Origin of the sequence: Roseixanthobacter liquoris, assembly GCF_043195135.2 — a bacterium.
Classification (GTDB): Bacteria; Pseudomonadota; Alphaproteobacteria; order Rhizobiales; family Xanthobacteraceae; genus NCEH01.
Genome location: NZ_CM195537.1, coordinates 598,772 through 653,925 on the forward strand (window position 1 = coordinate 598,772; position 55,154 = coordinate 653,925).

A 55,154-nucleotide genomic window follows, 5' to 3' on the forward strand; every position below is an offset into this window, starting at 1 on the left:
GACCACGCCCTCGACCTCGTCGCCCATGGTGCGGATCACCGACTGGTCGGTGACGTTCATGGCGCCCACCAGCGGGATCTGGCCCTTCAGGCCGAAGCTCGCATATTGCTGCATCAGGCGCGCGGCATCGGCCCCGGTCTCCATGCAGAAGATCACGTCGGCGCCGAGATTGGCCAATTGGCCGAGATAGGGGCTGAAGTCCGAGGTGTTGAGCGGATGCCAGAACTGGCCCAGCACCTTGCCGCCGCCCTCGGTGAAGGTCTGGCAGAAGCCGCCGCACTGCTCGTGGCCGAACGTGTAGTCCTGGCTGATGGTCGCGACCTTGCGATAGCCCTGCTTGAGGCACCAGTCGGCGAGCGGACGGGGGAACTGGCTCGCGGTATAGCCGGCGACCCGGATCACGTTCTTGATGCGGTTGCGCTGGGTGAGATCGTCGGCGGCGATGATCGGGATGAAATAGGGCGTGCCGTTGCCCTTCACGTAATTGGCCACCGCAAGGCCGGTGTTGGCCAGCAGATTGCCGAACAGCATGTCCACATTCGCCTGTTCAACCAGGCGGCGGGCCTTCTGGAGCGCGGTATCGGGGTTGGAGGCGTCGTCTTCCACGACGATCTCCACCTTGCGGCCGCCGGACTGGAAGCCGCGCTCTTCCCAATACATGTTGAAGCCGTCCACCATCTCGCGGCCGCCGGCGGCGACCACCCCGGTGAGCGGCGCCATGACGCCGATCCTGATCGGCCCGCTGGCCTGCGCGCGGGCGACGTAAGGCATCGCCACGGGGCCGATGGCGGCCAGCGCGGCGCTTGATTTCAGAAACGTCCTGCGATCCATCTGTCCCGCTCCTGTCTGGATTTGTTTATTGTCGTCTTCAGCGGCGTCGTTGCGCCACAAAGCTGCGAATGCGCCCGAGAATGCCTTCGGGGGCGAAGATCATGATCAGCACGAACATCGCGCCGAGCACGCTCTGCCAGCGCTCGGTGTAGAGGCTGACGAGATTTTCCAGCCCGATGATGGCGAAAGATCCGATGAACGCGCCGAACAGCGTGCCCACCCCGCCGGTGATGGCCATCAGCAGCCCTTCCACCGATTGGGAGAGGCCCACCGTCGAGGGGCTGACGAAATCGTTGAACATGGCATAGAGCGCCCCGGCGATCCCGGCGAAGAAGCCGGAGAGGGTGAAGGCCAGGAACAGGTGCGCCGGCACGTTGTAGCCGAGCGAACGCATGCGGCTCTCGCTGTCGCGGATACCGCGCAATGTCAGCCCGAAGGGCGAGCGCACGAACCGCCACATCACGAAGGCGACCACGGCCACCGCCGCGAACACCGCGTAATAGAAAGAGAAACCATCGGCGAGGGCGGCCGGGCGCACCGCGCCGCGCAGGCCGTTTTCCCCGCCCGTGACGCTGGTCCAGCGCAGGCACACGCCCCACACGATCATGCCGAGGGCGAGGGTGAGCAGCAGGAAATAGACCCCGGAGGTGCGGATCGCCAGAAGCGCGAAAATCGCCGCGACGCCGGTCGCCGCGAGGATTCCCACCACCGCGCCCACATAGGGCGAGCCGCCCATCTGCGCGGTCCAATAGACCGCCACATAGGTGGAGAAGCCGAAGATGGCGCCATGGCAGAGCGGCGTGCGGCCGGTGTAGCCGGCGAGAATATCCACCGCCATGGCCAGCACCGCGAAGATCAACACCTCGGTCAGGATGCTCACCTGATAGGTGGGCAGGAGCAGCGGCAGCAGCGCGAACGCGAGCGCGCCGAGGGCGATGGCGCCCATGGCGAGGCGCGACAGGCCGGCCTCGCGGGCCGGCGTCGCAGGGGAAATGGGGGCGGGGTTGGGAGCCGGGGACGCCATCACGCCGCCTTTCCGAACAGGCCCAGCGGGCGGAAGGCGAGGATCGCCGCCATGGGCCCGAAGATGACGAAATAGGCGAATTCCGGGAACATCACCTGGCCCACCGTATTCAGCAGGCCGACGATCAGCGCCCCCACCGCCGCGCCGACGAGGCTGCCGCGCCCGCCGATGATCACCACCGCGAGCGAGAACACGAGGATCTCCGCATCCGCGCTCGGATAGAGCGTGAGGAAGGCGCCGCCCACCGCTCCGCCGAGCCCGGCCAGCGCCGCGCCCAGCATGAAGGTCAGAAGGAAGATGCGGCGGATGTTGATGCCCATCGCCTCGATCGTCTCAGGATCGTCCACCCCGGCCCGGATGAGCGCGCCGAGCCGCGTCTTGTTGAGCAGCAGCCAGAGCGCGAGGAAGATGAGGAGGCCCAGCGCCAGCACGAACAGGCGATACTTGGGATAGAACAGGCCGGCGAAGCGCACCGCCCCGCGCAGGAAGTCCGGCGCCGGCACCGTGTAGGTATCGCCGCCGAAGATCACCAGCGTCATGTCGTTCAGGATGAAGGCGACGCCCAGCGTCAGCAGCACCTGGCGCAGCTCGTAGCCACGCACGAAGCGCAGCAGGCCCTGGTCGAGCACCAGCCCGGTCACCGCCACGGCGGCCATGGCGGCGAGGATGCCGAGGAAGAAGTTGCCGGTGGCGCTCGCCGCCGCATAGCCCGCATAGCCGCCCAGCAGATACAGCGCCCCATGGGCGAGGTTCACGATCCGCAGCAGGCCGAAGATCAGCGTGAAGCCCGAGGCCACGATGAACAGCAGCGCCGCGAAGGTGAGCCCGTTGAGCAGCTGGAAGGCGTTGAGGCCGCTCATCCCGCAACCGCCGTGCTGAGGGCGTCCGGGCGCTGGCCGAGATACCAGTCGTAGATCTGTTCCCCGGTCATGAAGGCGACGTCGTCCTTCGCCTTCATGGTCTCGAAGATCTTGCGGAAATGCTTCAGCCGGTGCGGCGCGCCCATGATGTAGGGATGCACCACCAGGGCCATGATGCGCGCGCTGTCGCGGCTGTCGTGGTGGATCTGCTCGAACTGGTCGATGGCGCGGTCGTAATATTCGCTCGCCTTGTGATGCTGGATCAGCATCATCGCCACGTCGTTGCATTCCTGGGTGTAGGGAATATTGACGATGGGCGTGGTGCGGGTCTTCAGCACCACCGGCTGGTCGTCCAGCACCCAGTCGCAGACATAATCATAGCCCTGCTCGATTAGGATGTCGGGGGTTTCCCAGGTCTCGGTCAGGCCCGGCCCCAGCCAGCCGCGCGGGCGCTTGCCGGTGAAGGCTTCAATCGCCTGGGTGGTCTTGGCGATGTCCTCGCGCTCGTCCGGCACCTTCTGCATGTTCTTCTGCGAGAAGCCGTGGCCCATGAATTCCCATTCGCGCTCCAGCGCGGCTTCCGCGATCGGCGCGTAGCTGGAGATGGCGGAGCCGTTGATCGCCAGTACCGCCGGCAGGGCGAACTCGTCGAAGACTTCCAGCATGCGCCAGAAGCCGACGCGATTGCCGTATTCGTGCCAGGCCCAGTTCGGAATGTCGGGCGTGGGTGAGCCGCCGGCCGGCGGGGTGAGGACGGTGCGCGGCATGGTCTCGCGCGGGTTCCATTCCTCGATATTGACGATCACCCACACCGCCATGCGGGCGCCGCCGGGCAGCGTCAGCTTGGGCCGGCGGGAGATGGGGGAAAAGGCGAGGCGTTCGGTGGGCAGCATGCTTCAGGCCTCCGGTTCGCCGATGGTCAGCGTCAGCGTGCCGAACCCGGCGATGGCGCCGAGGATGCGATCGCCGGGTTGCACGGCGCCGACCCCGGCCGGGGTGCCGGTCATGATGAGGTCGCCGGGCTCCAGGCGATAGGCCCGCGAGAGATTGGCGACGATTTCCGGCACGTTCCAGATCATCTGCGCGAGGTCGCCACGCTGGTGCTCGACCCCGTTGACGCTGAGCGTGATGGCGCCGCGCGCGGGATCGCCGCCCGTGCCTATGGGATAGAGCGGCCCGCAGGGGGCGGAAAGATCGAACGCCTTGCCTGCTTCCCAGGGCAGGCGCTTGTCGCGGCACTCGCGCTGGCGGTCGCGGCGGGTCAGGTCGATGCCGATGCCGTAGCCGAAGATGGCGTCCTGCGCCCGTTCGACGGCGATGTTGCGGGCGCTGGCGCCGATGGCGACCACCAGCTCGATCTCATATTGGAAATCGCTGGTATCCGCCGGATAGGGGATGGTCGCGCCGTCCGCGACGATGGCGTCGCGCGGCTTCTGGAAGAAGAACGGCGGGTCGCGCTCGTCTTCCGCTTCCTTCATCTCGCGGATATGGGCGAGATAATTGCGGCCGACGCAATAGATGCGGCGCACCGGGAAGCGCGCCGCGCGACCCACCACGGGCAGCGCGACGATCTCGGGGACGGGAACGGCGAAGGCGGTGCTCATGGATGCGCTCACGCCTTTGTCTTGGTCTTCTGGTACCAGTCGAGGATCTCTTCCCCGTTCCAGAACAGCACGTCGCCGAGGCTCGCGGCATAGTCGTAGATCTGTTCCAGATACTTGATGCGGTGCGGCTGGCCGGAAATATAGGGGTGGATCGCCACCGCCAGCACCTTGGCGCGGTCGGCGCCCTCTTCATGCAGGCGGTCGATGCTGTCCTTGAAGCGCTGCACCCAATAGGGCGATTCATGATGGGCCACCGCCATCATGGGGATGTCGTTGTGCTCCACCGTATAGGGCAGCGTCACCAGCGGGCCCTTGGCGGTGGTGATGTCGCAGGGCTCGTCGTCCCACACCCAGTCGCCGATATATTTGACGCCGGCTTCTGCGAGGTTTTCCGGGGTCTCCAGGGTCTGCGTCAGGCCCGGTCCGAGCCAGCCCTTGGGGCGCTTGCCGGTGAATTTTTCCAGGATGTCCATGGAGCGGAAGATCATGCCGCGCTGATCCTCCTGCTTGTGGATCGGCCCCTGGTCATAGGCATGGCCCATGAATTCCCAGCCGGCATCGCGCGCCTGGGCGGCCACGCGCTCATAATCCTCGGTGACGCGCGCATTGATGGAGAGCGTGGGGCGGATGCCGAGCTTCTCGTACAGCTTGAAGAAGCGCCAAGCGCCGACCCGCATGCCGTATTCGTGCCAGCTCCAGTTCGGCACGTCGGGCAGCAGGACTTGTCCGGTGGGGGCGGGGAGAACCTGCCGCGCCATGGGGCGGGCGATGTCCCACACTTCGAAATTCACGATGGTCCACAGGACCACGCGCGCCGTGCCGGGCAGCTTGAGCGGCGGGCGGTCGACAATGGCGGAATAGGGCGCGCGCTCGCGCGGCTGCAGGGTCATTCAAACTCTCCGCGAAATTCAGCGATGCGGGAAAAAGGCGCGGGTCTCATCCGAGTGCCGCCTGCCGGATGGCGGCCACGCCGGGCCGCAGCAGCGACGCCAGCGTGGCATAAAGGAACGTGGCGCCGCGCCCGACCCAGTGGGCGGTGGTCTGCTCGCTCACCGGCAGGCCGAAGGCGCGGCCGGCGGCGGCGATGTCGTCCACCGCTGCGGTTAGCTCGGGACGGCTGGTATCGCCGAGGAACCCCATGGAATGGGCAAGGTCGTTGGGACCCACCAGGATCACATCGATGCCCGGGGCGGCGGCGATGGCATCCAGGCGGGCGTGGCCCTCGGCGCTCTCGATCTGGGCGATCAGCAGCAGATCGGCTTCCCGTCCCCGCGTCGCGGCCCGGGCCGTGGCGTGGAGCATCGCGCAGGTCTCCGCGCTTTCTACCTGCGGCAGGACCAGCCCGTCGATGCCGCAGTCGAAATAGCGGGTCAGGATGGCGGGGTCCTTCGAGGGCGACCGCACCACCGCGCTCATGCCGCAGGCCTGGGCGGCGCGGGCGAGCATGGGAACGCTTTCGATCGACACCGCCGTGCGCTCGCAATCGATGAACAGGCAGTCGGCGCCGCAGGCCGCGAGCGCCTCGACCGCCGGGAGCGACACGCCGCCGGGATTGACCGCCAGCACCGGACGGCCCGCGAGGATCGTCGCCTTGGTGCGCGGCACGCTGGAGCGGACCCTCATGCGGCGTCTCCGTCGCGCGGCGGCACGGGCAATGCGCAGCCCTGGGGTGCGGCCGATCCGGCGGGAACGAGGGGGGCGGACATGGGCCGGAAATCCTTCCTGGCACGATCTGAGGCGTCAAAAATTGCGTACAATCCATGGGTCGTCAATAATTAATGTATACAATTTCTGCTTAAAAATTCACCCGCTTCTGCCCGCAATATAAGCTTGAAGCCTTTCATTTCCGGGTTCTAGCTGGGGCACCTCCCGCGTCGCAGGCGAGCTTCGGCGCGGGTTGGATTGTATCCTCGCGTGGGTTCGGGTATGGCGGCTATGGCTGATCAAAAGGAGCGACCACCCGGCATGTCAGCGACCGTTTCCGACGCGCTCGGCGAAACCGCCCCGGACCTCTCCGTCGATGGGGGAGATGGGGAACGCGCGCCGACCCGCTCGCTCTCCGTGGCCGACCGGATCCGCGCCTCCATCCTCTCGGGGGATTTCGAGCCCGGCGCGCGGCTCCACGAGGTGCGCCTCAGCGAGCGGCTCGGGGTTTCGCGCACGCCGGTGCGCTCGGCGCTTCAATCGCTCGCCAGCGAGGGGTTGCTGGAATATGCGCCGAACCGCGGCTATTCGGTGCGGCGCTTCCTCACCTCCGAGATCGTCGATGCCTATGAGATCCGCACCATGCTGGAATCGCTCGCGGCGCGGCTCGCCGCCGAGCGCGGCCTCAGCGACGCGGAGCGGGCGGTGATCGAGGGCGCGCTGGCCGATGGCGACGCCATTCTCGCCAAGGAGGAATTGGAGGAATCCGACCGGATCGGCTATGGCGCGGTCAATTTCGCCTTCCACGACACCATCCACACCGCCTCGCGCTGCCGCATGCTGGGCGACATGATCCGCATGTGCCAGAGCGTGCCCCAATCCTCCCACCGCAACGTGGTTTCGTTCGAATATCTCGAAGTGCGCCGCCGGCACGAGGATCACCACCGCATCTATGACGCCATCCTGCTGCGCGATGCTTATCGCGCGGAAATGCTGATGCGCGAGCATGTGGCGAGCGTGAAGACCGGCCTCGTGCGCTCCATCAGCGGGCGTGCGCCCAGAAGCCGGCGCTGAGGGGCGCCCTTTCGGCCCGCGCCGGCTTGTTCTACGCTCCGGCCGCCCGAACAGACCGGCCGGAGACCAGGCGTGCAGATCGCATCCATCGACCACATCGTGCTGACGGTGGCGGACATCGACCGCACCGTGGATTTCTACACCCGCGTTCTCGGCATGCGCAAAGAGGTGTTCGGCGAAAATCGCGTGGCGCTCGCGTTCGGCACGCAGAAATTCAATCTTCAGGACGGGCGGTCGAAGCAGGATATCGTCGCGGTCGCCGCCCATCCGACGCCCGGCTCGGTGGATCTGTGCCTGCTGTCGGCGGTGCCGCTGGATGCCGTGATCGCCCATCTGAAGGCCTGCGAGGTGCCGATCGCCGCCGGCCCGGTGCGCCGCACCGGCGCGACCATGCCGCTGCGCTCGGTCTATATCCGCGATCCCGATGCCAATCTGATCGAGATTTCCGTCCGCTGGGAAGAGGAAGCGTCGGCCGCGCACTGAGGCGGCGCCCCTCCTCCGTGGGGAGAGGGGCGCCTTCAGGCCCGCGTCAGCCCACCGCCTTGATCTCGTTGCGGATCAAGCCGATGCCGGTAATCTCGGTCTCCATGACGTCGCCCGGCTTCATGAATTCCTGGGGCTTGCGCGCAAAGCCGACGCCCGGAGGCGTGCCGCTGGCGATGATGTCGCCGGGCTCCAGCGTGAGGCCGAGCGAGAGTTCGGCGATGATGCGCGGCACCTTGAAATACATCTGGCTCGTATTGGCGTCCTGCTTCACCACCCCGTTCACCCGTGTGACGAGGTGCAGGTCGTTCTGGTCGAACGCGCCCTTGGTGACGATCCAGGGGCCCATGGGGCCGTGCCCGTCCAGGCTCTTGCCCTTGAACCATTGCCCGCCGTGGCGCGCGTTCTGCACGTCGCGAGCGGTGGTGTCGTTGATGACCGAATAGCCGAACACGTAATCCATGGCTTCGGCCTCGGGAATATTGCGGCCGTGCTTGCCGATGATCACCGCCAGCTCGCCTTCCCAGTCGATCATGGTGGAGACCTTGGGGTCGAACGGGATGGAATCGTAGGGGCCGTTGATGCAATGGGTGCCCTTGGTGAAGAACACCGGGTGCTCGGGATATTTGACGTCCGTGTTGCGCGCCGCCTGGCCTTCGGCGAAATGCTCGAGATAATTCCAGCCGACCGCGTACACATTGCGCTTCGGGTCCGGGATGGGCGCGAGATAGAGGATTTCCGTCAGCTTCGGCCGGCCGGCGGCGGCGCCCTGCACCAGAGCGCGCACTTGCGCGAGACCCGCATCGCCGGCGGCGATCAGCGAGACCATGTCGCTCGGGTCGAAGGATAACGTCTTGCCCGTCCGCGCCGCCTCCGCCACCAGATCCACCACGGTTCCATCCGCGAGCGCAACGCCGACCCGCCCGGGCGCGCCGTTCTGGAGCCTGAAGCTCAGCAGCTTCAAGGCGCTGTCCGCACCCTGCGCGGGCACGGGCGTGGCGGCCGTGGCCGCCGGCGGGCTGGCCGCCGTCTGGGCGTTGGCGGAGAGGATCAGCGGGGTGGTGGCGGCCGCAGCAGCCATCGAGGTGAGGAAAGATCGGCGGGTCTTGTCCATGGCGTCATCCCTGAATTTTATGTAATTCTTAATTACATTATTATGCAGGAACGTTATGGACGGTAGATGACAGTGTCAAACGTCAGGTGTGCACTGCATATATGACCTAACGGCAGGTTATCGCAAAGCAAAAACCGCAGGATCATCCATGCCGAAGCTTCCGCCGGACCAGTAGGACGTACACGAAAGCGGCCCGCGCAACGCGGGCGCGACCGGCGGCCGCCTGGCCCCGGCGGGGGCTCAGGCGTCGAAGGCCCGCACGTTGTAGCCGGCCGGCTGGGTGCGGGCATAGGCGCAGGCGGCGCGCACCACATCGTCTTCGCAATAGGCCCGCGCGACGATCTGGAGGCCCACCGGCATGCCGTCGCCCGCGATCCCCGCGCACACCGCGCCAGCGGGCTGGCCGGTGAGGTTGAAGGGATAGGTATAGAACACCCAGGACACGAGATTGCGGTCCGGCAGGCTGTCGGGAATGTTCTTTCCCGCGTCGAGAGAGGTGACGGGCAGAACCGGCGAGATCAGGATGTCGTAGCGCTCGAAGAAGGCGCGCAGCTTCTCGCGCAAGGCATAGCGCTCGAACACGCTGGTGTAATAGCTGCGCATCTCCTGGGCGAGCGCGGGGGCGAGCACCTCCGCCACCGCCGGGTCCAGCAGATCGCGCTGGTTTTCCATGAAGGACCGCAGGCGGATGCCCACCCCGGCATAGAATTCCGCGGTCCAGAGGTCCGCCGGATCGGTGTCGAAGACGCTCTCGACCAGATCGACCTCGCAGCCCAAGCTTTCGAAGGTCTTCGCCGCGCGATCGGTGATCGCCACCACCTCGGGGTCGGGCCGGGCATAGCCGAGGGTCGGGCTATAGGCGACGCGCATGCCGGCCACCGAAGCCTTTGTCGCGCCCATCACATCCGGCACCGGGCCGGCGACGCCGAACGGATCGCGCCGGTCGGGCCCGGCGATGGCGGAGAACAGCAGCGCCGCATCTTCCATGGAGCGGGCGATGGGCCCCACATGGGCGAGGGTCGGGGTGGCGGAGGTGGGCCACACGGGCACCCGGCCGAAATGCCCCTTGATGCCGGCAAGCCCGGTGAAGGCGCAGGGAATGCGCACCGAGCCGCCGCCGTCCGTGCCGAGGGCGAACGGCGTGATGCCCGCCGCCACCGAAGACGCCGCGCCGGCGCTGGAGCCGCCCGGCGTCTTGTCGAGGTTCCAGGGGTGGCGCGTGATGCCGGTCAGCGGGCTGTCGCCCACCGGCTTGCAGCCGAATTCGCTGGTGGTGGTCTTGCCGATGAGGATGCCGCCGGCCGCCTTGGCGCGCTCCACGGCGGGCGCATCCACGCTCGCGACATTGTCCGCCATGGCGCGCGAGCCGGAGGCATAGCGCTGACCCTTCACAGCCATGAGGTCCTTGGCGGAGAACGGCAGGCCGTGCAGCACGCCCAGTGGTGCGCCCTTCATCACCGCATCCTCGGCGATACGGGCGGCGGCCATGGCCTCGTCCTCCATCAGCAGGAAGAAGGCGTTCAGCGTGCCTTGCGTCGCCTGTGCCTTGTCGAGCGCGCGCCGCGTCAGCTCCACGGGAGAGATTTCGCGGGTGCGGATGCGCCGGCGCAGCTCCAGCGCGCTCATGGTGTCGAATGCAGCGGACATGGGGCTCTCCGGAGGCGAACGAAGATTCCCTCTCCCGCTTGCGGGGGAGGGGCAGGGAGGGGGGCTGCCGCAGGCCGGAAGGTGCGGGAAATGGGGAGATGGCATTTGCCCCCTCCCCAACCCTCCCCCGCACGCGGGAGAGGGGGCGCGCCGTCAGGTGGTGATGAAAGGTGCCGGGCGGCGTGGCAGTCTGCCGTCCGGCACCTTTTTGCGCCTCGTCAGGGCTTGAGGCGCAAACCGTTCAGTTCAGCACGGCGAACGCGCGCACCGGGGAGCCGGAGCCGCCCTTGAACTTCAGCGGCGCGCCGAAGAACTGGAACTCGCCCTTGCCCACCAATTGCTCCAGGTTCACCAGCCATTCCCAATGGCTCACCCCGAGGTCGCGGCACAGGCGGTGCTGGGCGAAGATATTGTCCGTGGGCTTGTCGGTGGAAGGACCCTCCACGCCGTGCATCTTCGAGCCGCGATCATAGAGCCACTTCGTGGCCTCGGCAGTGAGCAGCGGGTTTTTCCAGACCGAATCCAGGCTCGGATAATTGCGCGCGTGGAAGCCGGTGCACAGCAGCACGATATGGCCGTCCACCTTCACGCCGGCCGTCTTCTCCGCCTCTTCCATGTCGGCGACGGTGATCTCGCCGAGGTCGGGAATATGGCGCAGGTCGAAGCACACCGCCTTGCCCATGAACTGTTCGAGCGGCATTTCGTCGATCGGCGCGCCGTCCGGATTCACATGGCGATAGGCGTCCACATGGGTGCCCACATGGTCGAGCATGGCGATGAAATTGGTCTGGAAGGTCATGGCGTCGCCCGGCACGCCGAGATTGAGCGCCTTCGATCCCTCATGGCTCATGTGGGTGGTGATGACCGGCCGCTGGAACAGCTTGTGGGCCGGCATATTGTCCTCGATGAGGAGGGAGAGGTCGATGATCTTGGACATAATCGCTCCTTGACGGGCTTGGTCTTCGGGGGAAAGCAAAGTGCGGCGCGCCGGCTCAGGCCGCCGGTTTCTTCTTCTTGCCGAGGAAGGCCTCCATCACCTCCGGGTCGCGCGCGAGATCGGCGCTCGGCCCATGGCGCGCCACCCGCCCGTTCGCGATCACATAGGCGTGGTCGGCGATGGCGAGCGCGTAGCCGGCAAGCTGTTCGACAAGCAGAATGGTGAGGCCGGCCGCGTTGAGGTCGGCGAGGACCCGCATGAGCTGGTCGACGATCTTGGGCGCGAGGCCGAGCGAGAGTTCATCGATGATGAGCAGCTCGGGTTCCGCCATCAGGCCGCGCGCGATGGCCAGCATCTGCTGCTCGCCGCCGGACATGGAGCCGGCCTGCTGGGGCAGCCGCTCCTTGAGGCGCGGGAACAGGGCGAGCACCTTCTCCAGCGTCGCCTTCGAGCGCTCGGATTTCAGCCCGCCGTGGGCATAGGCGCCGAGGATGAGATTGTCCTCCACGCTCTGGTCGGGAAACAGCAGGCGGCCTTCCGGCACCATCACGAGGCCGCGCGCCACCTTCCGGTCGGCGGAGAGGCGGGTGGTGTCCTCGCCCTTGAACAGCACCTGCCCGCCGGAGGGGCGCACCAGGCCGGTGGCGCCGCGCACCATGGAGGATTTGCCGGCGCCGTTATTGCCGATCACGGCCACCAATTGCCCGCGCTTCACGCTCAGCGAGACGTCGCGCACCGCCACCGCCGCGCCGTAGCGCAGTTCCAGGCTGCGGATGTCGAGGAGAATGTCGGTGTCGCTCATGCCACCTCCTCCGCCGTGCCCGCCTCGAGGGAGGCGCCGAAATAGGCCTCGATCACGCGCGGGTCTTCCTGCACGATGGCGGGGGTGTCGCTGGCGATCACCTGGCCGTAGTCGAGCACGGTCACGGTGTCGGCCACCGCCATGATCAGTTCCACATGATGCTCGATGAGCAGCACCGAGATGCCGAGCGCGGCGATGGCGCGGATCATCTCCTCCAGCGCGTCGATCTCCTGGGTGGTGAGGCCGGCGGCCGGCTCGTCCAGCAGCAGCAGGCGGGGTTTCGCCGCCAGCGCGCGGGCGATCTCCAGCCGCCGTTGCAGGCCGAAGGGCAGGAAGCGCGCCTGCTCGTTGGCATAGGCATCGAGCCCGACGAAGGTGAGCAGGCCGATGGCGGCGCGGCGGCTCTCGCTTTCCTCGCGGCGCAGGCGCGGGGTGCGCAGCAGCGCGTCGGCGATGCCGTAGGTCAGGCGCTGCTGATAGCCCACCAGCACGTTGTCCAGCACCGTCAGCTCGCCGAACAATTCGGTGTTCTGGAACGTGCGGGCCAGGCCGATGCGGGCGATCTCATGGGAGCGCTTGCCGGTGAGCTGGATGCCGTCCAGCTCGAACTCGCCTTCCGTCGGCTTATAGAAGCCGGAGATGGTGTTGACGAAGGTGGACTTGCCGGCCCCGTTCGGTCCGATCAGGGCATGCACCTCGCCGGGCTTCACCCGCAGCGAGGCCTTGGAGAGGGCGGTCAGGCCGCCGAAGCGCACCGTGAGGTCGCGCGCCACCAGCTCCGCCTCGCCGGCGCGCACGTCGTGGCGCAGGCTCTCCTCCGCCGGAATGCCCTCGGCGGGATCGGCCGCGCGCTTCTGCGGCTTGAGGCGGGTGACCAGCATCCACGCCGTGCCGACGATGCCGCGCGGCAAAGCGAACATCACGACCAGCAGCAGCGCGCCATAGGCGAACTTCTGCCAGAGCTGGAATTGCTGCAGGAATTCCGGGAGATAGGTGAGGATATAGGCGCCGATCACCGGCCCGAAGGTGGAGGCCGCCCCGCCCAGGATCACCATCAGCAGAAAGCGCACACTGTCCGAGAATGTGAAGATGTCGGGCGAGATGTAGGAATTGAGGAAGGCGTAGAAGCTGCCGGCGATCCCCGCCGTGACCGACGCCACCACGAAGGCGAGGGTGCGCATGGCGGTGGCGTTGATGCCGAGCGCCCGCGCCGCCGTCTCGCTCTGGGATACCGCGAGCATCGCCCGGCCGTAGCGGGAGCGCTTGAGATTGTGGGTGGCGAGCGTCGCCAGGAACAGCGTCACCGCGAGCACGCCGTAGAAGGCGAAGCCGGAGATGCGATAGCCGAAGATGTTGGGGCGCGGGATGGAGGAGAGGCCCGTGGTGCCGCCGGTGAGCGACTGCCATTCGATGGCGACATTCTCCACGATGATGCCGAAGGCGATGGTGACGACGGCGAGATAGACGCCGCGCACCCGCACCGTGGGATAGGCCAGCAGCACGCCGAACAACCCGGAGACGATCGCCGCGCCGATGCTGGCGCTCAGCATGTCGAAGCCGAGCCGCACGGCGAGGATCGCGCCGGTATAGGAGCCGAGCGCGAACAGGCCCGCCTGGCCGAGCGAGACGAGGCCGGTGAGGCCCACCAGCACGTTCAGGCCCACGGCGATCACGCCATAGATCAGGAACAGCATGAACAGGCGCAGCTCGTATTCGTTGCCGGCGGTGAGCGGCACCGCGACGAGGATCGCGGCGAAGACGAGGAAGCCGAGCGCGGTGAGGTGTCTCATACCTTGAGCACCTCCCTTTTGCCGAACAGGCCCTGCGGAAACACCAGCAGCACCAGGATCATGGAGGAAAAGCCGATGATCTCCCGGGCGGCGGTGGAGATGTAGCCCTCGACGAATTTCTCCATCACGCCGAACAGCAGGCCGGCGATCACCACGCCGGGCGCGGAGGTGATGCCGCCGATGATGGCGACCGCGAAACCCTTCAGCCCCAGCAGCGTGCCCATGGTGGCGGACACCTGGATCACCGGCGCCACCAGGATGCCGGCGGCCGCGCCGAACAAGGCCGCGAGCCCGAAGGAGAAGGCGACGATGCGGTTGACATTGATGCCCATGAGGGCGGCGGCGCGCTTGTCATGGGCCACCGCCTGCATGGCGCGGCCGACGAGCGTGTGCTTCTGCATGAATTTCAGCCCCACCATGGCGAGGACCGCGACCAGGGGGATCAGCAATTCCTGCGGATAGATGCCGGCGCCGAGAATGTGCACCGCCTTCTCCACGCCGGGCGAGGGCAGGGGACGGGAGAAGCCGCCGAACTGCATGGTGGCGAGGCTCTCGATCATGATGCCGACGGCGATGGTGGTGAGCATCCAGCCGATGGAAGTGGTGCCGCCGGTGAACGGGCGCACCGCGAAGCGTTCCAGCAGCACGCCGAACACGGCCCCTGCGATCACGCCGAGCCCGCAGGCGAGCCAGAGCGGCAGGCCCGCGTCCACCCCCAGCACGGCCAGCACCGCGCCGATCATCAGCGTGTCGCCATGGGCGAAGTTCACCGCCTTGGCGGCGGTCCACATGATGTGGAAGCCGAGCGCCACGAGCGCATAGATGCCGCCGATGGCGAGGCCGGAGAGGGTGTATTGAATGAAGGTGGTCATCGTGCCGCGGTGCCCGTTTCACCCTCCCCCCTTGAGGGGGAGGGCAGGGTGGGGGGAGGTTCCGCTGGGAACCTGAAGCCGTGATCCTGCCGGTGCCGTACCCCCCTCCCCACCCCTCCCCCTCAAGGGGGGAGGGAGCAGGGCGCGCCTGGCTTCAATGTCGTGCCGAACTGAAGCCGCGGGACACATCCCCTCTCCCGCTTACGGGGGAGGGTTCGGGAGGGGAAAGCCGGAGGGCCAGACCTCAGTTGGTCTTGCCGTACTTGGTCTGCTCGATGGGCAGCAGCTTGCCGTCCACCCACACCGTCAGCTTGTAGTATTTGGGCAGGATGGCGTCCTGGCGCTCCGGGTCCTTGGCGTCGAAGGCGGGCTTATATTCCGCCACCAGCCCGTCCATGTTCACCGTGTAGAGCGCGTCATGCACCTTCTTCCAGTCGAAGGCGCCGGCCTTCTCGATGGCGGCGGCGATGATGTAGACCGCGTCATAGGCATTGGCGACGCCCGACGGCATCTTCACGTCGGAGGGCTGCTTCAGGCCGTATTTGGCCTGGATCTTGTCCCACAGCGCCTTCTTCTTGGGGTCCATGTCGCCCATGAAGGTATAGGTCTGGATCACTTCCACGCCGTCGGCCAGCGGGCCGGCCAGCTCGCCGAGATTGCCGGCGATGCCCCAGGCGCCGATGACGGTGGGCTTGTAGCCGACCTTGTCCATGGAGCGCAGGATCTGGTTGCCCTCGCGGTCCAGCGCCCAGAACAGCACCACGTCGGCCCCGGCGTCGCGGGCGCGGATCACCTGCGGGCTCATGTCCTGGTCGTTCCAGTTGAAGGTTTCGGCGGCCACCAGCTCCTTGCCGGCCTTGGCCATGGCGTCCTTCACGTCCGGCAGGGCGCCGTTGCCCCAGCCGGTGTTCTCGTAGAAGAACGCGATCTTGCCGGTCTTGGAGGCTTTCAGCGCCTGCTCGACGAGGAAGCGCGCCACCCATTTGTCCTTCGCCGAGACGCGGAACATGTAGTTGGGATTGGCGCCGTTCTCGATCGCCTTCGTATTGGCGGCGAGCACGCCCACATAGGGAATGCCGATCTCGTTCACCGGCTCGGCCTGGGCGACCGCGACGGTGGAATGATAGCCGCCGAGGATGGCCACGCACTTGTCGGCGAGCGCGATGCGGCGGGTGTTGTCGACGCCGCGCGGCGGGGCGCCAGCATCGTCATATTGCACGAAGCTGAGCTTCTTGCCGAGCACGCCGCCCTTGGCGTTGATCTCGTCGATGGCGATTTCGGCGCCCATCTTGATGGCGGCGCCGCCGAACGCGGCGGGGCCGGTGGTGGCGGCGGAATTGCCGATGCAAGGCTGCTGCTGCGCCATCGCCAGCGTGGACGAGAGGCCGAGCATCACCGTCGCGGCCAGGATCTGGCCACGTAAATTGGTTTGTGAAGGCATGTATTTATTCTCCTGTTGTCTACAGGATGTGTGGGCATTTCGCCCGTGTTCCCATCTGCACAATAAAGCTACCGACAAGTCCGGGCCGCGGACAAAGATGATTTTCCAATCGGCGATATAGGATGTGCCTATGAACGCAATTTATAGGCAGAAGCGATGCTATGTATGATGACATAACAATTTGAAAAACAACATGTTTTTAAGAAATGCTGCCCATAGTTTAAGCAGCTTGGCGCGAGGGAAGTCGTTTGACAAATCGAATCCTCTCGTGAGAATTCAGGGCCTGCAAAGGTGGTCCATGGATCTTCGCCAGCTCAAATACTTCGTCCAGATTGCGGAAAGCGGGAATTTCTCGCGCGCCGCGGAAATCCTGCGGGTCGCCCAGCCCTCCTTGAGCCAGCAGATGAAAAACCTGGAGGATGAACTGGGCGTCGACCTGCTGCTGCGCCACGCACGCGGCGTGACCCCTACGGAAATCGGCCAGCAGCTCTATGACCATGCCCGCCGCATCCTCCAGGAGGTGGACCGGGTGAAGGACGTGGTGCGCTCGCAATCGGCGAACCCGTCCGGCCGCGTCTCCGTGGGCCTGCCCACTTCCGCCTGCCGGGGCCTCTCCATTCCGCTCATCAACGCCCTGGCCGAGCACCAGCCCAACATCACGCTGCACGTGGTGGAGGCGATGACCGGCTATCTGGACGAATTCCTCCAGCTCGGCCGGCTCGACGTGGCGCTGCTCTACGACCACAAGGCGTTCGAGCATGTGGCCTGGACCGAGATGATGGTCGAGGACCTGATGCTGTTCGTGCCGCCGGGCCATCCGCTGGCGGCCGAGGGCGAGGTCTCCTTCAAGCGCATGTTCGAATTGCCCATCGTGCTGCCGGGCCGCCCCAACGTGCTGCGCACGGTGGTGGAGCAGTTCGCCGCCCGCCACGACGTCGTGCCCGCCGCCATGGATTGCGACAGCCTGCCGGCCATCGCCAAGCTGGTGCGCCAGTCCACGGCCCTGGCGGTGATGCCCCATTTCGCCTTCACCGAGGAGATGACGCGCGGCGAGATGGTGGCGGTGCGGATCGTCGACCCGACCCCGTCCTGGCGCCTGTCCGTGGTGGTCTCCCAGCGCACCATGAATGTGCGCGGCAGCGAGGCGGTGGCGCAGGTGATGGCCGATGTCATCGCCGGCATGGTGGAGGCCGGCGTCTGGCGCGCCCGGCTGCGGGCCGATAAGACGCGTGGCGAGCCGTTCCGGGCGCCGGCGAAATAGGCCGCGCCCGCCGGGCCCGGTGGGCGATGCCGCGCTCCCGATCCGCCCGCCCCATCATCGCCCTTGCCTCCGGCGCGGTCGTCCGGCGCCGTCGGGCGGGGGCAGCAGCCGGCGCGGCAGCCGGTGCGGGATGCGCGCGCCGAACGCTTTTCGCAGGCCCTCGGAAATATGTGCCGAACCTTGGGCGAATTCGCGGTGTCATCGCGCTGTGGAGCGCGGAAACGGGTCTTCAAACCGCTGTTCGTCTGCGGCAAGTCCTTGGTTTCACGTGAAACATTTCGCGGAAAACGGCCCTTCGCGGCGTCCGGCGCCGGCGCGGTCAGGCCGGCTCCAGGGCCCGCCGCACATGCCGCACCCCGAGTTCGGGGCTGGTGAGAATGGGGATGGAAAAGCCGTTATCCCCTTGGTCCTCAAGGGCCCGCGCCATGGACGCCTGGGCCAGCACCACCACGTCCACCTTGGGCGCCAGGGCGGCGAGTTCCGCCCGCACCAGCGCGTCATGTCCGGCCCGGTCTCCCGCCGCCAGCCGGGCGAACGCGCCCTCGCAGACCCCACTGCTCAACGCCACCCGAACCCCCATTTGCGCGGCGTGGCGGTTCAGAAGATCGGTGGTAGGAACGAGGGTGGTGGAGAGCGTCGCCAGCACCCCGATGCGGGTGCCTTTCTCCAATGCCGCCAAGGCCATGCCGTCATCCACCCGGAACAGCGGCACCGGGCAGAGCGGGATCGCGGCATCCACCGCCGGGCCGAGGGAGGAGCAGGTGACGAGCACCGCATCGGCCCCCGCGTCCACCGCCGACCACACAGTGCCGGCCAGCCGGCGCATGGTGAGGCGGGAGAGTTCGCCCGTGCGGATGGTGTTCCGCAGCAGGCTTTCATCCACGATGTTGAAGGTTTCCCAGCCAGGCAGATGGTCCCGCGTCAGCGCCTCGAACACCGGCACCAGTCCGGCGACCGTGTGGATGAGCGCGAGGGTGCGGGGTGCGGGCGGGGGCGTCGTCATCGGCAGGCGGCTCGGCTATTTGGGGAAGGCGGTGTTCAGCTCGTCGATCTGCGCGGGGGTGAGCAGGCGCGGATTACGATCCCGCAGCAGCACCAGCAGCTTGGCGGTTTCCTCAAGTTCCTCAGCGGCATAGACGGCGCCCTGGAGGTCCTTGGCGGTGACCACCGGGCCATGATTGGCCAGCAGCACCGCCGCGCATTCGCCCTTCATCTCCCGGATCAGCGTGCCCATGGCCGGATCGCCCGGCCGCACATAGGGCAGCAGCCGCACCTTGCCGACCCGCATCACCACATAGGGCGTCAGCGGGGCGATGCAGTCGGCGGGGTCGAGCTCCGGCAGGCAGGACAGCGCGGTCGCGTAGGTGGAATGCAGATGCACCACCGCGCCCGTGCCGGGGCGGGTTTCGTAATAGGCGCGGTGCAGGAACACTTCCTTGGAAGGCTTGTCGCCGGAGATGTGCTGCCAGTCCCGGTCGAGCTTGGAGATGCGGGCGGCCTCCAGAAAGCCGAGGCAGGAATTGGTGGGCGTGATCAGCACCCCGTCCTCCACGGCGACGGAGATGTTGCCCGCCGAACCCACCGAATAGCCGCGCTCGAACAACGAGCGCGACAGGCGCACCAGGAGGTCGCGGGTGCCGACTTCGTCCATGGGTCAGGCCTCCGCCGTGCCGGCGATGGCGCCGAGCGCCTTGCCGAAGAAATCGGGCGCGCCGAAATTGCCGGATTTCAACGCCATGCCGAGGCCGGTGCCGTCTTCCGCCACCAGGACCGGAACGCCGGGATCGATCTCCGGGCCGATGCGGAACGAGGTGACGCCAAGCGCGGAGACCACGGCGCCCGAGGTCTCCCCACCCCCCACCACGATGCGCCGCATGCCGGCGTCATAGAGCGCCTTGGCGGTCTGCGCGAAGATGCCGTCCAGCTTGTGGGCGACCGCGGTGCGGCCGTATTTCTCCTGGAGCGCCGCCACCTGCTCGGGCCTGGAGGAGGAATAGACCAGCGGCGCGTGGCCGGGGTTCGCCTGGATGAAGGCGACGAGGTCGGCGGCGGTGACGGAGCCGTCCATCACCTTGTCCACGTCGATGGCGAGCACCGGGTGGTCCTTGCCGTGCACCTCGATCTGCTGGAGCGTGGCGCGCGAGCAGCTTCCCACCAGCACCGCTTCCGGCCCGCCGATCAGCTCCACCGCAGGATTGCCGCCCTTCGCGAGGCCGGCCTTGATGAAATTGCGCGGCAGGCCGAGCGCAATGCCCGAGCCGCCGGTCAGGAGGCGGGCATCGGCGCAGGCGGCGGCGATGGCGAGCAGATCGGCATTGGTCAGGGCATCGACAATGACGAGCCGCTCGCCTTTCTCCGCCGCCGCCGCAAGACCGGCGCGGATCGCGTCGGGGCCGCGCTGGAGCACGGTCCAATCCACCAGGCCCACCGGGTCCTTGCACTGGAGCTGCAACCAGCGCCGCAGATCGGCGTCGGTCATGGGGTTGAGCGGGTGATGCTCCATGCCCGAATCGTTCAGCAGCCGGTCACCGACGAACAGATGGCCCTTGTAGATGGTGCGCCCGGCATCGGGAAAAGCGGAGCAGGCGATGACGCCCTTCTCGCCGAGCCGCTGCGCCAAAGCCTCGCCCACCGGGCCGATATTGCCTTCGGGAGTTGAATCGAAGGTGGAGCAATATTTGAAGATCACCTGCCGGCAGCCCTGGGCCTCCAGCCAGTCGAGCGCGGCCAGCGACTGCGCCACCGCCTCGTCCGCCGGGATGGAGCGGCTCTTCAGCGAGATCACGCAGGCTTCCACGTCATCCGCCGCCGGGACGGTCGGAATGCCGAGATATTGCACCGTCTTGAGGCCGCCTTCCGGCGCGATCCCCTTGGCGATGGTGTTGGCGATGTCGCTCGCCCCGGTGAAATCGTCGGCGATCACTCCAAGCAGCATGGCGGACACTCTGTGAGAGATGGCGAGGGGCGGCGGATGGCTCCGCCGCCGGTCAGGCGTTTTCCTTCAGCACCGCGCGCTTGGCCTTCACCAGGGCGGCGAGGCAGCGGTCGCGCCAGGCCTTGCGGGCATCGAGCTTGTCCGCCGGAGTCTTCGCGCGCCGCTGCGCTTCGACCTGCGCGACGAGGGCTTCGCTCCAGGGGCGCGGGTCGGCCTGTTCTTTCGCGAGATCGTAATACATGGGGCCGAGCTTGGCGCAATAATCCGCGACGCCGCCCTGGGCATTGAGGTCGATGGTCTCGAACGGGCCCATGAAGAACCAGCGCAGGCCGAGCCCCTCGGAGATGGCCGCGTCCACGTCGGTGGCGGAGACGATGCCGTCCTCCACTAGGCGGAAGGCTTCGCCCAGCACCGCGCTTTGCAGGCGGTTGACCACGAAGCCGGCGATCTCGCGGTTGAGGCGGATCGGCACCTGTCCCACCGCCTTCATCAGCGCGTCGGTGCGCTCGACCACGTCCGGTGCGGTCCAGGGGGCGGGGATGATTTCCACCAGCGGGATCAGGTGCGGCGGGTTGATGGGATGGGCCACCACGCAGCGCGCGCGGCCCTCGATCTCCGCCGTGAAGGAGGAGGCCGGCAGGCCCGAGGTCGAGGAGGCGATCACCGCGTCCGCCTTCGCGAGCTTGGCCAGCTCCTTATAGAGCGCCTGCTTGATGGGGAGCCGCTCCGGCGCGCTCTCCTGGATGTAATCGGCGTCGGCCACGGCATCCGCCAGGCTCGCCGCCGGCTTGAGGCGGGCGAGCACGGCGGCGACGGTTTCGCCGTTCAGCAGGCCCTGTTCGGCAAGGCCGGGGGCGGCGCCGGCGGCAAAGTCGAGCGCCGCCTGGAGGGAAGCGGGCGAGGGATCATAAAGAGTCACGTCAAAGCCGGCGCGCGCGAACACGAGGCCCCAGGAGCCTCCCACAAGGCCACAGCCGACAAGAGCGATTTTCGTCATCTGGGAATGTCCCGGTTGGTGTTGAAGCCGGCGGCGGGCCGCGCCGCCGGTTCGAAAGAGGCGGGCGACCCGCCGGACATCACGCGGAGGCGGCAAACCCGCCGAGATAGGCGGCGCGCACCTGGGCGTTGTTCCACAATTCATCCGGCTTGCCCGACACCAGCAGCGAGCCGGCCTCCAGCACATAGCCGCGGTCGGCGACGGAGAGCGCCATGTTGGCGTTCTGCTCCACCAGCAGCACCGTGGTGCCGCGCTCGCGGATCTGGGCGATGATGCGGAACACCTGCTGCACGATCTTCGGCGCGAGGCCGAGCGAGGGCTCGTCCAGCAGCAGCAGGCGGGGCTTGGCCATCAGCCCGCGCGCCACCGCAACCATCTGCATCTGCCCGCCGGAGAGTGTCCAGCTGTAGGCGTGCTCCAGGCGTTGCAGGTCGGGGAAGAAGGCGAACATCTCGTCCGCCTCCCGCTCCAGCTGCGCGCGGCTGATGCCGGAGCGGTTGGAGGAGCCGAGCAGGATGTTGTCGCGCACCGTGAGGCCGGGAAACAGGCGCCGGCCTTCCGGCACATGGGCGATGCCGAGGCGGGCGATGGCGCCGGTCTTCATGCCGAGGATCGGCGTGCCGCCGAACAGGATCTCGCCCGACGTATTGGACATGAGGCCGGAGATGGAACGCAGCGTGGTGCTCTTGCCGGCACCGTTGGAGCCGAGCAAGGCGACGATCTCGCCCTCGTTCACCGTGAGGTCCAACCCCTTGAGGACGTCGCTCGCGGTATAGCGCGCGGTGAGCCCCTTGATCTCAAGCAGCTTCATTTTGCGGCTCCCCCAGATAGGCGGCGATGACTTCGGGATGGCTGAGCACGGACTTCGGATCGCCGTCGGCGATGCCACGGCCGAAGTTCAGCACCGTGATGCGGTCGGCCACCTGCTCGATCAGCTTCATGTCGTGGTCGATGATGACGATGGTCAGCCCGTGGCCCTTCAGGCGCTTGAGCAATTCCGCCATCTCGCCCTTCTCCGTCAGGTTGAGGCCGGCGGCCGGCTCGTCCAGCAGCAGGATTTCCGGCGAGCCGGCGAGGGCGCGGGCGATCTCCACATAGCGCTGGTGGCCGTAGGGCAGGTCGCCCACCGGCAGATGCGCGACCTGGCGCAGGCCGACGAAGTCGAGCGCGGCAAGCGCCCGCTCCACCGTGGCGTCGGCGCCGGAAATGTCGTTGCCGGGCCGCTCGGCGCCGATGGTGACATTCTCCAGCACCGAGAGGCCCCGGAACACGCGGATGTTCTGGTAGGTGCGGCACATGCCGCGCTTGGTGCGCTCGTGGGGCGGCAAGGCGGTGATGTCGTCGCCGAGCAGCTTCACCCGGCCCGCCGTCGCGACGTAAAGGCCGGTGATGACGTTGAGCATGGTGGTCTTGCCCGAGCCGTTCGGCCCGATCAGCGCATGGACCGAGCCCTTGCGGACCTTGAAGTCCACGCCGTCGAGGGCTTTCAGGCCGCCGAAATGCTTGGCGAGCCCGGTCACGTCCAGCACCACGTCCGCCGACATGGTTCCGGTGCGGCTGAGCAGCGGCAGGGGCTTCACCGGGCCGGTATCGGCGGGCGCGGGCTTGAAGAATCGCTTGGTCAGCAGGCCCCACACGCCATTCGGCAAGAAGATCATGATGGCGATCACCGCCGCGCCATAGACCGCCAGATAGGCCTGGCGCAGGAAGCGCAGCCATTCCGGCAGCAGCACCAGCAGCACCGTGCCGAGCAGGGCGCCGATGGGGGACTGCACCCCGCCCAGCAGCGCCATGGTGAGCAGCACGATGGATTCGTTGAAGGTGAACTGGTCCGGCGAGATGTAGGAGAAGGCGCCGGCGAACAGCCCGCCGCCGAGGCCGCCCAGGGCGGCGCTGATGCCGAAGGCCACGGTCTTGGTGCGGAACACGTTGATGCCGCAGGTGGAGGCGGCGATCTCATTGTCGCGCACCGCCTGCATGGCCCGGCCGAGGCGGCTGGTCTTCAGCAAGGTGGCGTAGAGCGTCACCACCACCAGGAACACCATGCACAGGCCGAGATAGGTGGAGCCGCCGGAGAGATCGAGCGGCCCGATCATCGGGCGCGGAACGCCGGAAACGCCGTCCGGCCCACGGGTGAGGCTGATCCAATTGGTCAGCACCATGGTGACGATCATCTGGAAGCCGATGGTCACCATGGCGAGATAATGCCCGCCGAGCCGCAGGGAGGCGAAGCCCAGGAACATGCCGCCGAGCCCGGTCAGCACCACGCCCATGCCGAGCGCGACGAAGAAGGGCAGGCCGTAATCCACCGTGCCGAGGGCGACGCAATAGGCGCCGATGCCGAGGAACGCGGCCTGGCACAAAGCGAGCTGGCCGCAATAGCCGAGCACGATGACGATGCCGGCCACCGCGATGGCATAGGTCGCCGCCTGCATCATGATGTTGAGGTAATAGCCGTGGGTCGGCGCCGCGAAGGCGATGGCGATCACGGCCAGGATGGCGATGCCGCCGAACAGGAGACCGCGATTGCGGTGCGAGGCTGCGGTTTTCATGGGTGCCTCCTCACGCCTTCTCGGCGATGCGTTCGCCGAACAGCCCCTGAGGGCGGACCAGCAGCACGGCAAGCAGCATCAGGAACGCGAACGCGTCCTTGTAGGGAACGGAGATGTAGGCGGCGCCCAGCGTCTCCACGATGCCGATCAGCAGGCCGCCGACGATGGCGCCCGGGATCGAGCCGAAGCCGCCGATGATGTTGGCGGCGAAGGCCTTCAGGGCGATCAGCGGGCCGATGCCCACGGACACGAACAGGATCGGCGCCACCAGGATGCCGGCAAGGCCGCCGAGCGCGGCGCTGTAGGCGAAGGTGCCGAGGATCATGGCGATGACCGGAATGCCGAGCAGGCTCGCCATTTCCTTGTCCTGCGAGGTGGCCTGCAATTTCTTGCCGACCATGGTCTTCTCGAAGATCAGGTATTGCAGGCCGACGAGCAGCACCGTCACCACGATGATGGTGAGATACTGGCTGTCCATGAACACGTTGCCGACGAGAAAGCCCGCCCCGTCGAACAGGCCGGGCAGCACCTGGGGGCTCGGGCCGTAGGTGGCGAGGATGAGGTTCGACAGCAGGATGGTGGCGCCGATGGTGGAGATGATGACCGGGATCTGTCCGCGGTTGCGCAGCGGCCAATAGGTGATCGAGGCGAAGATCACGCCGAATACCGCCATCAACACCACGGCGAGGCCGAGCGAGACGAAGTAATTCAGCCCGAAGCCGGTGAGCAGGATCACCATGAAATAGGCGCCGAGCATGGAGAACTCGCCCTGGGCGAAGTTGACCACGTTGGCCGATCGGATCAGCAGCACGAAGCCGAGGGCGACCAGGGCATAGATGCTGCCGATGCCGATCCCCGTGAACAGAAGCTGTGGAAGAATACTCATCGCCGGCCCCGCGCGCGAGAGGACAAGGTCTTCCCGCCGGCCCGAAGGCAGATCGGCAGGAAGGCGAATGCGATCAGGAGATCACGAAAGGGGCAGCCACACGGACGCGGTCGCCTGAGATGACGCCACGTGTCCGGGACACGTGGCGCGGGATGAAAGGCGATCAGTTGTCGAAGGCGATATAGCGATCGAAGACAATCGTGCCGTTGTCGTTGCGGACAATGTTGTAGCCGCGCAGGCCGTCGCCGTTCTGGTCGAAATTATAGGTGCCTTCGGCGCCCTTGAAGTCCTTGAGCGAGAGCAGCGCCTCGCGGAGCTTCGCCGGGTCGGTGCTGCCGGCCTTGCGGACGGCTTCGGCGATCAGGCGGATCGAATCATAGGTCCAGGCGGAGGTGTAGTCCGGCGGACGGCCGACCTTCTTGGAGAAAGCGTCGAAATAGACCTTCGCTTCGTCATTGGCGGTCGAATTATAGTCCGCAACGGCATAGGTGCCGAAGAGCGCCGGGCCGGCGAGCTGGAGCGCAGTGGTCGAGGCGACGGAGGCCGAGCCGACCCACGGCGCGCTGATGCCGAACTGCTTGAACTGGCGCGCCAGCACGGCGACGTCGGTTTCGAGCGGGGTGTAGGTGGCGATGATGTCGGCGCCCGACTGGCGCACCGCCAGCACGATCGGCGTCATGTCGGCCTGGCTGTTGTTGAAGCCCTGATCGAGCACCGGCTCGATGCCGAACGCCTTGAGCGAAGCGGTCAGCGCCTTGGCACCGGCGGTACCGAAGGCGTCGGTCGAGTGCACGATGGCCCACTTCTTCTTGCCGAGCGTATTCACGCCGTAGTCGGCGATCACCTTGGCGGAGTAGGAATCGTTCGGCCGGGTGCGGAAGAACCAGGGATTGCCGTTCTGCGTGAGGGACGGGTCGGTGCCGCCGAAGAACACCGGGATGCCGGCCTTCTTGGCGTCGCTCGAAATGGCATTCACCTGGGTCGAGCGCAGCGAGGCCAGGACGGCGACGAGATCACCACGGCTGATCAGACGCGAGAAGGCGAGCACGATGCCGGGGTTGGTGGTCTGGTCATCCTCGATCACCAGCTCGAACTTGCGGCCCAGGGCGCCGCCTTCGGCGTTCACGCGCTCGATGCCGAGCTGCGCGCCGGCCTGCTGGAAATGCCCGACCTCGGCGGCGACGCCGGTGAGCGGCGCGGCCATGCCGATCTTGATGGTTTCCTGCGCCGTGGCAGCGCCGAAAGAGCCCAGGACGGCGGCGGCGGAAAGCAGGCCGATGGCCGTGCGGCGGGACAGGCCCATAGTTTGTCTCCCTATATCCGATCCGATTTGATATCGGAATTGATGGCCGCGAACATGGCTGTTATGATTTCCCGAAGTCAAGAGGATTGGTGGCCGCAAGCGGACATTTCATTGACTTTTTTATGATAATCGAGAAAAAACTCCTCAAGATCGACGGCTGGGCGCCAAATGAGCAGTATCTATCAGATTTCCAAGCCCATCCGCTTGGGCAACGAAGTCTATGACGTCCTGCTCAAGAAGTTGATGTCGCTCGAGATACAACCCGGCGAGCGCATCGGTGTCGACGGCCTCGCGCGGGAGCTTGGCGTCTCGCAGACACCCATTCGCGAAGCCCTGTCTCAACTGGAGGCGCAGGGGCTGGTGGTGAAGATCCACCTCTCCGGCTATCGCGCGGCCTCGCAATTGACACGCAAGCAATTCGACAATTTGTGCGAGCTTCGCCTGTTGATCGAGCCGCCCGCAGCCGCCAAGGCGGCCCTGCTCATGTCGCCGGAAGAATTGGACGGCATCGCCGCGCTGGCGGCGCACATGCGCGAGTCCAAGCCCGACGACGCGCAATCCGCCTATAACGCCTTCGCCCAGGAGGATGCCCGCTTCCATGCGGCGATCGCCAAGGCGAGCCAGAACGATCTGCTGCACGACGTCATCACCCAGCAGCGGGTGCATCTGCATCTGTTTCGGCTGCGCTTCTATGCCCGCGTCACCCAGGATGCGATCGTCGAGCATGCGCGGATCCTGGACGCCTTCGCCCAGAAGGACGCCGAGGGCGCCGCCGCCGCCATGCGCCTTCACATCGAGAAGGCCCACGAGCGCTTCAAGAACGTCTTCGAGGGTTGAGGACGCGCGCGCCGTGAAACCTTCCGGCCGCCAACGCGTTGCCCTCGCGGGGGTGGGACTCTGCGAGGATGTCATGCCTGCAAAATCCAAGGCGCAGCAGATGGCCGCCGGCGCCGCCCTCTCCGCCAAGCGCGGCGAGACCAAGAAGAGCGATCTGAAGGGCGCGTCGCGCTCCATGGCGGAAACCATGAGCGAGGCGGAGCTCGAAAAAATGGCCGCGACGAAGCGCAAGGGAAAGCCGCAGCACGCCGCCAAGTCCTAGCAATACCTCGGCCGGACCGCCATTCAAGGATGTCCGACGGCGCTGCTACGGCTTCGGCGCGGTTCCAGCGCGCGGGCGGCAGCGCAGGCAGGCGCGCAAGCCGGCGCGTTCGGCGGCGGACCATTCGGCATGGAAGGTCACATGTTCCCGCCGCGCCGGGCGCGAGCGACAGGACGGCCGGCAATAAACGCCCGTCGTGCGCACGCCATAGACGAACGCGCCGTCCCCGGCGGGGTCCCGCGTTTGAACCATGCGCCAGAGACGATCGACATTTTCGCAGCTAAGGTCGTTGGTCGGCATCGGACGCTCCTGCGCAGGCGGTTTCCCTGCATTGGATACCAGCCGGGCGGTAGGCGCAGCCCGGTTTCGACGGCACCCGCGGCCGCGTTCACGACCTTGCGATGTCGACCGGGCAGCGCTCCCGCGCTATACCCCGCGCCATGCAGCCGATCCTCTCCATCAGCCATCTGTCGAAGACCTATGCGTCCGGCCACAGCGCCCTCAAGGACGTCTCACTCGATATCCGGCGCGGCGAGATCTTCGCCTTGCTGGGTCCCAATGGAGCGGGCAAGACGACGCTCATCTCCATCGTCTGCGGCATCGTCAATCCCAGCGGCGGCACGGTGAGCGTCGACGGCGCCGACATCATCAAGGATTATCGCGCCGCCCGCAGCCAGATCGGCCTCGTGCCGCAGGAACTCACCACCGACGCCTTCGAGAGCGTATGGGGCACGGTGAGCTTCAGCCGCGGGCTGTTCGGCAAGAAGCCCAATCCGGCGCATATCGAAAAGGTGCTGCGGGACCTCTCCCTCTGGGACAAGAAGGACAGCAAGATCATGACGCTTTCCGGCGGCATGAAGCGGCGCGTCCTGATCGCCAAGGCGCTGTCCCACGAGCCGCGCATCCTGTTCCTCGACGAGCCGACGGCGGGCGTGGACGTGGAGCTGCGCCGCGACATGTGGCGGGTGATGCGCACGCTGCGCGATTCGGGCGTCACCATCATCCTCACCACCCATTATCTGGAAGAGGCGGAGGAGATGGCGGATCGCATCGGCGTCATCCGCAAGGGCGAGCTGATCCTGGTCGAGGAGAAGCGCACCTTGATGCGCAAGCTCGGCAAGAAGCATCTCACCCTGCAACTCACCGCGCCGCTTGCCTCCATTCCAGCGTCCCTGTCGGCCCATCAGCTGGCCCTCTCCGCCGACCGGACGGACCTGATCTATACCTACGAGAGCGACAGCGAGCGCTCGGGCATTGCCGACCTGCTGCGCGATCTCGCGGTCGCCGGCGTCGCCTTCAAGGATCTGCACACGGAGCAGAGCTCGCTTGAGGATATTTTCGTGAGCCTGATGAGAGACGCGCAATGAACATCCATGCCATCCGCGCGATCTACATCTTCGAGATGGCCCGCACCGGCCGCACCCTGCTGCAATCCATCATCTCGCCGGTGCTCTCCACGTCGCTGTATTTCGTGGTGTTCGGCTCGGCCATCGGCTCGCATATGGCCGAGATCGGCGGGGTCAGCTACGGCGCCTTCATCGTGCCGGGCCTGATCATGCTGGGCCTGCTGACACAGAGCATCTCCAACGCCTCGTTCGGCATCTATTTCCCGCGCTTCGTCGGCACCATCTACGAATTGCTCTCGGCGCCGGTCTCGGCGGTGGAGATCGTCATCGCCTATGTGGGGGCGGCGGCGTCAAAATCCATCATCCTCGGGCTGATCACGCTCGGCACGGCCTCGCTGTTCGTCGATCTGCACATCGTGCATCCGGTATGGATGCTGTCCTTCCTGGTGCTGACGGCGGTGACCTTCTCGCTGTTCGGCTTCGTCATCGGCATCTGGGCCGACAATTTCGAGAAGCTGCAACTGGTGCCGCTGCTGATCGTCACGCCGCTGACCTTTCTCGGCGGCAGCTTCTATTCCATCGACATGCTGCCGCCGTTCTGGCGCACGGTCACGCTGTTCAACCCGGTGGTCTACCTGGTGAGCGGGTTCCGCTGGAGCTTCTTCGGCATCTCCGACGTGGGCGTGGAGATCAGCCTTGCCATGACGCTGCTGTTCCTGTGCGTGTGCCTGGGCATCGTGATGTGGATGTTCAAGACCGGCTATCGCCTGAAGAGCTGATCGCGTGCGGAGGTAGCCCGGTCGAGCGCAAGAATTACCAGGATAGGGGTATCCGAACGTAAAAATGGCATCGCGTGTATGGCCGAAGTATGCAACTAAACGCACTGACCAGGCCGGAGGCGGCCCGGAGCGAACAAGAACAGAGTGCGCGTATGACGATCCTCGGCATTTCCGATTCCCACAATGCGGCGGCGGCGATTCTCACACCCTCCGGCGCATTGGACGCCTTGCAGGAGGAGCGCCCGCGCCGCGTCAAGAATTTCCACGAGACGCCCACCCAGTCCCTGGAATGGCTGCTCCAGCGGCACGCGCTGAAGCCGGAACAGGTCGCGGTTGTGGCGCTCGCCGGGCACCTGCCCATTCCGCCGCTGGACCGGGAGGGCTGGATCCGGCTGTTCCGCAAGTCGGGGCGCTGGCAGGGCAAGGCGCGCGACCTGCTGCGCCACACGCCGCTGCGGGCGATCGTGCAGAGCGAGAAGCGGCGCAAGCGGCGCGAGACCTACCTCGCGCTCGGCTTTCGCCCCGACGCCATCAAGACCTACGAGCACCATGAATGCCACGCCGCCACGGCCTATTTCGGCCAGGGGGTCCGCGAGGAGCCGGTGCTGGTGATCACCGTCGACGGATCGGGCGATGAGCTGTGCTCCACCGTCAGCATCGGCCGCGATCACGGGCTGGAGCGCCGCTTCGCGACCCATTGGAGCCATTCCTTCGGCACCCTGTACGGGGTCGTTACCTATATGATGGGCATGGTGCCCAACGAGCACGAATACAAGCTCATGGGCATGGCGCCCTATGCCTCGCCCTCGGCCTCGCGCCGGATCGCCGACAGGCTGCACGGCCTGTTCGACTGGGCGGCCGACGGCAGCCCGAGCTGGCAGCGCCGCCCGGGCGTGCCGCACACGATGCATATCCAGCCGGTGCTGGAGCGGCTGTTCTTCGAGCAGCGGTTCGACGCCGTCATGGGCGGCTTGCAGCTGTTCACCGAGGAGATGCTCTGCGAACTGGTGCGCCGGGCGGTGAAGGCCACGGGCATCAAGCGCGTCGCGCTGGCGGGCGGGGTCTTCATGAACGTGAAGGCCAACAAGAAGATCATGGAGCTGGAGGAGGTGGAGCACATCTTCATCTTCCCGTCCTGCGGCGATGAGACGAACGCCATCGGCGCCGCCTATCTGGCGCGGGCGGAACGATCCGGCGGGGCGAGCGTGCCGGCGCTCGGCAGCTTCTATCTCGGCCCGGACTGGAGCGAAGCGGAGATCCTCGCCGATCTCGATCCCCACCTCGCCAGCGGCGAGATCCGCGTCGAGCGGCCGAATTCCGTCAATGAGGCGGTCGCGGACCTGCTGGTGGAGGGGGCGGTGGTCGGGCGCTTCGCCGGCCGGGAGGAATTCGGCGCGCGCTCCCTCGGCAATCGGGCCATCATCGCCGACCCGCGCAATCCCGAGGTGATCCGCACCATCAACGAGATGGTGAAGAGCCGGGACTTCTGGATGCCGTTCGCCTCCTCCATCGCCGACAGCCATGCGCCGGCCTATCTGGACAATCCCAAGCAGGTGGCGGCGCCGCATATGATCCTGTCGTTCGACACCACGCAGCTCGGTGCCGAGGTGCTGAAGGCGGGCATCCATCCCTATGACCGCACCTGCCGGCCGCAGGTGGTGACGCGCGCGGCCAATGCGGAATATTGGGACCTGATCCAGTGCTTCGCGGCCCGCACCGGGGTCGGCGGGGTGTTGAACACCTCGCTCAACCTGCACGGCCTGCCGCTGGTGCATCGTCCGGCCGATGCGGTGCACGTGCTGCTGAATTCCGGGCTCAATGTGCTCGCCGTCGGGCCCTTTCTGGTCACCAAGCCGAAGGCCTGAGGCGGACCCTGGCGCGGGCTCAGGCCGCCAGTTCCGCCGGGACGGCGGTCTCGCAGAAGCGGGCGAGGACGCCGGCCAGCGCCTGCGCCGCCTCTCCCGCCTGGGGCGCGAGGCACAGGGCCAGCTCGCCGTCGATCACGTCGGGCAGCCCTTCCGCCGCCCCGAGCTGACGGTGTGCGGGGGTGAGGCTGCGCCGTTCCAGCAGGGCGATGCCGAGCCCGCCCGCCAGGGCCGCCTGGATGCCCATGAGATTGGGGCTTTCATAGGCGATCCGCCAGGTGAGCCCCGCCGCCTCCAGCGCATGGATGGCGCGGTTGCGATAGATGCAGCCCTGCGGGAACGCCACCAGCGGCACCGGATCGAGGGGTGGGAGGCCCTGGTCCGCGGCGGCGATCCACACCAGGTGCTCCGGCCACACGGCCACCGCCTCGCCCGGGCCGGGCTCGCGTTTCAGCAGGGCGACGTCGAGATCGCTGCGGGCAAGGTCGGCCGCGAGGTCGCGCGACATGCCGCAGCGCACGGAAAGCCGCACATCGGGCCGCATCCGGGCGAAGGCGGCGATGGTGCGGGTCAGCGGGATCAGGGCGAAATCGTCGGGGATGCCGACCCGCACCGTGGTCTGCGGTGCGTCCTGGCGCAGGGCGGCCTTGGCCTCGATGCTCAGCGCCAGGATGCGACGGGCATAGCCGATGAGCCGCTCGCCCTCCTCGGTCAGCCGTACGCCCCGGCCGGCGCGATGAAACAGCGCGCAGCCGGCCGCTTCCTCCAGCCGGCGGATCTGCTGGCTGACGGTGGACTGGGTGCGGTGGACGCGCTCACCGGCGCGGGTGAAGCCGCCGGCATCCACCACGCTGACGAAGGCCCGCAGGAGATCGAGATCCAGCATGGTCGGCCATTCATTCGATTTTCGACTATTAAAGATCATGACATTCCATTTTTCAATGGGGCTGCGGGGCGCTAACAAGGCCGAACCGCGCACCCGCCTCCGGGTGCCGGGATCGCCCTAAAGACCGCCGTTCCAGGACCGCCGCCATGAAACCCACCGCCGCACCCCTCGCCGCTTCTCGCTCCGCCGGTTCCGCGCCGGCCGCCGCGACGCCGGCGCTCGTGGCCCTGTTCTGCGTGCTGTGGAGCTCGGCCTTCGTCTCGGCGAAGATCGCGGTGGTGGATTGCCCGCCGCTGCTGCTGCTGTCCGTGCGGTTCCTGCTGGCGGGGGCGATCCTGCTCGCCGGCTGTGCGCTGGCCGGCCGGCTGAAGCCGATCTCGCGCCGGGAGCTGGCGATGCTCGCGGTCTCGGGCGTGCTCAACAATGCGGTCTATCTGGGCTTCAGCTTCGTCGGAATGGTCACCGTCTCCTCGGGCTTCGCCGCCGTGATCATCAGTGCAAACCCGCTGCTGGTGGCCTTTCTCGCCGGTCCGGTGCTGGGCGAGCATCTCACCCGGCGCAAGCTGCTGGGGCTGGTCCTCGGCCTGCTCGGGGTCGCCGTCGTGCTGCGATCGCGGATCGCCGGCGGCCACGAGGATGTGGTCGGAACGCTCTTCATTTTCGCGGCGCTGGTGGCGCTTTCGGCGGGAACGCTGGTCTACAAGCGGGTGCGCACGCCGGCCGATCTGTTCATGGCGAGCGGGGTGCAGAGCTTCGCCGGCGGGCTCGCGCTGTTGCCCCTCGCCCTCGCGACCGAGAGCCTGGGCGCGGTGAATCTCACCCCCGCGCTCGTCGGATCGTTCGCGTATATGGTGCTGGCGGTATCCGTCGGCGGATACAGCCTGTGGTATTTCATCCTCGGCCGCGCCAGCGCCACCGAGGCGAGCGCGCTGCATTTCCTCATGCCGCCGCTGGGGCTGCTGTTCGGCTGGCTGCTGCTGGGCGAGCATGTGCCCCTGCTGGATCTCGCCGGCATCGTGCCGATCGCGCTCGGCATCCGCCTCGTCACCCGGTGAGGCTCAGGGGAAGGCGGCATCCGCCGCCGCGCCGATGGCGTCGGGATCCAGGCCCAGGGCCGCAAGCGTCGCGGCCATATGGTCCGGCAGCGGGGCGCTGACATCCAGCGCCGGCCCGTTCTTCGCCACCGGCAGGACGATGCGGCGCGAATGCAGGTGCAGCATCGGCCCGCCGGGCAGGCGCGAGGCGCCGCCATAGATGGCATCGCCCAGGATCGGGAAACCGAGATGGGAGAGGTGCGCGCGCAATTGGTGGGTGCGCCCGGTCACCGGCGACAAGGCCAGCACGCTCAGGCCGTCGCCGCGATGGAGGACGCGCCAGTCGGTGACGGACTCGAGCGCGCCGGGCGACCCTTTCGGCACCGCCTGCATCCACCAGCCGCGATGGGGCGAGCGCTTGGCAAGCGGCTGGTCGATGCGGCCGGCGTCCGCCTCCGGGGCGCCCTTGGCGAGCGCCACATAGGTCTTGTCCACCTGCCCGGTGGCGAACAATTTATTCAGCAGGGCCAGCGCCTTGGCATGACGGCCGAGGACCAGGCAGCCGGACGTGTCCTTGTCCAGCCGGTGCGCCAGCTCGGGGGCGCGCGGCAGGCCGAAGCGCAGGCCGTTCAGATGATCGTGCAGCGTTTCCCCGCCCTTCGGGCCGGGATGCACCGGCAGGCCGGCCGGCTTGTCCAGCACCAGGACCATGCCGTCGCGATGCAGTATGCGGGCCGCGAGGGGGGATTGGGTTTCCAGGGGAACGGCTGGCGCGGTCGTCATCGGCGGTGTTTCGGGCTGGGTGCGATGGCTCCCCATAGCATGATTTGGCCCGCGCGGGCGCCCCGGCACCGGCGAACGTGCCGCGCCGCGGCAGAAATCTGCGCGATTCAAGCCTGTTAGCTGTTGCGCGGTGTCATGACGGCGCGGCACAGGCGTGCCAAGGTCGGGCCATCGCGTCTGTGAGAGGAGCTTCGGCCATGGCCCATACCAGAAAGAACGAGCGCCGCGTGCTGTCGGAGGGCGAACTGGACTTCGTGGACAAGGCCCGCCATCCCGCCCTTGCCGAGATGCCCCATGCCGAGCTTCACGCGCTCATCGGCCATCTGCGGGAGCGGCGCGACCGGGCGCAGACCATCGCCAATGGCCAGCGCCGGGCCTTGCGCGGCAAGGGGCCGGGCGATGTGCGCTACGACAAGGCCGATCTCGGCAATCGCCAGAAGGCCGCGGTGCTCACCGACGCGCTCACCCGCGCCCGCCGCGAGATGACCCGCCGCAACGAGAAGGCGGCCCGCGAAGAGCTGATGGCCAATGCCCGCCACGCCTGGGCGCTGAAGCAGGCGGCCGGCGGCCCGCAGCATCCCGACGGCGGCCCCACCGCCAATGAGGGCATGCGCGCCAAGGCCCGCCAGCGGGTGGATTCGCTCGCCCGTCCGGCGGAAGCCGGCCGCGTGACGAAATTCGTCGCCACCGCCCAGGCGAAAAAGGACAATCGCTGAGGCGTCCCCCGCCCTCCGCCGGACCACAGGTTCGGCGGAGCGGCGCAAATGCGCCCTTTGCGATCAAAATGTTTCACGTGAAACAATGGCTTGGCGCAGACGAACAGGGGTTTCGTGGCGCTGTACCGCGCCTTTCCGGGTGAAGAAACCGCCATTTCGGACGAAGCTTCGCCGTTGAATTTCGGCAAGCGGCGACGGCCGCCGCCGCTCCCCGGCCGGCGGGTTCGTCCGGCGGAGACATCGGTGCGATGGGCGGGCGTGCGCATTGGGACGGCGCGCCCATGGAAAAGCGCGTCCGGCATTGCTACATTGTTTCATCGGATGCCGCCCGAAGGGCGCCTCCACCTGCGGCCCGGCTTTTGCCGCCGGCCGCCGAAGCCAGGATGCAGGTCGAAATCCAGATGCCCGGTTCCGCCGCCCCGCCGCTCCATCACCACGACCATGCCGCCTGCGTCTTGGGCGCGCTGGCGCGGATCGAGCATTTGTGCGCGCAGAAGGGCATGCGCCTCACGCCGCTGCGCCGGCGGGTGATGGAGGCGCTGGCGCAGAGCCATGTGCCGCTCGGCGCCTATGAGCTGGTGGACCGGCTCGGCGCGGCGGGCGAGCGGCCGCCGCCCATGTCGGTCTATCGCGTGCTCGATTTCCTGGTGACCGAGGGGCTCGCCCATCGCATCGAGAGCCGCAACGCATTCCTGGCCTGCGGCCATGAGCACGACAAGGACGAGGTGATCGTCTTCCTCATCTGCGAGCAATGCGGCGACACGCGCGAGGTGCGCTCCCATGCGGTGGGGCGCGATCTTTCCTGGGCCGCGCGGGCGGAAGGCTTCGAGCCGCGCCAGCGGGTGCTGGAGATCGCCGGCAATTGCGCACGTTGCCGCGAGTGAGGATGCGCCCGCCGCGCGAAACATTGACGCTCGCCCGCGCGCGGCCTACCTCCTAGCCAGATCGCGCCTCCCAGCAGATCGCGCCGCCGACCTGCGGGACGGGGGTGCCGCCGCCCATCACAGGATGCTCCCATGACGCAGCAGCCCGTCGTGCCCACCGAATTGCTGGAAGCCGGCCCGGCCTTGCGCCGCACCACCGTGGGCGTGCCCGTGGGCAAGGTGATGGTGGGCGGCAACGCGCCGGTGGTGGTCCAGTCCATGACCAATACCGACACCGCCGACATCGACGGGACCGTGCGCCAGGTGGCCGCGCTCGCCCGTGCCGGCTCGGAGATCGTGCGCATCACGGTGGACCGGGACGAGGCCGCCGCCGCCGTGCCGCGCATCAAGGACCGGCTGCTGAAGATGGGCGTGGACGCCCCGCTGGTGGGCGATTTCCATTATATCGGCCACAAGCTGCTGGCCGACCATCCCGCCTGCGCCGAGGCGCTGGACAAATACCGCATCAATCCCGGCAACGTGGGCTTCGGCGACAAGAAGGACCGGCAGTTCGCCGCCATCGTCGAAACCGCCATCAAATACGACAAGCCGGTGCGCATCGGCGCCAATTGGGGCTCGCTGGACAGCGAATTGCTGACCGCCCTCATGGATGAGAACGCCAAGCTCGACCGCCCGGCGGAAGCCCGCGCCGTGACGCGCGAGGCGCTGGTGCGCTCGGCCCTGCTCTCGGCGCAGCTCGCCGAGGACATCGGTTTGCCGCGCAACCGCATCATCCTCTCCGCCAAGGTCTCGGCGGTGCAGGACCTGATCGCCGTCTATACCGAGCTCTCCCGCCGCGCGGATTATGCCCTGCATCTCGGCCTCACCGAGGCGGGCATGGGCTCCAAGGGCATCGTCGCTTCCACGGCCGCCATGGGCGTGGTGCTCCAGGCCGGCATCGGCGACACCATCCGCGTGTCGCTGACCCCGGAGCCGAACGGCGACCGCACCCGCGAGGTGCAGGTGGCGCAGGAAATCTTGCAGACCATGGGCCTGCGCACCTTCGTGCCGCTGGTGGCCGCCTGCCCCGGCTGCGGGCGCACCACCAGCACCGTGTTCCAGGAACTGGCGCAGAGCGTGCAGGACATGATCCGCGAGCGCATGCCGGAATGGAAGAAGTCCTATCCCGGCGTCGAGGCGCTCAATGTGGCGGTGATGGGCTGCATCGTGAACGGTCCCGGCGAGAGCAAGCATGCCGACATCGGCATCTCGCTGCCCGGCACCGGGGAGACCCCCTCCGCCCCCATCTTCATGGACGGCAAGAAGGTCGCGACCCTGCGCGGCCCCAACATCCAGAGCGAATTCCGCGCGATGGTGGAGGATTACGTCGCCAAGCGCTACGGGGTGCTTGGGGCGGAGGCGTTAGCTGAGTGAGGGTTTGTCAAGGGAAAATTTCACTTGCTCACTCGGAACCAAATATGTTCCCTGTATGTTCTGGAATCAATGCGATGCGACCCGAATAATTATGTGCATTATATCTTTACACATTGAGTCGCAGCATCATTTTGCGCGTCATGGAGGGTAGCATGCAGCTGAATGTTGATGTCGTAGGTGAGGGGCTGCACCCAAGTGAAAAGGTTGTGCTTGTAGATACCAAGACCGGTCCAGAGGAATTGGTTCTGCATGTTGCTTCTGTTAGGCATAATTTGATTGACGTTGGGTGGCCTGTCGGGCAGGATGGGGAGTATTTGTTAGTGGAGTTGCCGCGTCAGACCGCCCGAGGTATATCAAGGGTATGGGTTCGGCGCGATCTAGTATCAAATAGCGAGCAGGCTGCATGATCCTTACGGATCGAGAAATTAAAAACTCTTTAGCTTCTGGCCTTATCGATATTTCACCGAGGCCAGAAGCTGATGCGTATGATTCGACGAGTGTCGATCTCACCTTAGATGCCAACATTCGTGAGTTTAACGAAACAAATACTGGTCTTAGCGTTGCAATAGATCCCGGTTCTCCTGGCTTTAAGGCTAGGGATTTACTTTCTAATATTACTTCGTCTAAATTATTATACGAAGATCAGTATAAACTTATACCCAAAAAGCTCATTCTCGCCTGGACCAGAGAGCGGGTGCATCTGAAGAGCTTGGGTAGAGTCGCCGCTCGCGTGGAGGGCAAGAGCTCTTTAGCGAGAATGGGGCTAGCTATACACGTGACAGCGCCCACAATTCATTCTGGGTTCGAGGGTACAATTCAATTGGAAATAATAAATCATGGGCCGCTTCCTATCATTTTGCGCCCAGGAATGCATATTTGCCAATTGATACTTGGGGCAACTACCGGGATGCCTGATAAGGCCTATAAAGGTCAGTTTCTTGGGCAGGGTACCACCTAAGCCATTCTTATCCCACCTTATGCCGATCTCGTTGGTCTTGGCGTTGAGCCATAGGGTTATTCCTGCCCGGTTCACGAATCCTTCATTTGAACTCGCAGGTGCCGCAACGTAGCGTCGTCCATTCCTGGCGTCGGCCGGCAGGCCGCGCCCCCATGGGACATCTCAGCATGAAATTTGCGCGCCTCTCCGCCGCCGTGTTCTGCCTCGCCCTGCTCGCGCTGCCCGCGCGCGCCCAGGATGCCGGCACCAGCGATCCCGGCGCGGTGAAGGCCGGCACCTATGTGCTGGACCCCGGCCACAGCCGCGTGACCTGGAGCGTGACCCATCTCGGCTTTTCCACCTATAGCGGCCTGCTCCCCGCCGCCGAGGGCACGCTGGTGCTCGACCCCGCCGCGCCGGAGAAGAGCACGCTCGCCGTGACCCTGCACACCGGCAAGGTCGGCACGCTCGACCCGGCGCTGGACAAGCATCTGAAGAGCGCGGAATTCTTCAATGTGGAGAAATTCCCCACCGCCACCTTCAAGGCGACGCGGATCGTCGCCACCGGCAAGACCGCGAAGATCACCGGCGATCTCACCCTGCTCGGCGTGACCAAGCCCATCACGCTGGACGCCACCTTCAACCAGGCCGGCACCAACCCCCTGGACAAGACCTATTCGCTCGGCTTCGACGCGAAGGCGGTCATCAAGCGCTCCGACTTCGGCATGAAGACCTATGTGCCGGCGGTGAGCGACGAAGTGACCTTGCAGATCGAGACCGAGCTGAAGGCGAAATAGCCGCCGCGCTCCGCAACCCGACTAAAAGAATGCCTCCGCAGCTTGGCTGCGGAGGCTCATTGCAGCGCGCTTGGCAGCTCCCTACGCTGGCCTGGACAGCGTGAAGTTGTTTTCAAACTCCAGAAAAACCCTGGAAATTTCGTTGATTCGCCAGTAACGGAGATGCGCGGTTTTCGCTGTCGGAGCATCGTGGCGCGCGTTGCTGTCGCAGAGATCCCGCGGAACGATAAAAATTCGCCGCGATTGAGCTTCCGGACATTTGAGTATCACCATTGCCAGCCAGTCAAATTCGTCTGTTTCTTTGTACTCAAGATATGCTGATTTATTACTGAACGTACGAGCCTTAACAGAAATTCTAACAGGCTGCGCTCGCTCGCGAGGCTGAGCGATAACGTCATAATGGGGCCAGTTGTCCGGAGCCTTCAAAGCCGGAACACCCGCGAGAGTCAGTTCTGCGGCAACGAGCATCTCGCATGCGTCACTCATTTGCTTGGTCGTATATGGGCGGATACCTGAGGCGCTCAAATAATTCATAACCTGCCCCCCTCACCCCACCTGGCGCCGGTCCTCGATGGTCTTGGCGTCCGCCGGCAAGGTCCCCGGCGCGAGCAGGGCGAGGCGGCCGCGCAGCTTGGTGGTGGCGCGCAGATCCTCCAGCACGGCGTCCTGGGACAGCACCGCGGCATCCGCCACTTCCACTTCCAGCAGCATGTCGTCGCTGTCGCCGGCGCGGTCCACCACCAGGCGGGCGCGCCCGATGGCGGGATGCTTCTTCACCGCCGCGCTCACCTGCACCGGATGCACGAACATGCCGCGGATCTTCGTCACCTGGTCCGCCCGGCCGAGCCAGCCGCGCAGGCGCGTGTTGGTGCGCCCGCACGGGCTGATGCCGGGCAGCACGGCGGACAGATCGCCGGTGGCGAAGCGGATCAGGGGATAGTCGCTCTCCAGCAGCGTCACCACCACTTCGCCCACCTCGCCCTCGTTCTCCACCGGGTCGGGCGTGCCGGGGCGCAGGATTTCGATGATCAGGTCCTCGTCGGCGATCAGCCCCTCTTCCGCCTCGCTCTCATAGGCCACGAGGCCGAGGTCGGCGGTGCCGTAGCATTGGCGCGCGGCGATGCCGGCGGCCTTCAGCTCCGCCCGCTGGCTGGGCAGAAAGGCTTCGCCGGAGACCAGCGCCTTCTTCAGCGAGGAAATGTCGATGCCCCCCTCGCGCGCCTTGTCCACCAGGATCTTGAGGAAGGAGGGGGTGCCGCCATAGCCGTCGGGCCGGATATCGGCGATGGCGCGCAATTGCAGGTCGGTCTGGCCCACCCCGCCCGGCACCACCGCGCAGCCCAGCGCATGGGCGCCGCTCTCCACCATCGAGCCGGCGGGGGTGAGGTGGTAGGAAAAGCAATTGTGCACGATCTCCCCGGCCCGGAAGCCGGCGGCGAACAGGGCGCGGGCGAAGCGCCAGTAGTTCGGCCGCCGCCCCTCGGGATCATAGATCGGCCCCGGCGACATGAAGATGCGCGCCATCTGCCCCGGCGCGGCGCCGTTGAGCCCGCCGAACGGCAGGCTTTTCGGCTGGATCTCCAGGAGGTCGAACTTGCGCGTGACCGGCAATTGGGCGAGGGCGGCCCGGCTGGTGACGGCGTTCGGATCCACGTCCTTCAGGAGCGCGCCGAAATAGGCCGAGCGGGTCTTCGCCGTCGCCACCTGCGCGGCCAGCGCCTCCATGAGGACGGCCTCGCGCACGTGCGGGTCGCGGGTTTCGGCGGCGTCGTAATGGCGGGTGCGGTCGTTCATCTGGGCCTCGTCATCTCGTATCGTCGCCACAAGCACTTCCTCGCATCCCGGACGCAGGCGGCGTCAGCGCACTGCGCGCCGGGATCCGGCGCGAGGGCTGGCGCATCAGCGCCCCGTCTCGCGGCGCGCGCCGCGTATCGCCTGCTGCGCAGAGACCGCGCGCTGGGTCCCGGCGCGGCGCTCCGGCTGCGCCGTCGCTGGTCCGGGACACGCGTGCGCGCCAATGGCGCGAGGCTGGCTAGAGCCACCTTTTCCTGCGCTTGAACGATTTCAGGTTCTTGAAGGATTTGCGTTCCTCTCCGCCGCCCTGGCCGAGATAGAATTCCTTCACGTCCTCGTTGTTCGCGAGCTGCTCGGCGGTGCCGTCCAGCACGATCTTGCCCTGCTCCATGATGTAGCCGAAATCCGCCACGGAGAGCGCCACGCGGGCGTTCTGCTCCACCAGGAGGATGGTGACGCCAAGATCCCGGTTGAGCTGCTTGATGATGGAGAACACCTCCTTCACCATCAGAGGCGAGAGCCCCATGGAGGGCTCGTCCATCAGGATCAGCTTGGGGCGCGCCATCATGGCCCGGCCGATGGCCAGCATCTGCTGCTCGCCGCCGGAGAGATAGCCGGCGAGCCCGGTGCGCTCCTTCAGCCGCGGGAAATAGCCGTACACGCGCTCGATATCGGCCTTCACCTCGTTGTCCTTGCGGGTGAAGGCGCCGAGCCGCAGGTTTTCCAGCACCGTCATGTCCGAGATGATGCGGCGGCCCTCCATCACCTGGAAGATGCCGCGCCGCACGATCTTGTCCGGCTCGATGCCGTTGAGCCGCTCGCCGAGGAAGGTCACGTCGCCGCGCGTGATCTCGCCGTCCTCGGTCTTCAGCAGGCCGGAGATGGCCTTCAGCGTGGTGGACTTGCCGGCGCCGTTGGAGCCGAGCAAAGCCACGATCTTGCCCTCCGGCACTTTCAGCGACAGGCCGCGCAGCACCAGGATGACGTCGTTATAGACCACCTCGATATTGTTCACCGCCAGCATGGGCGCCGGCGCGGCCTCGGGGCGGGGTTCGAGCTTCAAAGCGGCGTTGGACATGGGTCAGGTCCCGGGCGCAGAACCCTCTCCCGCTTGCGGGGGAGGGCAGGGAGGGGGAATGCCGGGAGGCGGCCCGTGCGGCCCCCTCCCCAACCCTCCCCCGTGAGCGGGAGAGGGCGCGCGTTGCGCAGGCCGTCAGATCACCAGCCGAGCAGCTCGGTCTTGCGCGGCAGGTTGATGGTGGTGACCTTCTCCAGCTTGATGGCGCCGCTCTTCACGAGGTCCGAGACGCTGCCTTCCGTCGCCCCGGAGACCACGGCGCGATAGAGATCGACCGTGGTGGTGGGGCGATGGTCGCTGGCGGTCCAGGTGGAGGGATTGCACACGCCGTCCGTGCCCTTGGGCACCCAATTGGCCTTCTGGTACATGCCGTCGCGGATCTTCGGGCCGGTGATGCCGCCGTTCTTGTCGGCCCATTCCATGGCTTCCTTCATGTACATGACGGTGCAGATGGCGGCCATGTAATGCACCGGGCGATAGGTGGCGCCGCTCGGGTCGGACATCTTGGAAATGTCCTTGAAGGTTGAAAGGCCGGGCGCTTCCCCGGTCCAGGTCACGGCGGTGCGCACCGGGAAGATGACGCCGTTGGCGGCGCTGCCGGCCGCCTTCATGGCGTTCTCGTCCATGCCCCACACATTGCCGAAGAACTGCACCTTCACGCCCGCGGTCTCGCACGCCTTCAGCACCGAGATGTTGGAGCCGGCGGTGTTGCCGAGATAGGCGTAATTGGCGCCGGACTGCTTCAGCGTCAGGCACTGGGCGGTGTAGTCGCCGGGGGTGAGGGCGAAGGTGATGGGGTCCAGCACCTCGAAGCCGAGTTCCTTGGCATAGGCTTCCGCCGCCGCCTTGGGCGAATTGGGGAAGGGATGGTTGGCGCCCATGTGCACCCATTTGGGCTTGCCCTGGCCGCCCTTCTTCTTCCAATCCTCGGCGGCCCACTGCACCTCGGCGCGGGCGGCGTCGGAATAGGACGGGCCGTAGAAGAAATTATACGGCGCGGCGCGCTCGCTCCTGGGGCCGCCCTTGCCGGTGGGGTCGGTCAGGGTCGCGGCATAGGAGCCGGAATAATAGGGAATCTCTTCCTTGGTCACCATGGCGACCAGCGCCTCGGTATCGGCCGTGCCCCAGCCCTGGATGGCGACCACCTTGTCGTTGCCGACCCATTTCTTGAACGCCGCGAGCGCGCGCGGCACCTGGTAGCCGTATTCGGTGAAGTCGGAATTGATCGGCTTGCCGTTCACGCCGCCGGTCTTGTTGATATAGGCGATGGCGTCTTGCACGCCCTGGCCATAGGGCGTGCCCACGTCCGAGGTGCCGCCGGAATAATCGGCGAGATGGCCGATATTGATGGACTGGGCCATGGCCGGCACGGCCGCCGAGAGGGCGAGCAGGCTGGCGAAGGTGGTGACGATCCGTTTCATGCGTGTCTCCTGGGGTTGGGGTGTCCGCGTTTCCTGGTGCGGCCGGCGCTCTTTGGTGGTGCCGGTCCGCCGTCGTGATCAGAACGAGAAGGGGTAGAGCTTCCAATAGGCCTTGATCTGCTTCCAGCGGTGGGCGAGCCCGTCCGGCTCGAAGATCAGGAACAGGATGATGGTGGCGCCGATCAGCATCTCGCGCATGTAGGTGATGCCGTCCTTCAGATGCAGCGCCTTGTCGATGGCGCTGCCCTGGAGCACGCCGGCGAGCGCGCCGGTCAGCTCCGGCAGGAGCACCATGAAGATGGTGCCCAGCAGCGAGCCCATGATGGAGCCGAGCCCGCCGATGATGATCATCGCCAGGAACTGGATGGAGAACAAAATGTCCAATCCCTCCACCGACATGTAGCCGATGTAGTGCGCATAGAGCGCGCCGCCGATGCCGGCGTAGAAGGAGGAGATGCCGAACGCCATGGTGCGGTATTTGGCGAGGTTCACGCCCATCATCTCGGCCGAGAGATAATGGTCGCGCACCGCGATCAGCGCCCGCCCGTCGCGGGTGCGCATGAGATTGGCGGCGAACAGATACATCACCACCACGAACACCAGCACCACGTAGAAATAGCGCCGGTCGCCGGACATGTCGAAGCCGAGGAGGGTGAACGGCGCCGCCACCGCGCCCGACGAGCCGCCGGTGAACCAGGCCGCTCGCACGAAGAAGTCCTGGAGGATGAACTGGGCGGCCAGCGTCGCGATGGCGAGATAGAGCCCCTTCACCCGCGTCGCCGGCAGGCCGAACAAAAGGCCGACCGCCGTGGTCCACAGCCCCGCCAGCACGATGGCGATGGGCACCGGCACGCCGTGTTCGGCAAGATAAGCGGAGGCAAAGCCGCCGAAGCCGAAGAATACCGCGTGGCCGATGGAGATCTGGCCCGAGAAGCCGACCAATATGTTCAGTCCCAGCGCGGCGATGCCGAGATAGCCGATCTGGATCATCAGGCTCAGCAGATAATTGCTGAGGAACAGCGGCGCCAGCGCCAGCAGGACGATGCCGCCGACGATGAAGGCGAAGGTCAATCGCGTGTCGAAGATGGTCTGGTCGGCGCGGTAGCTGGTGCGATAATCGCCGCACGGGCGCATGGTGTCGATGGCCATGGCTTTAGACCCTCTCGATATCGCGGGTGCCGAACAGGCCGTAAGGCTTGATCATGAGGATGATGATGAGGACGTAGAAGGGCACGATTTCATACAGGTTCCCCCAGTGCAGGAACTGGCTGTCGAAATAATGCGCGATGTTTTCCAAGAGCCCGATGATGAGCCCGCCCACCACCGCGCCGAACACCGAATCGAGCCCGCCGAGGATCACCGCCGGGAACACCTTGATGCCGAAGAACGAGAGCGCGGAGGACACGCCGTTGACGATGCCCACCACCACGCCCGCGACCGCCGATACCGCCGCCGAGATGCCCCAGGAGAGGGCGAACATCTGGCGCACCGAGATGCCGAGCGATTGCGCCACCTGCTGGTTGAAGGCGGTGGCCCGCATGGCGAGGCCGATCTTGGAATATTTGAAGAACCAGGCGAAGCCGGCCATGATCAGCACGCTGACGCCGGTGGACATCAGATAGGCGCTCTGCACTTGGAGCCCGAATATATCCACCTTGCTCACGGCGAAGATCGGCGGGAACGGCTGGGCGAACGTGCCGAACATCCATTTCATCAGCGCCTGGAAGAAGATGGAGAGGCCGATGGTGACCATGATCACCGAGATCACCGGCTCGCCGATGAGCGGCCGCAGCACCAGCATCTGCAAGGCCAGGCCGAACAGCATCATGAAGGCGAGCGAGATCAGGAAGCCCCAGACGAACGGGATCTGCCAATAGGTCAGCAGCCACCAGCAGGCCCAGGCGCCGATCAGCAGGAACTCGCCCTGGGCGAAGTTCACCACCTGCGAGGCCTTGTAGATGAGCACGAAGCACATGCCCACCACGCCATAGAGCGTGCCGATGATCAGGCCGTTGATGCACAATTGGATGAAGAGCTGAAGGGTCATTGTTGCGCCGCCGCAAAGGCCCTCTCCCGCTGGCGGGGGAGGGTTGGGAGGGGGAAGGACGCGGAAGAGCGAGCGGCGCTCGGGGCAGAGGCCGGCGAGGGCCCCCTCCCCAACCCTCCCCCGCAAGCGGGAGAGGGAGTTATGCCGCGCTGGACTGAGCGCTGCCGTCGGATGCGCTCAAGCTCCCTCCCCCCTTGCGGGGGAGGGTTGGGGTGGGGGGTATGGCGCCGCCTGGGGTTGGGCGTTGCGCTGCGGGGCGTGGCCGTCTTCATCACGCCGCCCTCTTCTTGCTCGCACCGGCGGCGGGCGGCGCGAGCTTCAGGTCGATGACCTTGAGCGTCGTGCGGATGCGCTGCTTGGTGCCGTCCTGGAACGCGATGGTGGTGTCCACGTCGATGGTGGGGTCGCCGCGATACATGGCGTCGATGATCTCGCCATAGCGCTCGTTGATGACCCCGCGCCGCACCTTGCGGGTGCGCGTCAGCTCGCCGTCGTCGGCGTCCAATTCCTTGTAGAGCAGCAGGAATTTCGAGATGCGCTGCTTCTCGGGCAAGGTCTTGTTCACCTGCTCCACCTCGCGGCGCAGCATGTCCGTCACCTCCTGCTTGGCCGAGAGGTCGGTATAGGTGGTGAACGAGATGCGGTTCTTCTCCGCCCATTTGGACACGATGGGGAAGCGGATGCAGATCATGGCGGCGAGATGCTCGCGCCCGTCGCCGAGGATCACGGCTTCCGCCACATAGGGCGAGAATTTCAGCTTGTTCTCGATATATTGCGGCGAGAAGCGGTCGCCATGGGCGGTCTGCGCCATGTCGCGCACCCGGTCGATCACCACCAGATGGCCGCGCGGATTGACGAAGCCGGCATCCCCCGTGCGCATCCAGCCGCCGTCCACGAACGACTTCGCGCTTTCTTCCGGGTTGTTGTAATAGCCGGTGAACGTATTGCCGTGGCGCGTGACGATCTCGCCGAGCCCGTTGGGATCGGGATCGTTGATGCGGATCTCCACGCCGTTCATCGGCACGCCGACCGTGTCGAAATCCACGTCATTGGCGGTGTGGATGGTATAGGCGCCGAGCAGTTCCGTCTGGCCATAGAGCTGGCGCATGGGCACGCCGAGCGCGAGGAAGAAGCGGAACGTATCCGGCCCCAGCGCCGCCCCGCCGGTGGCGGCGGATTTCAGGTGCGAGAAGCCGAGCCGGTCGCGCAGCGCCCGGAACAGGATGAAGTCTGCCAGCTTGGAGCGCTGCCCGCGATCGAGCGCCGCAAGGCCGAGCTTCATGCCGAAGTCGAACATGGCCCGCTTGAGGAAGGACGCGTCCATCATGCGCGCCCGCACGTCGGCGGCGATCTGCTCCCACACGCGCGGGGCGAACAGCACGAAGGTGGGGCCGATCTCCCGCATGTCGGCCATGGTGGTTTCCGGCTCCTCGACGAAGTTCACCTTCATGCGGGAGAGCAGGGCCTGACCGAAGGCGTAGATCTGCTCCATGATCCAGGGCATCTGGAGCACGGAGACATATTCGTCGTCCGGCCCGCGCATGTCGGCGGCGAGATAGGCCGCGCAATGGCGCAGCACGGCGCCGCCCGTGAGCATGGCGAGCTTGGGGTGGGAGGTGGTGCCCGAGGTGGTGCACAGGATCGCCACGTCGGCGCCGGAGCCCTGCGCGACCAGCCGCGGGTAGGCCTCCGGCTCGGCCGCCGCGCGCGCCGCGCCGCGGGCTTCGAGGTCCGCCAGGGAAACCAGGCGGGCGTCCTCATATTTGCGCAGCCCGCGCGGGTCGGCATAGATGATGTGCCGCACCGTGGGGATGCGGTCTTCCAGCTGGAGCAGCTTGTCCACCTGCTCCTCGTCCTCGGCGAAGAGGACCGCCACGTCCGCATAGGTGACGAGATAGGCCACCTCGTCCGCCAGCGCGTCGCGATAGATGCCGAGCGATTGCCCGCCGACCGCGTGGATGGCGATCTCGCCCATCAGCCATTCCGGGCGATTGTCGCCGAGCAGCGAGATCACGTCGCCGCGCGCAACCCCGAGGTCGAGCAGGCCGAGCGCCATGTTCTGGACGCGCGTGTTCACCTGCTGCCAGGTATAGGCGTTCCAGATGCCGAGGTCTTTCTCGCGCAGCCAGGTATCGGCCGGGTGCTGGCGCGCATTGAGCGCGAGCAGCTTGGGAAACGTGTCGTAGATCGCCACGTCGGGCAAGGCGGAGGCGGGGCTGTTCACGCTCATGGCTGCCTCACGCGGACACGGCCTGGAGGAGGGGCGCATCTTCGACGACGAGGTCTTCCTCGCCCAGATAGGCCTTGCGGACATTGGGATTGGCCAGCACGTCGGCGGGCAGGCCCTCGGCGATCTTGCGGCCGAAATCGAGCACCATGACGCGGTGGGAAATGTCCATCACCACGCCCATGTCGTGCTCGATCATGATGATGGTCATGCCCCATTCTTCGTTGAGATCGACGATATAGCGGGCCATGTCCTCCTTCTCTTCGAGGTTCATGCCGGCCATGGGCTCGTCGAGCAGGATCAGCTTGGGCTGGAGGGCGACGGCGCGCGCCAGTTCCACGCGCTTGCGCAGGCCGTAGGAGAGCGTGCCGGCGGTGGCCTTGCGCACATGCTGGATTTCGAGGAAGTCGATGACATCCTCCACCGCCTTGCGGTGCTCCAATTCTTCCTTCTGCGCGCCGCCGATCCAATAGATCGCGCCGGTGAACAGATTGTTCTTCAGCAGATGGTGGCGGCCGACCATGATATTGTCGAGCACGCTCATGTGGTGGAACAGCGCGAGATTCTGGAACGTGCGGCCGATGCCGGCGGCGGCGCGCTTGTTCGGCTTCAGGCGGGTGATGTCCTGCCCGTCGAACGCGATGCGGCCTTCCTGCGGCGAATAGCGGCCGGAAATGCAGTTCAGCAACGAGGTCTTGCCCGCGCCGTTCGGGCCGATGACCGAGAACAGCTCGCCGCTGCGGACGGAAAATCCGACGTTGCTGAGCGCTTTAAGACCGCCGAACCGCAGCGAAATGCCATCGACATTCAACAACGACGAGTCGGCGGCGGATGCGCCAGGACCCTTGCCTGTCGACATGTTCCCCTCCCGAATTCCGCATATGCGCGGGTGGCTTCTATGGCCGCATCCCACATTGTGAGATGAATTGGATTGATTATCTAGCGAACGTTTGCTTCTTTCAAGGGAGATCGCAGTTGCTCTCCTGAAATATTGCGGCACCGACGATTTTGTCTCACATTGTAGGACATGACCGACGACGAACTTGACCAGACGGCGCCGCGGGGCGCGCAGAGCCTCGGGCGGGCCATCGCCGTCCTGCGGGTTGTGGCCAATGCCGCCCCGCACCCGGTGCGCCTCGCCGACCTGATCCAGGGCACCGGACTATCCAAGGCCACCGCCCATCGCCTGGCGACGACCTTGGTGTTCGAGACCCTGCTGGCCTATGACCCCCGCGAGCGATGCTATGCCCTCGGCGCCTTCTTCTCGAAGTTCGTCGCCGGCAAGGCTCAGGCCGCCTCGCGTCTGCCGGTCGAGGAGGACGGGGCCCGCCCGGCGGCGCATCCGGACCGCTACAGCGGCAGCAAGATTCCCCTGGCCCATCTGCTGTGCGACCGGCACCTCGCGGTAAAACGCGCCCATCCCGCGATGATTCACGAGACGGTCTCGGGCCAGACTTCTGAATTGAGCTTCGGCAAGCTCGCGGAATATTCATCTCGATTTGCCCGTGTTCTTTCGGCGGCGGGCATCCGGAAAGGCGACCGGGTCGCCGTCCTGCTGCCCAAGGGCATGGAACTGGTGATCACCGCGCTCGCGATCTGGCGGATCGGCGCGGTCTACATGCCGCTCTTCTCCACCTATTCGCCCGCGGCCGTGGAAGCCCGGCTGAAGGCCGGCGGCGTCAAGGCCGTGGTGGCGAACCGCTTCCTCATCGATCGCGCCTCCCGCTACATCACCGAGAAGACCTTCGTCTGCTTGATCGAGGGCGACCAGATCAACCGGATCGACGGCAAGGTGACCCAGTTCTGGTCGTCCATCTATGCGTCCGAGCCGCTCGAAGGGGTGGAAACCTACGGCGCCAACGACCCCTTCACCATGACCTATGCCCCGAGCTTCGTGGAGGCCCGGCTCGGCCTTCTGACGCCGGTGCGGGCGCTGGCGGCGATCGAGCAATATATGCGCATCGGCATGGATGTCCGTGACGACGACGTCTATTGGAACATGGCCGACCAGGGCTGGGAATACGGCATCTATTACGGTCTCATCGGTCCTCTCCTGATCGGATGCTCGATCCTGTTCTGCGATGGGCCGTACGACGTCTCGCAGGGCTATCGCGTGCTGTCGAAGTTCCGCGTCACCAACCTCACGGCCGCCCCGTCCCAGATCAAGGCATGGCGGCGCGGCGATCCGAACGACGCCACATCGCCCTTCGCCATCCGCATGGTCACGGTGGGGGGCGAACCGCTCCCGCCCGACGTCATCTCCTGGGTGACGCAGAAGCTCGAAGTGCCGCTGATCAACCAGTATGGACACCGCGAGACCGGCATGATCGTGGGGATGAAATACGACCCGCGCGATCCCGCCGCTTCGCGGCGCTCCTCCGTCGGCCGCGTGATGCCGGGCTTTGCCCTTGCGGTGCTCGACAAGCACGGCGCCGAACTCCCCGCCGGCGCCGAGGGCATCCTCGCCATCCATGTGGCGCGCTCGCCTTTGTTCTGGTTCCGCTCCTATTTCAAGGACGACGCCAGGACGAAGACGCGATTCCCGTTCGGCAACGACTATTATATTCTTGGCGATACCGGCTTCATCGACGACGAAGGATGGGTCCACTACAGCGGACGGGCATCCCATGCCATCTTGATGCAGAAAGATTGAAGGCGCGTCCGTGCGCGGGTCATGCTTTCTCTCCCATAATGGCGGCCGTCTCGGCTGGCGTGGCGCGCGGTTCCCGATCATTCCGTCGGGTTATCTGGAAACAATCGAACGTTCTTTTTCTCTCCCGGTCAAGGCCATTTTTGGCCGCTTGCGTCTTGCGCCGCCGCCGCGCTGCGCCCACTCTAGGCCCGGCGCCGGGGTCGGCGGCCGCATCCATCACCCAAGGCTCGCGCGCCCAAGAGCGCGACTGCAAATTGAGAAAAAGATGGCGCGTACAGTCGGTTCCAACGGTGCCCGCACCGCCCAGGCGATCCGCCAGGCGGGGGTGCTGCTGATCTACAAGCACGGCTACGAAGCCATGAGCCTGCGGCAACTCGCCGCCGAGGTCGGGCTCCAGTCCGGCTCGCTGTACAAGTATTTCGAAAACAAGCAGAGCCTGCTGTTCGATATCGTGCGCGACCACATGGAAGACCTGACCGCCCGCGCCCGCGAGGCGCTGGACGGGCTGGATGATCCGCTGGAGCGCCTGCGGGCCTTTACCGGCTTTCACCTGCGCTATCACATGACACGGCGCGCCCACGTCTTCATCGCCAACATGGAAATCCGCTCGCTGGATGACGCGCATCGCGCCGTCGTGGTCGAGATGCGGCGCAATTACGAGGGGCTGCTGGAGCAGATCCTCCGCGATGGGGCCGCGCAGGGCCTCTTCCGCGTGAGCGAGCCCAGGGTCTCCACCTATGCCATCATCTCCATGCTCACCGGCATCTGCATGTGGTACCGGCCCGACGGGCGGTTGAGCCAGGACGATCTGGTGGCCATCTATGGCGATCTCGTCACCCAGGGGGTCGCACCGGGATCGCCGCACGGGCTGCCCCCGGCCCATGACGCGCCGCCCGTTCCGGCCACCGCCCCGCCGCCCCGCGCAAAGCGCAGCGCACGCGCCTGATTTGCCCTTGCGGTTCTCATAAAAAAACGTACGATCGTTTCCAAGCCGACGCGAAGCGGCACGGGAGGAAACACGGTTCGAGGGCCCGCCCGCCTTGCCGGCGCGGTGATCGGGGCGTTCGTCCTTCCGCAATCGACACTCAGGGGTGAGGCCTCATGGCGATCATCGAGGATGCGGTGGACCGCCGCTCCGAAGCCTATGTCCGCAATCGCGCGGCGTTGTTCGCCAGCGTCAGCGATCTGCGCGAAAAGGTGGAGCGCATCTCCCAGGGCGGTGGGGAAGTCGCCCGCGAGCGCCATCTCAAGCGCGGCAAGCTGCTGCCGCGCGACCGTATCCGCACCTTGCTGGACACGGGCTCGCCGTTCCTGGAGCTCTCCCAGCTCGCCGCCTACGACATGTACGAGGGCGAGGTGCCGGCCGCCGGCATCATCACGGGCATCGGCCGCGTGTCCGGCCGCGAATGCATGATCGTCGCCAATGATGCGACGGTGAAGGGCGGCACCTATTTCCCCATGACGGTGAAGAAGCACCTGCGCGCCCAGGCCATCGCGCGGGAAAACCATTTGCCCTGCGTCTATCTGGTGGACAGCGGCGGCGCCAACCTGCCGAACCAGGACGAAGTATTCCCGGACCGCGAGCATTTCGGCCGCATCTTCTTCAACCAGGCCAATATGTCGGCCGAGGGCATCGCCCAGGTGGCGGTGGTCATGGGCTCCTGCACCGCCGGCGGCGCCTATGTGCCGGCCATGGCCGACCAATCCATCATGGTGAAGAACCAGGCCACCATCTTCCTCGGCGGCCCGCCGCTGGTGAAGGCGGCCACCGGCGAGGTGGTCACCGCCGAGGAACTGGGTGGTGCGGACGTGCACACCCGCGTCTCCGGTGTCGCCGACCATATGGCGGAGAACGATGCCCATGCGCTCGGCATCGCCCGCACCATCATCGGCGATCTCAACCGGGTGAAGCGGCATGATCTCGACATCCGCCCGCCCAAGGCGCCGCTCTATGATGCGGAAGAGATCTACGGCATCGTCTCGGAAGATCCCAAGAAGCCGTTCGACGTGCGCCAGATCATCGCCCGCATCGTCGACGGCTCGGAGTTCGACGAGTTCAAGCCGCTCTACGGCCAGACCCTGGTGACCGGCTTTGCCCGCATCTTCGGCTATCCCGTCGGGATCATCGCCAATAACGGCATTCTGTTTTCCGAGAGCGCGCTGAAGGGCGCGCATTTCGTGGAATTGTGCTGCCAGCGCAATATCCCGCTGGTGTTCCTTCAGAACATCACCGGCTTCATGGTGGGCCGCAAATATGAGGCCGGCGGCATCGCCAAGGACGGCGCGAAGCTGGTCAATGCGGTCTCCTGCGCCAGCGTGCCGAAATTCACCGTGGTGATCGGCAATTCCTTCGGCGCCGGAAACTACGGCATGTGCGGGCGCGCGTACGATCCGCGCTTCCTGTGGATGTGGCCCAATGCGCGCATCTCGGTGATGGGCGGCGAGCAGGCGGCGAACGTGCTCGCCCAGGTGAAGCGCGACGGCATCGAGGGCAAGGGCGGCACCTGGCCGGCCGAGGAGGAGGCCGCCTTCAAGGCGCCGATCCAGGCCCAGTACGACCGCCAGGGCCATCCTTATTATTCCTCCGCGCGGATCTGGGACGACGGGGTGATCGACCCCGCCGACACCCGCATGGTGCTGGCGCTCGCGCTCTCCGCCGCGCTCAATGCGCCGGACAGGGAGACGCGCTTCGGCGTGTTCCGCATGTGAGGAGTCTTACGCCGGCCTTGCCGCGCCATTTCCCCCTCCCAACCCTCCCCCGCAAGCGGGAGAGGGCTTTGCCGTTGCGTTCTCCGCAAGCTCCCTCTCCCGCTTGCGGGGGAGGGCTGGGGAGGGGGCATGCGCACTCGCTTCGGAGCGCCCGTCCATGAGCCTCATCGTTTCCCATGAAGACGGCATCGCCACCCTCACGCTCGACCGGCCGGAAGTGCACAATGCCTTCGATGACGGGCTGATCGCGCTCCTCACCGCCGCCTACCACCATGCCGCCGGCGATCCGGCCATCCGCGCCGTGCTGCTGCGCGCCAACGGCAAGTCCTTCTGCGCCGGCGCCGATCTCAACTGGATGCGCCGCATGGCGGACTATTCCCACGACGAGAACGTGGCGGACGCCAGCACCCTGGCGCATCTGCTCCATGCCATCGACACCTGCCCCAAGCCCACTTTGGCGCGGGTGCAGGGCTCGGCCTTCGCCGGCGCGGTGGGATTGATCGCGGCGAGCGACATCGTGGTCGCCGTGCCGGAGGCGGAATTCGCCATCACCGAGGTGCGCATCGGCCTCATCCCGGCAGTGATCAGCCCCTATCTCGTGCGGGCCATGGGCGCGCGGCAGGCGCGGCGCTACGTGCTCACCGCCGAGCGTTTTTCGGCGCAGACGGCGCTCGCGCTCGGCCTCGTGCACCAGGTGGTGCCGGCCGACGACCTCGACGACGCCATCGCCCAGCACCTCAAGGCCTTGAAGGCGGCGAGCCCCGCGGCGCTCAAGGCGGCGAAGGATCTGGTGGCGGCGGTGGACCGGCCGCTGACCCACGAACTGATCGAGGACACGGCGCTGCGCATCGCCCACGCCCGCGCCAGCGCCGACGGCCGCGAGGGCGTCTCGTCCTTCCTGGAAAAACGCAAACCCGAATGGGGGCAAGCATGACCCGACCCATCCGCACCCTCTTGGTGGCGAACCGGGGCGAGATCGCGGTGCGGATCATGCGCACCGCCAAAGCCATGGGGCTGAAGACCGTCGCGGTCTATTCGCAGGCCGATGCCCACGCGCTCCATGTGGAGCGCGCGGACGAGGCCTATCCCATCGGCCCGGCGCCGGCGCGCGAGAGCTATCTGAAGATCGAGGCGATCCTCGATGCCGCGCGCATGAGCGGGGCGGACGCGATCCATCCCGGCTACGGCTTCCTCTCCGAGAATGCGGATTTCGCGGACGCCTGCGCGCGGGCGGACATCGTGTTCGTCGGCCCGCCGGCCTCCGCCATTCGCGCCATGGGCTCCAAGAGCGCGGCCAAGGCGCTGATGGAAAAGGCCGGCGTGCCGCTGGTGCCGGGCTATCACGGCGCCGACCAGGACGAAGCCCTGCTCGCCCGCAAGGCCTCTGAGATCGGCTATCCGGTGCTCATCAAGGCGTCCGCCGGCGGCGGCGGCAAGGGCATGAAGGTGGTGCGCGCAGCGGAGGAATTCGCCGAGGCGCTCGCCTCCGCCAAGCGCGAGGCGAAGAACGCCTTCGGCGACGACACCGTGCTGATCGAGAAATACCTGACCAAGCCGCGCCATATCGAGGTGCAGGTGTTCGCCGACACCCACGGCAATGCGGTCTATCTGCACGAGCGCGACTGCTCGATCCAGCGCCGCCACCAGAAGGTGGTGGAGGAGGCGCCGGCCCCCGGCCTCACGCCGGAGCGGCGCGCGGCCATGGGCAAGGCGGCGGTGGATGCCGCCAAGGCGGTGGGCTATGTGGGCGCGGGCACGGTGGAATTCATCGCCGAGGGCGACGACTTCTTCTTCATGGAGATGAACACCCGCCTGCAGGTGGAGCATCCCGTCACCGAGGCCATCACCGGGCAGGACCTGGTGGAATGGCAAATTCGCGTGGCGCGCAGCGAAAAGCTGCCGCTGGCGCAAGCGGATATTCCGCTCATCGGCCATGCCATCGAGGTGCGCCTCTATGCCGAGGACCCGGCGCGCGATTTCCTGCCCCAGGTCGGCCGGCTCGACCATCTGCGCCTGCCGTTCGACCTCGCCGGGCTGCGGGTGGACAGCGGCGTGCGCGCGGGGGATTCCGTGTCGATCCATTACGATCCCATGATCGCGAAAATCATCGCCTTCGGCGCCGACCGCACGGAGGCCCTGGGCCGGCTCGCGGCGGCGCTGGCGGCGACGGAAGTCGTGGGCCTGCCCACCAACCGCATGTTCCTCCAGGCCATCGTTTGCGAGCCGGCATTCGCGGCGGCCGAGCTGGACACGGGCTTCATCGAGCGGCACCGCGCGACGCTGCTGCCGGAGCCGATGCCGGTGAACGACCGGGTGCTGGCGCTCGCGGCGCTGTTCCTGCTGCTGGACGAGGCGCGGATTTCCGCCGCCGCGGCCGATCCCGCCGATCCCTGGTCGCCCTGGGGACTCGCGCCCGGCTGGCGGCTGAACCGCTCGGCCTTCGTGGACCTGACCTTCGCCGACCGCGAGGCCCGCATTCCCGTGCGCGCCCATTATACCGACGGCGGCTTCCTGCTGGACCTGCCGGGCGGGCGCATGGCGGTGGAGGGCACGAGCACGCAGGATGGCGGCCTGATCGCCCGGCTCGACGGCGTGCGCACCCAGGCGCGGGTCGTGCGCAGCGGGGCGC

Annotated in this window: 52 protein-coding genes and 1 pseudogene (2 of these 53 running past the window's edge); 20 read left to right on the forward strand and 33 right to left on the reverse strand. The window is 66.5% G+C overall.

Going from position 1 to position 55,154, the window contains the following annotated elements; genetic code table 11:
* The 7 genes in view from V5F84_RS02630 to V5F84_RS02660 are tightly spaced (at most 46 nt apart) and all read right to left on the reverse strand, a layout consistent with a single transcriptional unit that may run on beyond the window.
* On the reverse strand, positions 1-831 hold the 5' portion of the coding sequence (locus tag V5F84_RS02630) for an ABC transporter substrate-binding protein (RefSeq protein WP_394043294.1). It extends 426 nt beyond the left edge of the window; only the first 831 of its 1,257 coding nucleotides appear in the window; its start codon is at positions 829-831; the stop codon falls past the left edge of the window.
* Positions 832-868: 37 nt separating this feature from the next.
* The gene (locus V5F84_RS02635) at positions 869-1,855 is read right to left on the reverse strand and encodes a branched-chain amino acid ABC transporter permease (RefSeq protein WP_394043295.1); all 987 of its coding nucleotides are present in this window, start codon (positions 1,853-1,855) and stop codon (positions 869-871) included.
* Entirely contained in the window at positions 1,855-2,715 is an 861-nt protein-coding gene (locus V5F84_RS02640; protein ID WP_394043296.1) for a branched-chain amino acid ABC transporter permease, read from the reverse strand. Before V5F84_RS02640 ends, V5F84_RS02635 begins: the two co-directional genes overlap by 1 nt.
* Entirely contained in the window at positions 2,712-3,608 is an 897-nt protein-coding gene (locus V5F84_RS02645) for a polysaccharide deacetylase family protein (RefSeq protein ID WP_394043297.1), read from the reverse strand. The genes V5F84_RS02640 and V5F84_RS02645 overlap by 4 nt, the downstream gene beginning before the upstream one ends.
* 3 nt (positions 3,609-3,611) lie before the next feature.
* A complete protein-coding gene (locus tag V5F84_RS02650) occupies positions 3,612-4,319 on the reverse strand; it encodes a fumarylacetoacetate hydrolase family protein (protein WP_394043298.1) in 708 nt (235 codons plus the stop codon).
* 8 nt (positions 4,320-4,327) lie between these two features.
* Complete coding sequence (locus tag V5F84_RS02655) at positions 4,328-5,209, reverse strand: polysaccharide deacetylase family protein (RefSeq protein ID WP_394043299.1); 882 nt, start codon at positions 5,207-5,209, stop codon at positions 4,328-4,330.
* Between the two features lie 46 nt (positions 5,210-5,255).
* Positions 5,256-5,942 (reverse strand): HpcH/HpaI aldolase family protein, encoded by a 687-nt coding sequence (locus tag V5F84_RS02660; RefSeq protein ID WP_394043300.1) that lies wholly within the window; start codon positions 5,940-5,942, stop codon positions 5,256-5,258.
* Positions 5,943-6,284: 342 nt separating this feature from the next.
* On the opposite strand from V5F84_RS02660, the gene V5F84_RS02665 reads away from it, so the two are divergent.
* Together V5F84_RS02665 and V5F84_RS02670 are read left to right on the forward strand one after the other, a co-directional pair.
* Complete coding sequence (locus V5F84_RS02665; protein WP_394043301.1) at positions 6,285-7,037, forward strand: GntR family transcriptional regulator; 753 nt, start codon at positions 6,285-6,287, stop codon at positions 7,035-7,037.
* 72 nt (positions 7,038-7,109) lie between these two features.
* Positions 7,110-7,520, forward strand: a complete 411-nt coding sequence (locus tag V5F84_RS02670; protein ID WP_394043302.1) for a VOC family protein — start codon at positions 7,110-7,112, stop codon at positions 7,518-7,520.
* A 46-nt stretch (positions 7,521-7,566) separates the two neighbouring features.
* Here the strand turns inward: V5F84_RS02670 and V5F84_RS02675 are convergent, their stop codons facing one another.
* The 7 genes from V5F84_RS02675 to V5F84_RS02705 all read right to left on the reverse strand — a co-directional run bounded on the left by V5F84_RS02675 (position 7,567) and on the right by V5F84_RS02705 (position 16,075).
* Entirely contained in the window at positions 7,567-8,634 is a 1,068-nt protein-coding gene (locus V5F84_RS02675; protein WP_394043303.1) for a fumarylacetoacetate hydrolase family protein, read from the reverse strand.
* A gap of 240 nt (positions 8,635-8,874) precedes the next feature.
* Complete coding sequence (locus V5F84_RS02680) at positions 8,875-10,281, reverse strand: amidase family protein (RefSeq protein ID WP_394043304.1); 1,407 nt, start codon at positions 10,279-10,281, stop codon at positions 8,875-8,877.
* A 241-nt stretch (positions 10,282-10,522) separates the two neighbouring features.
* Entirely contained in the window at positions 10,523-11,218 is a 696-nt protein-coding gene (locus V5F84_RS02685) for a cyclase family protein (RefSeq protein WP_394043305.1), read from the reverse strand.
* 55 nt (positions 11,219-11,273) lie between these two features.
* A complete protein-coding gene (locus V5F84_RS02690; protein WP_394043306.1) occupies positions 11,274-12,020 on the reverse strand; it encodes an ABC transporter ATP-binding protein in 747 nt (248 codons plus the stop codon).
* Positions 12,017-13,810, reverse strand: coding sequence for a branched-chain amino acid ABC transporter ATP-binding protein/permease (locus tag V5F84_RS02695; RefSeq protein ID WP_394043307.1), 1,794 nt, complete (start codon positions 13,808-13,810; stop codon positions 12,017-12,019). Before V5F84_RS02695 ends, V5F84_RS02690 begins: the two co-directional genes overlap by 4 nt.
* Positions 13,807-14,682 carry a branched-chain amino acid ABC transporter permease gene (locus tag V5F84_RS02700; protein ID WP_394043308.1) on the reverse strand — a complete coding sequence of 292 codons (876 nt, stop codon included), beginning with the start codon at positions 14,680-14,682 and terminating at the stop codon, positions 13,807-13,809. Before V5F84_RS02700 ends, V5F84_RS02695 begins: the two co-directional genes overlap by 4 nt.
* Positions 14,683-14,926: 244 nt before the next feature.
* A complete protein-coding gene (locus tag V5F84_RS02705) occupies positions 14,927-16,075 on the reverse strand; it encodes an ABC transporter substrate-binding protein (RefSeq protein WP_394043351.1) in 1,149 nt (382 codons plus the stop codon).
* Between the two features lie 346 nt (positions 16,076-16,421).
* Between V5F84_RS02705 and V5F84_RS02710 the strand changes: the two genes are divergently transcribed.
* Entirely contained in the window at positions 16,422-17,384 is a 963-nt protein-coding gene (locus V5F84_RS02710; RefSeq protein WP_394043309.1) for a LysR family transcriptional regulator, read from the forward strand.
* Positions 17,385-17,703: 319 nt separating this feature from the next.
* Here the strand turns inward: V5F84_RS02710 and V5F84_RS02715 are convergent, their stop codons facing one another.
* From V5F84_RS02715 to V5F84_RS02750, 8 genes are all read right to left on the reverse strand, one after another.
* Positions 17,704-18,387, reverse strand: a complete 684-nt coding sequence (locus tag V5F84_RS02715) for an aspartate/glutamate racemase family protein (protein WP_394043310.1) — start codon at positions 18,385-18,387, stop codon at positions 17,704-17,706.
* Positions 18,388-18,402: 15 nt separating this feature from the next.
* Entirely contained in the window at positions 18,403-19,035 is a 633-nt protein-coding gene (otnC, locus tag V5F84_RS02720; RefSeq protein ID WP_394043311.1) for a 3-oxo-tetronate 4-phosphate decarboxylase, read from the reverse strand.
* Positions 19,036-19,038: 3 nt separating this feature from the next.
* On the reverse strand, positions 19,039-20,319 hold the full coding sequence (gene otnK / locus V5F84_RS02725) for a 3-oxo-tetronate kinase (RefSeq protein ID WP_394043312.1): 1,281 nt from the start codon (positions 20,317-20,319) through the stop codon (positions 19,039-19,041).
* A gap of 52 nt (positions 20,320-20,371) precedes the next feature.
* On the reverse strand, positions 20,372-21,316 hold the full coding sequence (locus V5F84_RS02730; protein WP_394043313.1) for a 3-hydroxyacyl-CoA dehydrogenase: 945 nt from the start codon (positions 21,314-21,316) through the stop codon (positions 20,372-20,374).
* A 79-nt stretch (positions 21,317-21,395) separates the two neighbouring features.
* Positions 21,396-22,127 carry an ABC transporter ATP-binding protein gene (locus tag V5F84_RS02735; RefSeq protein WP_394043314.1) on the reverse strand — a complete coding sequence of 244 codons (732 nt, stop codon included), beginning with the start codon at positions 22,125-22,127 and terminating at the stop codon, positions 21,396-21,398.
* Positions 22,114-23,868 carry a branched-chain amino acid ABC transporter ATP-binding protein/permease gene (locus V5F84_RS02740; RefSeq protein ID WP_394043315.1) on the reverse strand — a complete coding sequence of 585 codons (1,755 nt, stop codon included), beginning with the start codon at positions 23,866-23,868 and terminating at the stop codon, positions 22,114-22,116. Before V5F84_RS02740 ends, V5F84_RS02735 begins: the two co-directional genes overlap by 14 nt.
* A gap of 10 nt (positions 23,869-23,878) precedes the next feature.
* Complete coding sequence (locus tag V5F84_RS02745; protein ID WP_394043316.1) at positions 23,879-24,754, reverse strand: branched-chain amino acid ABC transporter permease; 876 nt, start codon at positions 24,752-24,754, stop codon at positions 23,879-23,881.
* A 163-nt stretch (positions 24,755-24,917) separates the two neighbouring features.
* Positions 24,918-26,057: an ABC transporter substrate-binding protein gene (locus V5F84_RS02750; RefSeq protein WP_394043317.1), complete on the reverse strand. Its 1,140-nt coding sequence runs from the start codon at positions 26,055-26,057 to the stop codon at positions 24,918-24,920.
* A gap of 168 nt (positions 26,058-26,225) precedes the next feature.
* Here V5F84_RS02750 and V5F84_RS02755 point away from each other — a divergent pair, with 168 nt between their 5' ends.
* Both V5F84_RS02755 and V5F84_RS02760 read left to right on the forward strand, forming a co-directional pair.
* Positions 26,226-26,894 carry a GntR family transcriptional regulator gene (locus tag V5F84_RS02755; protein ID WP_394043318.1) on the forward strand — a complete coding sequence of 223 codons (669 nt, stop codon included), beginning with the start codon at positions 26,226-26,228 and terminating at the stop codon, positions 26,892-26,894.
* Positions 26,895-26,967: 73 nt separating this feature from the next.
* Positions 26,968-27,156, forward strand: coding sequence for a DUF3008 family protein (locus V5F84_RS02760; RefSeq protein WP_394043319.1), 189 nt, complete (start codon positions 26,968-26,970; stop codon positions 27,154-27,156).
* Positions 27,157-27,228: 72 nt separating this feature from the next.
* Here V5F84_RS02760 and V5F84_RS02765 read toward each other — a convergent pair.
* Positions 27,229-27,408: pseudogene (locus V5F84_RS02765) on the reverse strand (Ada metal-binding domain-containing protein); the annotation flags it as partial.
* A gap of 188 nt (positions 27,409-27,596) precedes the next feature.
* Here V5F84_RS02765 and V5F84_RS02770 point away from each other — a divergent pair.
* The 3 genes from V5F84_RS02770 to V5F84_RS02780 all read left to right on the forward strand — a co-directional run bounded on the left by V5F84_RS02770 (position 27,597) and on the right by V5F84_RS02780 (position 31,146).
* Positions 27,597-28,523: an ABC transporter ATP-binding protein gene (locus V5F84_RS02770; protein ID WP_394043352.1), complete on the forward strand. Its 927-nt coding sequence runs from the start codon at positions 27,597-27,599 to the stop codon at positions 28,521-28,523.
* Positions 28,520-29,281 carry an ABC transporter permease gene (locus tag V5F84_RS02775; RefSeq protein ID WP_394043320.1) on the forward strand — a complete coding sequence of 254 codons (762 nt, stop codon included), beginning with the start codon at positions 28,520-28,522 and terminating at the stop codon, positions 29,279-29,281. Before V5F84_RS02770 ends, V5F84_RS02775 begins: the two co-directional genes overlap by 4 nt.
* Positions 29,282-29,433: 152 nt before the next feature.
* Positions 29,434-31,146 carry a carbamoyltransferase C-terminal domain-containing protein gene (locus V5F84_RS02780; protein WP_394043321.1) on the forward strand — a complete coding sequence of 571 codons (1,713 nt, stop codon included), beginning with the start codon at positions 29,434-29,436 and terminating at the stop codon, positions 31,144-31,146.
* Between the two features lie 19 nt (positions 31,147-31,165).
* On the opposite strand, the gene V5F84_RS02785 is transcribed toward V5F84_RS02780, so the two are convergent.
* Entirely contained in the window at positions 31,166-32,032 is an 867-nt protein-coding gene (locus V5F84_RS02785) for a LysR substrate-binding domain-containing protein (protein ID WP_394043322.1), read from the reverse strand.
* A gap of 146 nt (positions 32,033-32,178) precedes the next feature.
* Between V5F84_RS02785 and V5F84_RS02790 the strand changes: the two genes are divergently transcribed.
* Complete coding sequence (locus V5F84_RS02790) at positions 32,179-33,087, forward strand: DMT family transporter (RefSeq protein WP_394043323.1); 909 nt, start codon at positions 32,179-32,181, stop codon at positions 33,085-33,087.
* A gap of 3 nt (positions 33,088-33,090) precedes the next feature.
* On the opposite strand, the gene V5F84_RS02795 is transcribed toward V5F84_RS02790, so the two are convergent.
* Complete coding sequence (locus tag V5F84_RS02795; RefSeq protein WP_394043324.1) at positions 33,091-33,849, reverse strand: RluA family pseudouridine synthase; 759 nt, start codon at positions 33,847-33,849, stop codon at positions 33,091-33,093.
* Between the two features lie 197 nt (positions 33,850-34,046).
* On the opposite strand from V5F84_RS02795, the gene V5F84_RS02800 reads away from it, so the two are divergent.
* The 6 genes from V5F84_RS02800 (at position 34,047) to V5F84_RS02825 (ending at position 38,596) form a co-directional block, all read left to right on the forward strand.
* Complete coding sequence (locus V5F84_RS02800; protein ID WP_394043325.1) at positions 34,047-34,565, forward strand: hypothetical protein; 519 nt, start codon at positions 34,047-34,049, stop codon at positions 34,563-34,565.
* 383 nt (positions 34,566-34,948) lie between these two features.
* Complete coding sequence (locus V5F84_RS02805; RefSeq protein ID WP_394043326.1) at positions 34,949-35,449, forward strand: Fur family transcriptional regulator; 501 nt, start codon at positions 34,949-34,951, stop codon at positions 35,447-35,449.
* 132 nt (positions 35,450-35,581) lie between these two features.
* Positions 35,582-36,862, forward strand: coding sequence for a flavodoxin-dependent (E)-4-hydroxy-3-methylbut-2-enyl-diphosphate synthase (gene ispG, locus V5F84_RS02810; protein ID WP_394043327.1), 1,281 nt, complete (start codon positions 35,582-35,584; stop codon positions 36,860-36,862).
* A 152-nt stretch (positions 36,863-37,014) separates the two neighbouring features.
* A complete protein-coding gene (locus tag V5F84_RS02815; protein ID WP_394043328.1) occupies positions 37,015-37,269 on the forward strand; it encodes a hypothetical protein in 255 nt (84 codons plus the stop codon).
* Entirely contained in the window at positions 37,266-37,820 is a 555-nt protein-coding gene (gene dcd / locus V5F84_RS02820) for a dCTP deaminase (protein WP_394043329.1), read from the forward strand. The genes V5F84_RS02815 and dcd overlap by 4 nt, the downstream gene beginning before the upstream one ends.
* A 167-nt stretch (positions 37,821-37,987) precedes the next feature.
* Positions 37,988-38,596 carry a YceI family protein gene (locus V5F84_RS02825; RefSeq protein ID WP_394043330.1) on the forward strand — a complete coding sequence of 203 codons (609 nt, stop codon included), beginning with the start codon at positions 37,988-37,990 and terminating at the stop codon, positions 38,594-38,596.
* A gap of 81 nt (positions 38,597-38,677) precedes the next feature.
* On the opposite strand, the gene V5F84_RS02830 is transcribed toward V5F84_RS02825, so the two are convergent.
* The 8 genes from V5F84_RS02830 to V5F84_RS02865 form a co-directional block, all read right to left on the reverse strand.
* Entirely contained in the window at positions 38,678-39,130 is a 453-nt protein-coding gene (locus V5F84_RS02830; RefSeq protein ID WP_394043331.1) for a hypothetical protein, read from the reverse strand.
* A 12-nt stretch (positions 39,131-39,142) separates the two neighbouring features.
* Positions 39,143-40,390, reverse strand: coding sequence for a phenylacetate--CoA ligase family protein (locus V5F84_RS02835; protein WP_394043353.1), 1,248 nt, complete (start codon positions 40,388-40,390; stop codon positions 39,143-39,145).
* A 238-nt stretch (positions 40,391-40,628) separates the two neighbouring features.
* Positions 40,629-41,468 carry an ABC transporter ATP-binding protein gene (locus V5F84_RS02840; RefSeq protein ID WP_394043332.1) on the reverse strand — a complete coding sequence of 280 codons (840 nt, stop codon included), beginning with the start codon at positions 41,466-41,468 and terminating at the stop codon, positions 40,629-40,631.
* A 140-nt stretch (positions 41,469-41,608) separates the two neighbouring features.
* Positions 41,609-42,829, reverse strand: coding sequence for an ABC transporter substrate-binding protein (locus V5F84_RS02845; RefSeq protein WP_394043354.1), 1,221 nt, complete (start codon positions 42,827-42,829; stop codon positions 41,609-41,611).
* 138 nt (positions 42,830-42,967) lie between these two features.
* On the reverse strand, positions 42,968-44,038 hold the full coding sequence (locus V5F84_RS02850; protein ID WP_394043333.1) for a branched-chain amino acid ABC transporter permease: 1,071 nt from the start codon (positions 44,036-44,038) through the stop codon (positions 42,968-42,970).
* 4 nt (positions 44,039-44,042) lie between these two features.
* Complete coding sequence (locus tag V5F84_RS02855) at positions 44,043-44,936, reverse strand: branched-chain amino acid ABC transporter permease (protein ID WP_394043334.1); 894 nt, start codon at positions 44,934-44,936, stop codon at positions 44,043-44,045.
* A gap of 271 nt (positions 44,937-45,207) precedes the next feature.
* A complete protein-coding gene (locus tag V5F84_RS02860) occupies positions 45,208-47,166 on the reverse strand; it encodes a long-chain fatty acid--CoA ligase (RefSeq protein ID WP_394043335.1) in 1,959 nt (652 codons plus the stop codon).
* Positions 47,167-47,173: 7 nt separating this feature from the next.
* Positions 47,174-48,022: an ABC transporter ATP-binding protein gene (locus V5F84_RS02865; protein ID WP_394043336.1), complete on the reverse strand. Its 849-nt coding sequence runs from the start codon at positions 48,020-48,022 to the stop codon at positions 47,174-47,176.
* A 168-nt stretch (positions 48,023-48,190) separates the two neighbouring features.
* On the opposite strand from V5F84_RS02865, the gene V5F84_RS02870 reads away from it, so the two are divergent.
* From V5F84_RS02870 to V5F84_RS02890, 5 genes are all read left to right on the forward strand, one after another.
* Complete coding sequence (locus V5F84_RS02870) at positions 48,191-49,816, forward strand: AMP-binding protein (protein WP_394043337.1); 1,626 nt, start codon at positions 48,191-48,193, stop codon at positions 49,814-49,816.
* Between the two features lie 265 nt (positions 49,817-50,081).
* On the forward strand, positions 50,082-50,762 hold the full coding sequence (locus tag V5F84_RS02875; RefSeq protein ID WP_394043338.1) for a TetR/AcrR family transcriptional regulator: 681 nt from the start codon (positions 50,082-50,084) through the stop codon (positions 50,760-50,762).
* Between the two features lie 155 nt (positions 50,763-50,917).
* Positions 50,918-52,525, forward strand: coding sequence for a carboxyl transferase domain-containing protein (locus V5F84_RS02880; protein ID WP_394043339.1), 1,608 nt, complete (start codon positions 50,918-50,920; stop codon positions 52,523-52,525).
* Positions 52,526-52,682: 157 nt separating this feature from the next.
* Positions 52,683-53,459: an enoyl-CoA hydratase/isomerase family protein gene (locus tag V5F84_RS02885; protein WP_394043340.1), complete on the forward strand. Its 777-nt coding sequence runs from the start codon at positions 52,683-52,685 to the stop codon at positions 53,457-53,459.
* Positions 53,456-55,154 carry the 5' portion of an acetyl/propionyl/methylcrotonyl-CoA carboxylase subunit alpha gene (locus V5F84_RS02890; protein WP_394043341.1) on the forward strand. 305 nt of this gene lie beyond the right edge of the window, so 1,699 of the gene's 2,004 nt are visible here — the first part of the coding sequence; it begins with the start codon at positions 53,456-53,458; its stop codon lies beyond the right edge, outside the window. The genes V5F84_RS02885 and V5F84_RS02890 overlap by 4 nt, the downstream gene beginning before the upstream one ends.

What these genes read in the sequence shown, in the direction of transcription:
- V5F84_RS02635 (WP_394043295.1), bottom strand. Translation starts at nt 1,855, where the DNA reads ATGGCGTCCCCGGCTCCCAACCCCGCCCCCATTTCCCCTGCGACGCCG.
- V5F84_RS02640 (WP_394043296.1), bottom strand. Translation starts at nt 2,715, where the DNA reads ATGAGCGGCCTCAACGCCTTCCAGCTGCTCAACGGGCTCACCTTCGCG.
- V5F84_RS02645 (WP_394043297.1), bottom strand. Translation starts at nt 3,608, where the DNA reads ATGCTGCCCACCGAACGCCTCGCCTTTTCCCCCATCTCCCGCCGGCCC.
- V5F84_RS02650 (WP_394043298.1), bottom strand. Translation starts at nt 4,319, where the DNA reads ATGAGCACCGCCTTCGCCGTTCCCGTCCCCGAGATCGTCGCGCTGCCC.
- V5F84_RS02655 (WP_394043299.1), bottom strand. Translation starts at nt 5,209, where the DNA reads ATGACCCTGCAGCCGCGCGAGCGCGCGCCCTATTCCGCCATTGTCGAC.
- V5F84_RS02660 (WP_394043300.1), bottom strand. Translation starts at nt 5,942, where the DNA reads ATGAGGGTCCGCTCCAGCGTGCCGCGCACCAAGGCGACGATCCTCGCG.
- V5F84_RS02665 (WP_394043301.1), top strand. Translation starts at nt 6,285, where the DNA reads ATGTCAGCGACCGTTTCCGACGCGCTCGGCGAAACCGCCCCGGACCTC.
- V5F84_RS02675 (WP_394043303.1), bottom strand. Translation starts at nt 8,634, where the DNA reads ATGGACAAGACCCGCCGATCTTTCCTCACCTCGATGGCTGCTGCGGCC.
- V5F84_RS02680 (WP_394043304.1), bottom strand. Translation starts at nt 10,281, where the DNA reads ATGTCCGCTGCATTCGACACCATGAGCGCGCTGGAGCTGCGCCGGCGC.
- V5F84_RS02685 (WP_394043305.1), bottom strand. Translation starts at nt 11,218, where the DNA reads ATGTCCAAGATCATCGACCTCTCCCTCCTCATCGAGGACAATATGCCG.
- V5F84_RS02690 (WP_394043306.1), bottom strand. Translation starts at nt 12,020, where the DNA reads ATGAGCGACACCGACATTCTCCTCGACATCCGCAGCCTGGAACTGCGC.
- V5F84_RS02695 (WP_394043307.1), bottom strand. Translation starts at nt 13,810, where the DNA reads ATGAGACACCTCACCGCGCTCGGCTTCCTCGTCTTCGCCGCGATCCTC.
- V5F84_RS02700 (WP_394043308.1), bottom strand. Translation starts at nt 14,682, where the DNA reads ATGACCACCTTCATTCAATACACCCTCTCCGGCCTCGCCATCGGCGGC.
- V5F84_RS02705 (WP_394043351.1), bottom strand. Translation starts at nt 16,075, where the DNA reads ATGCTCGGCCTCTCGTCCACGCTGGCGATGGCGCAGCAGCAGCCTTGC.
- V5F84_RS02710 (WP_394043309.1), top strand. Translation starts at nt 16,422, where the DNA reads ATGGATCTTCGCCAGCTCAAATACTTCGTCCAGATTGCGGAAAGCGGG.
- V5F84_RS02715 (WP_394043310.1), bottom strand. Translation starts at nt 18,387, where the DNA reads ATGACGACGCCCCCGCCCGCACCCCGCACCCTCGCGCTCATCCACACG.
- otnC (WP_394043311.1), bottom strand. Translation starts at nt 19,035, where the DNA reads ATGGACGAAGTCGGCACCCGCGACCTCCTGGTGCGCCTGTCGCGCTCG.
- otnK (WP_394043312.1), bottom strand. Translation starts at nt 20,319, where the DNA reads ATGCTGCTTGGAGTGATCGCCGACGATTTCACCGGGGCGAGCGACATC.
- V5F84_RS02730 (WP_394043313.1), bottom strand. Translation starts at nt 21,316, where the DNA reads ATGACGAAAATCGCTCTTGTCGGCTGTGGCCTTGTGGGAGGCTCCTGG.
- V5F84_RS02735 (WP_394043314.1), bottom strand. Translation starts at nt 22,127, where the DNA reads ATGAAGCTGCTTGAGATCAAGGGGCTCACCGCGCGCTATACCGCGAGC.
- V5F84_RS02740 (WP_394043315.1), bottom strand. Translation starts at nt 23,868, where the DNA reads ATGAAAACCGCAGCCTCGCACCGCAATCGCGGTCTCCTGTTCGGCGGC.
- V5F84_RS02745 (WP_394043316.1), bottom strand. Translation starts at nt 24,754, where the DNA reads ATGAGTATTCTTCCACAGCTTCTGTTCACGGGGATCGGCATCGGCAGC.
- V5F84_RS02750 (WP_394043317.1), bottom strand. Translation starts at nt 26,057, where the DNA reads ATGGGCCTGTCCCGCCGCACGGCCATCGGCCTGCTTTCCGCCGCCGCC.
- V5F84_RS02755 (WP_394043318.1), top strand. Translation starts at nt 26,226, where the DNA reads ATGAGCAGTATCTATCAGATTTCCAAGCCCATCCGCTTGGGCAACGAA.
- V5F84_RS02760 (WP_394043319.1), top strand. Translation starts at nt 26,968, where the DNA reads ATGCCTGCAAAATCCAAGGCGCAGCAGATGGCCGCCGGCGCCGCCCTC.
- V5F84_RS02770 (WP_394043352.1), top strand. Translation starts at nt 27,597, where the DNA reads ATGCAGCCGATCCTCTCCATCAGCCATCTGTCGAAGACCTATGCGTCC.
- V5F84_RS02775 (WP_394043320.1), top strand. Translation starts at nt 28,520, where the DNA reads ATGAACATCCATGCCATCCGCGCGATCTACATCTTCGAGATGGCCCGC.
- V5F84_RS02780 (WP_394043321.1), top strand. Translation starts at nt 29,434, where the DNA reads ATGACGATCCTCGGCATTTCCGATTCCCACAATGCGGCGGCGGCGATT.
- V5F84_RS02785 (WP_394043322.1), bottom strand. Translation starts at nt 32,032, where the DNA reads ATGCTGGATCTCGATCTCCTGCGGGCCTTCGTCAGCGTGGTGGATGCC.
- V5F84_RS02790 (WP_394043323.1), top strand. Translation starts at nt 32,179, where the DNA reads ATGAAACCCACCGCCGCACCCCTCGCCGCTTCTCGCTCCGCCGGTTCC.
- V5F84_RS02795 (WP_394043324.1), bottom strand. Translation starts at nt 33,849, where the DNA reads ATGACGACCGCGCCAGCCGTTCCCCTGGAAACCCAATCCCCCCTCGCG.
- V5F84_RS02800 (WP_394043325.1), top strand. Translation starts at nt 34,047, where the DNA reads ATGGCCCATACCAGAAAGAACGAGCGCCGCGTGCTGTCGGAGGGCGAA.
- V5F84_RS02805 (WP_394043326.1), top strand. Translation starts at nt 34,949, where the DNA reads ATGCAGGTCGAAATCCAGATGCCCGGTTCCGCCGCCCCGCCGCTCCAT.
- ispG (WP_394043327.1), top strand. Translation starts at nt 35,582, where the DNA reads ATGACGCAGCAGCCCGTCGTGCCCACCGAATTGCTGGAAGCCGGCCCG.
- V5F84_RS02815 (WP_394043328.1), top strand. Translation starts at nt 37,015, where the DNA reads ATGCAGCTGAATGTTGATGTCGTAGGTGAGGGGCTGCACCCAAGTGAA.
- dcd (WP_394043329.1), top strand. Translation starts at nt 37,266, where the DNA reads ATGATCCTTACGGATCGAGAAATTAAAAACTCTTTAGCTTCTGGCCTT.
- V5F84_RS02825 (WP_394043330.1), top strand. Translation starts at nt 37,988, where the DNA reads ATGAAATTTGCGCGCCTCTCCGCCGCCGTGTTCTGCCTCGCCCTGCTC.
- V5F84_RS02830 (WP_394043331.1), bottom strand. Translation starts at nt 39,130, where the DNA reads ATGAATTATTTGAGCGCCTCAGGTATCCGCCCATATACGACCAAGCAA.
- V5F84_RS02835 (WP_394043353.1), bottom strand. Translation starts at nt 40,390, where the DNA reads ATGAACGACCGCACCCGCCATTACGACGCCGCCGAAACCCGCGACCCG.
- V5F84_RS02840 (WP_394043332.1), bottom strand. Translation starts at nt 41,468, where the DNA reads ATGTCCAACGCCGCTTTGAAGCTCGAACCCCGCCCCGAGGCCGCGCCG.
- V5F84_RS02845 (WP_394043354.1), bottom strand. Translation starts at nt 42,829, where the DNA reads ATGGCCCAGTCCATCAATATCGGCCATCTCGCCGATTATTCCGGCGGC.
- V5F84_RS02850 (WP_394043333.1), bottom strand. Translation starts at nt 44,038, where the DNA reads ATGGCCATCGACACCATGCGCCCGTGCGGCGATTATCGCACCAGCTAC.
- V5F84_RS02855 (WP_394043334.1), bottom strand. Translation starts at nt 44,936, where the DNA reads ATGACCCTTCAGCTCTTCATCCAATTGTGCATCAACGGCCTGATCATC.
- V5F84_RS02860 (WP_394043335.1), bottom strand. Translation starts at nt 47,166, where the DNA reads ATGAGCGTGAACAGCCCCGCCTCCGCCTTGCCCGACGTGGCGATCTAC.
- V5F84_RS02865 (WP_394043336.1), bottom strand. Translation starts at nt 48,022, where the DNA reads ATGTCGACAGGCAAGGGTCCTGGCGCATCCGCCGCCGACTCGTCGTTG.
- V5F84_RS02870 (WP_394043337.1), top strand. Translation starts at nt 48,191, where the DNA reads ATGACCGACGACGAACTTGACCAGACGGCGCCGCGGGGCGCGCAGAGC.
- V5F84_RS02875 (WP_394043338.1), top strand. Translation starts at nt 50,082, where the DNA reads ATGGCGCGTACAGTCGGTTCCAACGGTGCCCGCACCGCCCAGGCGATC.
- V5F84_RS02880 (WP_394043339.1), top strand. Translation starts at nt 50,918, where the DNA reads ATGGCGATCATCGAGGATGCGGTGGACCGCCGCTCCGAAGCCTATGTC.
- V5F84_RS02885 (WP_394043340.1), top strand. Translation starts at nt 52,683, where the DNA reads ATGAGCCTCATCGTTTCCCATGAAGACGGCATCGCCACCCTCACGCTC.